Source organism: Microcoleus pseudofavosus SVA1_A4 (genome assembly GCF_036700565.1).
GTDB lineage: Bacteria > Cyanobacteriota > Cyanobacteriia > Cyanobacteriales > Microcoleaceae > Microcoleus.
In genome coordinates this window covers 1-57,671 of sequence record NZ_JAUBPE010000045.1, presented here as the reverse complement: position 1 = coordinate 57,671, position 57,671 = coordinate 1, and the positions used below count along the sequence as shown (strand labels likewise).

General features: G+C 45.3%; 53 protein-coding genes and 1 pseudogene (1 of these 54 running past the window's edge). 28 read left to right on the top strand and 26 right to left on the bottom strand.

Annotation, left to right across the window (positions count from 1 at the left end; all coding sequences use genetic code 11):
- Nucleotides 1–6,957: the 5' portion of an FkbM family methyltransferase gene (locus QUA02_RS19520; protein WP_333030010.1), read on the bottom strand. Its footprint begins 42 nt before the window's first position; 6,957 of the gene's 6,999 nt are visible here — the first part of the coding sequence; its start codon is at nucleotides 6,955–6,957; its stop codon lies beyond the left edge, outside the window.
- 510 nt (nucleotides 6,958–7,467) lie between these two features.
- Between QUA02_RS19520 and ftsH3 the strand changes: the two genes are divergently transcribed.
- On the top strand, nucleotides 7,468–9,306 hold the full coding sequence (gene ftsH3, locus QUA02_RS19515) for an ATP-dependent zinc metalloprotease FtsH3 (protein WP_333030009.1): 1,839 nt from the start codon (nucleotides 7,468–7,470) through the stop codon (nucleotides 9,304–9,306).
- A 182-nt stretch (nucleotides 9,307–9,488) separates the two neighbouring features.
- Here the strand turns inward: ftsH3 and QUA02_RS19510 are convergent, their stop codons facing one another.
- On the bottom strand, nucleotides 9,489–10,130 hold the full coding sequence (locus tag QUA02_RS19510) for a hypothetical protein (protein ID WP_333030008.1): 642 nt from the start codon (nucleotides 10,128–10,130) through the stop codon (nucleotides 9,489–9,491).
- Between the two features lie 56 nt (nucleotides 10,131–10,186).
- The gene (locus QUA02_RS19505; RefSeq protein WP_333030007.1) at nucleotides 10,187–10,501 is read right to left on the bottom strand and encodes a hypothetical protein; all 315 of its coding nucleotides are present in this window, start codon (nucleotides 10,499–10,501) and stop codon (nucleotides 10,187–10,189) included.
- A gap of 152 nt (nucleotides 10,502–10,653) precedes the next feature.
- Between QUA02_RS19505 and QUA02_RS19500 the strand changes: the two genes are divergently transcribed.
- A complete protein-coding gene (locus QUA02_RS19500; protein ID WP_333030006.1) occupies nucleotides 10,654–11,292 on the top strand; it encodes a bifunctional 4-hydroxy-2-oxoglutarate aldolase/2-dehydro-3-deoxy-phosphogluconate aldolase in 639 nt (212 codons plus the stop codon).
- A gap of 100 nt (nucleotides 11,293–11,392) precedes the next feature.
- Nucleotides 11,393–11,914, top strand: coding sequence for a L,D-transpeptidase (locus QUA02_RS19495; protein ID WP_333030004.1), 522 nt, complete (start codon nucleotides 11,393–11,395; stop codon nucleotides 11,912–11,914).
- A 189-nt stretch (nucleotides 11,915–12,103) separates the two neighbouring features.
- Here the strand turns inward: QUA02_RS19495 and QUA02_RS19490 are convergent, their stop codons facing one another.
- Nucleotides 12,104–12,907, bottom strand: coding sequence for a YwqG family protein (locus QUA02_RS19490; RefSeq protein WP_333030003.1), 804 nt, complete (start codon nucleotides 12,905–12,907; stop codon nucleotides 12,104–12,106).
- A gap of 77 nt (nucleotides 12,908–12,984) precedes the next feature.
- The gene (locus tag QUA02_RS19485) at nucleotides 12,985–14,574 is read right to left on the bottom strand and encodes an Hsp70 family protein (protein ID WP_333030001.1); all 1,590 of its coding nucleotides are present in this window, start codon (nucleotides 14,572–14,574) and stop codon (nucleotides 12,985–12,987) included.
- A gap of 74 nt (nucleotides 14,575–14,648) precedes the next feature.
- On the opposite strand from QUA02_RS19485, the gene QUA02_RS19480 reads away from it, so the two are divergent.
- The 3 genes from QUA02_RS19480 (at nucleotide 14,649) to QUA02_RS19470 (ending at nucleotide 17,496) form a co-directional block, all read left to right on the top strand.
- Nucleotides 14,649–15,986 carry an AAA family ATPase gene (locus tag QUA02_RS19480; RefSeq protein ID WP_333029999.1) on the top strand — a complete coding sequence of 446 codons (1,338 nt, stop codon included), beginning with the start codon at nucleotides 14,649–14,651 and terminating at the stop codon, nucleotides 15,984–15,986.
- 1 nt (nucleotide 15,987) lies between these two features.
- Nucleotides 15,988–16,533 (top strand): hypothetical protein, encoded by a 546-nt coding sequence (locus QUA02_RS19475; protein WP_333029997.1) that lies wholly within the window; start codon nucleotides 15,988–15,990, stop codon nucleotides 16,531–16,533.
- A gap of 273 nt (nucleotides 16,534–16,806) precedes the next feature.
- Complete coding sequence (locus QUA02_RS19470) at nucleotides 16,807–17,496, top strand: CPBP family intramembrane glutamic endopeptidase (protein WP_333029995.1); 690 nt, start codon at nucleotides 16,807–16,809, stop codon at nucleotides 17,494–17,496.
- Nucleotides 17,497–17,514: 18 nt separating this feature from the next.
- Here the strand turns inward: QUA02_RS19470 and QUA02_RS19465 are convergent, their stop codons facing one another.
- Nucleotides 17,515–17,739, bottom strand: a complete 225-nt coding sequence (locus tag QUA02_RS19465; RefSeq protein ID WP_333029993.1) for an ATP-binding protein — start codon at nucleotides 17,737–17,739, stop codon at nucleotides 17,515–17,517.
- Between the two features lie 622 nt (nucleotides 17,740–18,361).
- Here QUA02_RS19465 and QUA02_RS19460 point away from each other — a divergent pair.
- The 6 genes from QUA02_RS19460 to QUA02_RS19435 all read left to right on the top strand — a co-directional run bounded on the left by QUA02_RS19460 (nucleotide 18,362) and on the right by QUA02_RS19435 (nucleotide 25,211).
- Entirely contained in the window at nucleotides 18,362–18,523 is a 162-nt protein-coding gene (locus QUA02_RS19460; protein ID WP_333029992.1) for a hypothetical protein, read from the top strand.
- Nucleotides 18,524–19,127: 604 nt separating this feature from the next.
- Nucleotides 19,128–20,294 (top strand): glycosyltransferase family 4 protein, encoded by a 1,167-nt coding sequence (locus QUA02_RS19455; protein WP_333029990.1) that lies wholly within the window; start codon nucleotides 19,128–19,130, stop codon nucleotides 20,292–20,294.
- A 452-nt stretch (nucleotides 20,295–20,746) separates the two neighbouring features.
- Nucleotides 20,747–21,871 carry a glycosyltransferase family 4 protein gene (locus QUA02_RS19450; RefSeq protein WP_333029988.1) on the top strand — a complete coding sequence of 375 codons (1,125 nt, stop codon included), beginning with the start codon at nucleotides 20,747–20,749 and terminating at the stop codon, nucleotides 21,869–21,871.
- Between the two features lie 105 nt (nucleotides 21,872–21,976).
- Entirely contained in the window at nucleotides 21,977–23,347 is a 1,371-nt protein-coding gene (locus QUA02_RS19445) for an O-antigen ligase family protein (protein ID WP_333029987.1), read from the top strand.
- 431 nt (nucleotides 23,348–23,778) lie between these two features.
- A complete protein-coding gene (locus tag QUA02_RS19440; RefSeq protein ID WP_333029986.1) occupies nucleotides 23,779–24,573 on the top strand; it encodes a WecB/TagA/CpsF family glycosyltransferase in 795 nt (264 codons plus the stop codon).
- 194 nt (nucleotides 24,574–24,767) lie between these two features.
- Complete coding sequence (locus tag QUA02_RS19435) at nucleotides 24,768–25,211, top strand: DUF4079 domain-containing protein (protein WP_333029984.1); 444 nt, start codon at nucleotides 24,768–24,770, stop codon at nucleotides 25,209–25,211.
- 85 nt (nucleotides 25,212–25,296) lie between these two features.
- Here QUA02_RS19435 and QUA02_RS19430 read toward each other — a convergent pair whose 3' ends face one another.
- Nucleotides 25,297–26,187 (bottom strand): alpha/beta fold hydrolase, encoded by an 891-nt coding sequence (locus QUA02_RS19430; RefSeq protein ID WP_333029983.1) that lies wholly within the window; start codon nucleotides 26,185–26,187, stop codon nucleotides 25,297–25,299.
- Between the two features lie 272 nt (nucleotides 26,188–26,459).
- Here QUA02_RS19430 and QUA02_RS19425 point away from each other — a divergent pair, with 272 nt between their 5' ends.
- Nucleotides 26,460–26,714 (top strand): hypothetical protein, encoded by a 255-nt coding sequence (locus QUA02_RS19425; RefSeq protein WP_333029982.1) that lies wholly within the window; start codon nucleotides 26,460–26,462, stop codon nucleotides 26,712–26,714.
- 21 nt (nucleotides 26,715–26,735) lie between these two features.
- Here the strand turns inward: QUA02_RS19425 and QUA02_RS19420 are convergent, their stop codons facing one another.
- The 4 genes from QUA02_RS19420 to ubiG form a co-directional block, all read right to left on the bottom strand.
- Nucleotides 26,736–27,473 carry an alpha/beta fold hydrolase gene (locus tag QUA02_RS19420; protein WP_333029981.1) on the bottom strand — a complete coding sequence of 246 codons (738 nt, stop codon included), beginning with the start codon at nucleotides 27,471–27,473 and terminating at the stop codon, nucleotides 26,736–26,738.
- A gap of 128 nt (nucleotides 27,474–27,601) precedes the next feature.
- Nucleotides 27,602–28,114 (bottom strand): flavodoxin FldA, encoded by a 513-nt coding sequence (gene fldA, locus QUA02_RS19415; protein ID WP_333029980.1) that lies wholly within the window; start codon nucleotides 28,112–28,114, stop codon nucleotides 27,602–27,604.
- 162 nt (nucleotides 28,115–28,276) lie between these two features.
- Complete coding sequence (locus tag QUA02_RS19410; RefSeq protein WP_333029979.1) at nucleotides 28,277–28,603, bottom strand: cupin domain-containing protein; 327 nt, start codon at nucleotides 28,601–28,603, stop codon at nucleotides 28,277–28,279.
- 292 nt (nucleotides 28,604–28,895) lie between these two features.
- Nucleotides 28,896–29,741, bottom strand: coding sequence for a bifunctional 2-polyprenyl-6-hydroxyphenol methylase/3-demethylubiquinol 3-O-methyltransferase UbiG (gene ubiG, locus QUA02_RS19405; protein WP_333029978.1), 846 nt, complete (start codon nucleotides 29,739–29,741; stop codon nucleotides 28,896–28,898).
- Nucleotides 29,742–29,990: 249 nt separating this feature from the next.
- Between ubiG and QUA02_RS19400 the strand changes: the two genes are divergently transcribed.
- Nucleotides 29,991–30,722, top strand: coding sequence for a TIGR04283 family arsenosugar biosynthesis glycosyltransferase (locus tag QUA02_RS19400; protein ID WP_333029977.1), 732 nt, complete (start codon nucleotides 29,991–29,993; stop codon nucleotides 30,720–30,722).
- Between the two features lie 14 nt (nucleotides 30,723–30,736).
- Here QUA02_RS19400 and QUA02_RS19395 read toward each other — a convergent pair whose 3' ends face one another.
- The 11 genes and pseudogenes from QUA02_RS19395 to QUA02_RS19350 all read right to left on the bottom strand — a co-directional run bounded on the left by QUA02_RS19395 (nucleotide 30,737) and on the right by QUA02_RS19350 (nucleotide 37,023).
- Complete coding sequence (locus tag QUA02_RS19395) at nucleotides 30,737–31,789, bottom strand: acyltransferase (RefSeq protein ID WP_333029976.1); 1,053 nt, start codon at nucleotides 31,787–31,789, stop codon at nucleotides 30,737–30,739.
- A 396-nt stretch (nucleotides 31,790–32,185) separates the two neighbouring features.
- Nucleotides 32,186–32,872: a F0F1 ATP synthase subunit B family protein gene (locus QUA02_RS19390; RefSeq protein ID WP_333029975.1), complete on the bottom strand. Its 687-nt coding sequence runs from the start codon at nucleotides 32,870–32,872 to the stop codon at nucleotides 32,186–32,188.
- A complete protein-coding gene (gene coaD / locus QUA02_RS19385; RefSeq protein ID WP_333029974.1) occupies nucleotides 32,755–33,333 on the bottom strand; it encodes a pantetheine-phosphate adenylyltransferase in 579 nt (192 codons plus the stop codon). Before coaD ends, QUA02_RS19390 begins: the two co-directional genes overlap by 118 nt.
- A gap of 198 nt (nucleotides 33,334–33,531) precedes the next feature.
- Nucleotides 33,532–34,368 (bottom strand): M15 family metallopeptidase, encoded by an 837-nt coding sequence (locus QUA02_RS19380; RefSeq protein ID WP_333029973.1) that lies wholly within the window; start codon nucleotides 34,366–34,368, stop codon nucleotides 33,532–33,534.
- A 304-nt stretch (nucleotides 34,369–34,672) separates the two neighbouring features.
- Nucleotides 34,673–35,041 carry a helix-turn-helix domain-containing transcriptional regulator gene (locus QUA02_RS19375; RefSeq protein WP_333029972.1) on the bottom strand — a complete coding sequence of 123 codons (369 nt, stop codon included), beginning with the start codon at nucleotides 35,039–35,041 and terminating at the stop codon, nucleotides 34,673–34,675.
- Nucleotides 35,034–35,138 (bottom strand): annotated as a pseudogene (locus tag QUA02_RS33675) (type II toxin-antitoxin system RelE/ParE family toxin); the annotation flags it as partial. The gene QUA02_RS19375 and the pseudogene QUA02_RS33675, both read right to left, overlap by 8 nt.
- A gap of 43 nt (nucleotides 35,139–35,181) precedes the next feature.
- On the bottom strand, nucleotides 35,182–35,535 hold the full coding sequence (locus QUA02_RS19370; protein WP_333029971.1) for a type II toxin-antitoxin system RelE/ParE family toxin: 354 nt from the start codon (nucleotides 35,533–35,535) through the stop codon (nucleotides 35,182–35,184).
- 50 nt (nucleotides 35,536–35,585) lie between these two features.
- A complete protein-coding gene (locus QUA02_RS19365; protein ID WP_333029970.1) occupies nucleotides 35,586–35,948 on the bottom strand; it encodes a helix-turn-helix domain-containing transcriptional regulator in 363 nt (120 codons plus the stop codon).
- Nucleotides 35,938–36,279, bottom strand: coding sequence for a type II toxin-antitoxin system RelE/ParE family toxin (locus QUA02_RS19360; protein WP_333029969.1), 342 nt, complete (start codon nucleotides 36,277–36,279; stop codon nucleotides 35,938–35,940). Before QUA02_RS19360 ends, QUA02_RS19365 begins: the two co-directional genes overlap by 11 nt.
- A gap of 50 nt (nucleotides 36,280–36,329) precedes the next feature.
- The gene (locus tag QUA02_RS19355; protein WP_333029968.1) at nucleotides 36,330–36,692 is read right to left on the bottom strand and encodes a transcriptional regulator; all 363 of its coding nucleotides are present in this window, start codon (nucleotides 36,690–36,692) and stop codon (nucleotides 36,330–36,332) included.
- Between the two features lie 4 nt (nucleotides 36,693–36,696).
- A complete protein-coding gene (locus QUA02_RS19350; RefSeq protein WP_333029967.1) occupies nucleotides 36,697–37,023 on the bottom strand; it encodes a type II toxin-antitoxin system RelE/ParE family toxin in 327 nt (108 codons plus the stop codon).
- Nucleotides 37,024–37,292: 269 nt separating this feature from the next.
- Here QUA02_RS19350 and typA point away from each other — a divergent pair, with 269 nt between their 5' ends.
- From typA to QUA02_RS19330, 4 genes are all read left to right on the top strand, one after another.
- A complete protein-coding gene (gene typA / locus QUA02_RS19345; protein ID WP_333029966.1) occupies nucleotides 37,293–39,083 on the top strand; it encodes a translational GTPase TypA in 1,791 nt (596 codons plus the stop codon).
- 456 nt (nucleotides 39,084–39,539) lie between these two features.
- On the top strand, nucleotides 39,540–40,412 hold the full coding sequence (locus QUA02_RS19340; RefSeq protein WP_333029965.1) for a ParA family protein: 873 nt from the start codon (nucleotides 39,540–39,542) through the stop codon (nucleotides 40,410–40,412).
- The gene (locus QUA02_RS19335) at nucleotides 40,409–40,855 is read left to right on the top strand and encodes a hypothetical protein (RefSeq protein ID WP_333029964.1); all 447 of its coding nucleotides are present in this window, start codon (nucleotides 40,409–40,411) and stop codon (nucleotides 40,853–40,855) included. The genes QUA02_RS19340 and QUA02_RS19335 overlap by 4 nt, the downstream gene beginning before the upstream one ends.
- A gap of 129 nt (nucleotides 40,856–40,984) precedes the next feature.
- Nucleotides 40,985–42,253: a DUF5050 domain-containing protein gene (locus QUA02_RS19330; RefSeq protein ID WP_333029963.1), complete on the top strand. Its 1,269-nt coding sequence runs from the start codon at nucleotides 40,985–40,987 to the stop codon at nucleotides 42,251–42,253.
- Nucleotides 42,254–42,493: 240 nt separating this feature from the next.
- Here the strand turns inward: QUA02_RS19330 and hpsL are convergent, their stop codons facing one another.
- Nucleotides 42,494–44,158 carry a hormogonium polysaccharide biosynthesis protein HpsL gene (gene hpsL / locus QUA02_RS19325; RefSeq protein ID WP_333029962.1) on the bottom strand — a complete coding sequence of 555 codons (1,665 nt, stop codon included), beginning with the start codon at nucleotides 44,156–44,158 and terminating at the stop codon, nucleotides 42,494–42,496.
- Nucleotides 44,159–44,411: 253 nt separating this feature from the next.
- On the opposite strand from hpsL, the gene QUA02_RS19320 reads away from it, so the two are divergent.
- Nucleotides 44,412–45,113 (top strand): alpha/beta hydrolase, encoded by a 702-nt coding sequence (locus QUA02_RS19320; RefSeq protein WP_333029961.1) that lies wholly within the window; start codon nucleotides 44,412–44,414, stop codon nucleotides 45,111–45,113.
- A 143-nt stretch (nucleotides 45,114–45,256) separates the two neighbouring features.
- On the opposite strand, the gene QUA02_RS19315 is transcribed toward QUA02_RS19320, so the two are convergent.
- From QUA02_RS19315 to QUA02_RS19305, 3 genes are all read right to left on the bottom strand, one after another.
- A complete protein-coding gene (locus QUA02_RS19315; RefSeq protein ID WP_172192250.1) occupies nucleotides 45,257–46,153 on the bottom strand; it encodes a succinate--CoA ligase subunit alpha in 897 nt (298 codons plus the stop codon).
- A gap of 89 nt (nucleotides 46,154–46,242) precedes the next feature.
- Nucleotides 46,243–47,472, bottom strand: coding sequence for an ATP-grasp domain-containing protein (locus QUA02_RS19310; RefSeq protein ID WP_333029959.1), 1,230 nt, complete (start codon nucleotides 47,470–47,472; stop codon nucleotides 46,243–46,245).
- 318 nt (nucleotides 47,473–47,790) lie between these two features.
- Nucleotides 47,791–49,305, bottom strand: coding sequence for a glycosyltransferase family 2 protein (locus QUA02_RS19305; RefSeq protein WP_333029957.1), 1,515 nt, complete (start codon nucleotides 49,303–49,305; stop codon nucleotides 47,791–47,793).
- A 244-nt stretch (nucleotides 49,306–49,549) separates the two neighbouring features.
- On the opposite strand from QUA02_RS19305, the gene ebsA reads away from it, so the two are divergent.
- The 9 genes from ebsA to QUA02_RS19260 all read left to right on the top strand — a co-directional run bounded on the left by ebsA (nucleotide 49,550) and on the right by QUA02_RS19260 (nucleotide 57,642).
- The gene (gene ebsA, locus QUA02_RS19300; protein WP_333029956.1) at nucleotides 49,550–49,924 is read left to right on the top strand and encodes a type IV pilus biogenesis protein EbsA; all 375 of its coding nucleotides are present in this window, start codon (nucleotides 49,550–49,552) and stop codon (nucleotides 49,922–49,924) included.
- Between the two features lie 989 nt (nucleotides 49,925–50,913).
- Entirely contained in the window at nucleotides 50,914–52,011 is a 1,098-nt protein-coding gene (locus QUA02_RS19295; protein ID WP_333029955.1) for a phosphotransacetylase family protein, read from the top strand.
- A 292-nt stretch (nucleotides 52,012–52,303) separates the two neighbouring features.
- On the top strand, nucleotides 52,304–52,807 hold the full coding sequence (locus tag QUA02_RS19290) for a hypothetical protein (protein ID WP_039887610.1): 504 nt from the start codon (nucleotides 52,304–52,306) through the stop codon (nucleotides 52,805–52,807).
- A gap of 15 nt (nucleotides 52,808–52,822) precedes the next feature.
- Nucleotides 52,823–53,239, top strand: coding sequence for an MAPEG family protein (locus tag QUA02_RS19285; protein ID WP_333030011.1), 417 nt, complete (start codon nucleotides 52,823–52,825; stop codon nucleotides 53,237–53,239).
- A 152-nt stretch (nucleotides 53,240–53,391) separates the two neighbouring features.
- Nucleotides 53,392–53,883, top strand: a complete 492-nt coding sequence (locus QUA02_RS19280) for a YajQ family cyclic di-GMP-binding protein (protein WP_333029954.1) — start codon at nucleotides 53,392–53,394, stop codon at nucleotides 53,881–53,883.
- A gap of 4 nt (nucleotides 53,884–53,887) precedes the next feature.
- The gene (locus QUA02_RS19275; protein WP_333029953.1) at nucleotides 53,888–54,868 is read left to right on the top strand and encodes an SGNH/GDSL hydrolase family protein; all 981 of its coding nucleotides are present in this window, start codon (nucleotides 53,888–53,890) and stop codon (nucleotides 54,866–54,868) included.
- A gap of 455 nt (nucleotides 54,869–55,323) precedes the next feature.
- Nucleotides 55,324–55,605 (top strand): hypothetical protein, encoded by a 282-nt coding sequence (locus tag QUA02_RS19270; protein ID WP_333029951.1) that lies wholly within the window; start codon nucleotides 55,324–55,326, stop codon nucleotides 55,603–55,605.
- Nucleotides 55,606–55,729: 124 nt separating this feature from the next.
- Nucleotides 55,730–55,903: a hypothetical protein gene (locus QUA02_RS19265; protein ID WP_333112121.1), complete on the top strand. Its 174-nt coding sequence runs from the start codon at nucleotides 55,730–55,732 to the stop codon at nucleotides 55,901–55,903.
- 38 nt (nucleotides 55,904–55,941) lie between these two features.
- Nucleotides 55,942–57,642, top strand: a complete 1,701-nt coding sequence (locus QUA02_RS19260) for an MASE1 domain-containing protein (RefSeq protein WP_333029949.1) — start codon at nucleotides 55,942–55,944, stop codon at nucleotides 57,640–57,642.
- The last annotated feature ends 29 nt before the right edge of the window (nucleotides 57,643–57,671 follow it).

The window sequence follows — 57,671 nt, the reverse complement described above, 5'->3', positions numbered from 1 at the left end:
GTAATCCGCCAACAACCACGGAGGCAAACAAGTATTCGCATCCTGAACCCGCAACTGTCCTAGGCGACAATACAGCATCGCCGCCAACAAATTATTCACAGCTTTAGGCGTTCCAAACCCTTTACTCAACTCAACAACCAACGAATTAAAAAACTCGCGATCGCTCTCATTCAGCGGCTCGTTAATAAACCCGCTGCCCAGCATTGCTTTGTAACCCTTGCCAAAATCGCTCCGGTACAAAACTTCTACTTGTTCGCCGGAAACGCTCAGCCACAAATCGGCAATTTGCTTGCGAATATGCCGCAAATCTGCTATTACCCATTCAGCCGTCGGGTCAATTTCATAAAGATTGATGGCAGCAGTTAATTGATTGAGAAACTGCGGCAGATAATCTTGTTTGACAACTGTTTGTTCTGTTGTCGCAAATGCGCTTTCAAACACCTTTTCGTAATCTTCAAGCAACCACTGCGGCAAGCGGGTGCGAGCATCGGGAACCCGCATTTTTCCCGGAACAAAATACAGCATCGCACCGAGCAGAGCATTGATAGCTTGAGGCTGCACCAACCCTTTGCTAATTTCGGTCAATTTATGCAAAAACTGCTGTTCGGCTTCAGTCATTGATTCTGCTTGCAAGCCGCAGCTAAGAATTGCTTGATATCCCTTGCGAACTTCTCCTCGGTAAAAACTTTCGAGTTTTTCTAAAGGAACACTCAGCCAAAAATCCGACATTTGTTTTCTGATTTGGCGGAGTTCCAAAACTACCGATTCGTCTGACGGATCGATGCGGTAAAGATTGACGCATCCTAACAGTTGATTCGCAAATTGTGGCGATTGAATGTATTGAGCTAGCAAGTCAGAACTTGAATCAGAATTGACGGCGGCTTCAGTCTCAAAAACTTGTTCGTAATCCCCAATTAACCAGTGCGGCAAACGGTTGCGAGCGTCGGGAATCCGCATGGTTTCCGGCGGGAAATACAGCATCGCCGCGAGCAAGGCGTTGACAGCTTTCGGATGCACTAATCCTTTGCTAATCTGGGTTAATTGCTGCAAAAATATTTGTTCGCTTTCTATCATCGCTTGACGTTGGAAGCCGCTCTTTAGCAGGATTTGATAGCTGTTACCTGAAGCGCTTTTGTAGGCGGTTTCGAGGTTTTCGGCGGGAACGTCCAGCCAAAAATCAGCGATTTGTTTGCGGATTTGACGCAGTTCGGATATTGCTGAGATGTTTGAATAGTTTCTTTGGTAAAGGTTGACGGCATTCGAGAGAATATCGCCCAAATCTGCCTGCTTGGGAATGCTATCCTGTAAGCTGTGGGATGCTTCCAGGTGGCTGGTTTGCCATTTGCCAAAGAGTTCTTGGAATAATTTGCCGATCGCCCCAGAGTATGCCACACTGTCAAAACAAGCGGGATTAGCTTGCATTTTCTGCTGAATTTCCTGCCGATAGCGCTGCCGCAGTTGGGGATTAGTAGCGAGATTAACTGCTAGCTGAATGTAAGATGCTTCGCTATTGGCAATTAAATCTGGCATAGAGAGCGATCGTAACACAGCCGCCCCCATTCGCGATCGTAAAGTATCGCCATCCCTAACCACAGTTGGAAGTCCCACCTCTAGCGGATCGACAAGAGAAGTAGTCCCCGCATAGGGATAGGAATCCAAATAAACATCCCCCAACTTCAAAACTTCCTTGACATCCGCACGGTTAGGAAAACTCTTCAACACCCGCAAACGCTTAGCATCAATACCATACTTAGCAAAAACGGCTTTCATATTATTCACAAAAGCCCCCCCTGGATAATGATTAGTCCAACTAGGGCCGAAGGGCATTAAAAACAGCACAGAATTAGGAACAGCAGCCATAATCTGTGCCCATGTTTCCCTTAACTCCGGCACTAGCTTATACAAATTCGCACTCGAAATAAACACAACCGATTCCTCGGAAATACCGATGCTATTTCTAGTGAGTTGAATGTTAGGAGTATAAGGTTCTAGGGTATAACTAAAACAGCAGCCAGGCCCGTCAATAGTTGCTAATTGTTCGCGATAATGATCCTGTCCTTCAGGTGCAGGTTCCATCAACTTGCCAGCAATGTAATAGTCAATGTGTCGCATTCCTGTGGTAATGGGAGAATTAAAACAGGTAGTTTGTACCCGCGCCAAGCGATGCAGCGCTAGTAAACTAATGGGATGAGTAACAGCAGTAATATTAGTAGCAATCAGCAGAATATCTAAATCATCAGCGCGGATCGCCTGAACTTGACTTGGCAAGTCATTGGACAGTTTAACCAGTCTGTCAGCGCGACTCTGACAATACTGTTCTAGTTTATTCCCGTCGAGATTGAGAGCGTACAAAATAATTTCAAATTGCTCTCGATTCAGATATTCAAAAGCCGGTAAAGTAGCGAAAGTTTCCGTCATCGCCCCGAAATGTTTAGTCAGGATACCGAGGCGAATTTTATGCCTGTTTGCAGGTCTAGCCGGAAAAATGCAATCTATCGCAGCCCCGCGAGTTTTCATGGCAAATTCAATAATATCTGCCCGCTTCGTGTAGATATCCTTGAGATTTTCACTATTGAAGTACAGAGGAATAAAGTTAGCGCTTTGTGTGAAGAACGAGGCGATATCCTGCCACACTTGTGAGTTTTGGTTCTTGAAGATATTGCTATGCAAATAACTGACCCATCCCTGCACGTATTGGCAATAATTGTCAGCCTCTCCTATTTCTTGAAAGAGAGTAGGCGCAGCAAACATAAATTTGAGATAGTCGTTGACAAACCAATTAGGTATAGCTGCATTTTCATAGTTCAGCAGCAACTGGTCAGCACGACGGTAGAGGGCGGCTGCTAGTAGATAGTTAATATCTTTGGGAGTTTTAATCCCCTGGGAGAGATGTGCTGTTAGTCTATCGATAACAGTCTTTTCGGCATCTGTCAGCGCTTCATCTTTGATATTGCTGTTTAGCAGTAGCTGATGCGCCTTACCTGCATCACCGCTATAGGCATTTGCCAGTTGTTCTGCGGGCAGATTCAGCCAATAATTGGCAAGTTGCTGCCGGGATTGGCGGATGTTAGCGAGGTTTACTTCATTAGCTTGGTCTTTTTGATACTCTCCCACATATTGGGACAGCAAAGTTAAAAATTGTTCGGGTTTGTTAAATTCAACTAATTCATTAGCAATTAAATTGCCGTGTTGCTGCAAAATTTGCTGTGACCAACGCACTTCTTCTGGTCTGTAAAGTTGAGAGTGCAGGTGAATAATTGTGGCTCTCATCAAGTCTAATTTTGGGCGCTCGCCAGCCATTTTTTGGGTTCTGCTAGAGCCGTCGCCGTGCTGCCTGTAATAGAGGTAAGGCTTAGGTAATCGATCGCCTAACCAGCCTTTTTCATAGGCAGAAATCCAAAATTCCCAATCTTCGCATCCCAGCTTCATCACTTTTTTCAAGCCACCTACTTGCTCGTAAATCTCCCTTCTAAATAGGGAAGTAGCGGGGGCTTGATTGTCTATCAAAAACCGATTGGCATCAAAGTCACCGTGGATAACTAAATCGCAGTTAGCTCCGAAGTGCTGCACATCTGTATAGACAAAACCAACCTTCGGTTTTGCTAACAAAATTTCCACGCACTCCTCGATAAATTTGGGATGAAGTTTATCATCAGCATCTAGGAATAAAATAAACTTACCTGACGACTGCTGAACGCCAACATTTCTCGAATCTGCGGGCCCCGTGTTGGGTTTATCTATGAGGCGAAGCGATTTTTGAGGATACAGTTTAATTAAATATTTTCCGAAGTTGCTGGTATCATCCGTGCTGCCATCATTGACAATTATGCACTCCCAGTTTGGATAAGTTTGACTAACAACACTTTCAACAGCTTCTCTGAGTAAAGTTGCGTGATTGTAGCAGGGAATGATTACGCTGACGAGTGTTTCTGCGGAGGTGCGGTAGGGGATGGCATTTAGCTGTGACGGAGAGATTGAAACAGGGACTGTAGTGCCTGGTTTGACTCCCCGGCTGGCGATCCCATATTCATCCCATATTTGCCGAGTTTCTTGCTGCGATATTGGCGATGAATGTTCCAAACCTTGTTGATTTTCGCAGTACAAGCCGAGAATTTCTGGCAAGTACACAATATTTTCGGTTTTGCCAATCCGCAGCCAAAATTCGTAATCGCCAGCCGCCGTAAATTCCGTTCGGAAATAGCCGTATTTTTCGTGCAGAGATTTTCTCCACATCGGTTGCGGGCCAATAATGCAGCGTCGTTCGAGTTCGCTGTAGTCAAATGTCGGCCAATTCCAGCGCTTTTCGGCTTGCGTTTTTGCAAAAGTATCGTTGGCTGTGCTGGTGATTAATTGATCGGCATAAACCAGACTTACTTCGGCGTTTTCGTCCAAGTATTTCGCCATAAATTCTAGGGCATCGGGGCGGTGTCTGTCATCGGTGTTAGCATTAGTAATGTAAGCTCCGCGCGACATCTTAATTCCTCGATTCCATGCGGCATATAATGTCTCGCGGTCAGAAGTGCGAGCGTACACAATCTTCGTATATTTCGCTTGAAATTCCCGCACAATAGACTGTTCGTTTCCTTGGGAACCGCTGTCAATCACTATGATTTCCAGTTCGCCTTGTTTGTACAGCGTTTGCTCTACCAAGTCCTGCAAGCAACCGCGCATAAATTTTTCGGAATTGTAAGTAGAAACGATCGCAGATACTTTAAAAGCCGACGGGACAGGCTGCGACTTCTCAAATGCCGATCGCTCTAAATTGATTTGGTCGCTAGTTTCATATCTAATTATCTGCTGATTTTGGTCAATCATTTGCCCAGCTTGTACAGCGACACTTGTTAGTTCTGCTTGTAACTGATTGGGATTCTTTGAGAGCATTTCCTGAAATTTCCGCGACAAATCCGGCTGGAAAAAACCCGTGAAGTGAATTCCCATCTTTTGCCAAAAATCGTTGATGTAATTCACCGGGTGTTTGACATGATAGGCGATCGCAGTTTCTAAATATTTGACAGTCAACCCTTTTTGCTGAGCGATCAGCGGTATCCACAAATCCCACCAAGGAAGACCTAAACAGAATTGGGAATCAGGAAACTGTTTTAATAATTCCTTGTCAAAGAAGAAGAAATCAAACCCCTTAGCGTAAATTTCTCCGCCTGCTTTTTCGGGATAGTCAACATCTGTTCGCGAACCAAAAACTACGGCATTTTCAGCCTGTTGGCAGATAAAGGAAATTAAATCGCCGTCGGCTTTCAGGCGGATATCTGAATTGACAATACCACAGATTTTTGTACCGCGATCGCGCAAATAAACAAACAGATCGTCAAGATACACTAACGGTCTTCCAACCTCTGCCCGCGCGTCGCGTTTTACCTCATGAAAAGCAACATTTTTATAGATTGGCTGCAATTGACTAATTTCTTCCCGGCTATTGAGCGAAACAGCGTCAAATCCAAGCAATCGCCAGCTTTCTACAGCCGCCCGCTGATTTTCGATATTTCCCGGTGCAATACTCGTTAATATTGCCACACTGTTGCTATCAAAAGCTGGCGAGTTCCTCACACTCAAATTATCAGTATATTGAGGGCTGACTGTGGTTTTGACATAAAAAGCATCCCCCCAAGATGGATGAGATGGAGTTGCCACTGCTACTCGTTGAAAGCCATAAACCCTCAGAAAATCATCCACTTGGTCGATTAACGCGCACCCTTCATAGAGTTCTTCGCAATTAACTTCTGTACTGATTGCATCAATATATTTGAGAGTTTCCCTCGCCCCTTGCAAAGCCAAAAGTTCTGCGCCTTGAATATCAATCACCAGGATATTAAACTCTGATGAATTCAGAGGACTTTCTTGCATCAACGAGTCAAGAGTTTTCGATTGTACAGTTACTTGATTAACCTCCACCATACCGGGATAAATTTCCTTGTGCAGCTTTAGGGGTAGAATGCTGCTGCTCATATCGTGGGAATTCACCCGCAAATTAACAGTGCCGTTTTGGTTGCTGACAGCACAGTTTGCCAGCCACACATTAGGTATCCCTGCTATATTTGCTTTCAACCTTTCAAAGACAGATGGGTTAGCTTCCACAAACAACACTTTTTCCACACCCATCACTTGATATTCCTGCATTTCTTGCCCTTCGTGAGCGCCTATGTGGATCACACCTCGCGGGGCAATTGAGTATTGCTGGCAAAGATTCTGTAAGTCTAAATACCCTAACGTTACAGCTACTGCATTACTGATTTGCGGTACAGTTTTGATCTCCGATATATTATGTTGATCTTCCTCAAATTTTGCGTAGATATCTCCCCACAGCAATGCCTCATTAGCAGACTCTAAATAATTCAAAAGATGACTCTCAGAAACCCATTCAGAAAATAGCAAATTGCTGGCTTCGCCCTTGGCAATGTTGAAAAGTTTATATCCCAGACTTTTAAGATGATTTATGCAATTTTTCGTGTCTTCAATAAATTCTATAGCAAACTCAAATGATATGTAAGGAATTGGTACAGATAGTCCTTTTAATACCTGATACTCAAATCCTTCAACATCTATTTTACAAAATTTCGGGCATCCCCACAGTTCGATCATCTCATCTAACGTAGTAATTTCGACTGTAACAGTTTGATTCCAATCGTATTTTGAAAAACGCCCGGTTTTCCATTTTTGGGAAAAAGTTGATATGTAATTAGCATCAGTACATACTGAAAGATCCATAGTCCCCGCTTGCTCGCCCAACCCTTTATTAACGATGACAGCGTTGGGATTTTGGTGGTATTTTTGAGTTAAGATAGTTAAACAATCCGGTTGCGGTTCAAAGCATATTACTTTCGCCCCAGCAGCTAAATACAAATCAGCTTTCTGCCCAATGTTAGCCCCGACATCAAAAACAGTATCTCCTGCCTCAAAAAAATTGCGAATAAAATTAGTTGCCATTGATAATTTAATGTCCATTGTTCTTAATTATTGTTATTTGCCACCAGTGAAAGCCAAAGTTTAAGATTTTTGTGAACCGTCAATCTTAAACTTTGACCTTTTACAGCATCATTTTATGGAGCGCCCAAGCGCTGACGCTTAAACTTTTTGAGTTGTTCCCCGTTTGGAAACAGGCACATCGTCTGCCCTAGCCTCTGGGGTATCAGAGCGATCGCACTGCTATTTGTCCAAGGCTTGTTCAGAGTTATACGCCAAATCTGCTCCCTAAACAGGACTGCTGGCGATCGCCACCAATTTTGACAATCTTGACAAATTCTGTTCTATAGTGTAGCCGGAAATGTAACCCTTAAGACAGCACCCGAATCTCCTGACGACGCCCGGGGCAGTTCGGTTTCCACCACCTCAGACCGCCGCAGCATAGCCGGGATTCCTCACCACACAAAAACAAGTTACAATTACGTTAAGATTGATGAACATAAATAAAAAATCCCAAATCGCAGGGACTAAAAATTAGGAGGATCGACCTCGGTGAATAAACGCTGGAGAAACGCTGGCCTGTACGCACTGCTGGCTATTGTAGTCATTGCCTTAGCAACGGCATTTTTTGACAAACAGCCCCCAAGTAGGGAAATTTGGAAGTACAGTCAATTCATTCAGGAAGTCGAGAGCAAGAGAGTAGACAAAATAAATATCAGTTCTGACCGCAGCAAAGCTCTGGTCACAGCTCAGGACGGCAACAAGGTAATCGTTAACCTGCCGAACGACCCCGAACTGATCAACATCCTGACCAAAAACAACGTAGACATTTCCGTTCTGCCCCAAAGCGACGAAGGCTTTTGGGTAAAAGCCCTCAGCAGCCTGTTCTTCCCGATCCTGCTCTTGGTGGGACTGTTTTTCCTGGTGCGGCGCGCGCAAAATGGGCCGGGAAACCAAGCCATGAACTTCGGCAAATCAAAAGCTAGAGTCCAAATGGAGCCGCAAACTCAGGTGACTTTCGGCGACGTGGCCGGCATCGAACAAGCCAAGCTAGAACTCGCAGAAGTCGTGGACTTCCTGAAAAATGCAGACCGCTTCACCGCAGTCGGAGCAAAAATCCCCAAAGGCGTGCTGCTGGTCGGCCCTCCCGGAACTGGTAAAACCCTGCTGGCTAAAGCAGTTGCTGGAGAAGCTGGCGTTCCCTTCTTCTCGATTTCCGGTTCAGAATTTGTGGAAATGTTCGTGGGTGTCGGTGCTTCCCGCGTCCGCGACTTGTTTGAACAAGCTAAATCTAACGCTCCTTGCATCGTATTTATCGATGAAATTGACGCGGTAGGCCGCCAGCGGGGAGCAGGTTTGGGCGGCGGTAACGACGAACGGGAACAAACCCTGAACCAGTTGCTGACAGAAATGGACGGTTTTGAGGGCAATACTGGCATCATTCTGATTGCTGCCACAAACCGCCCCGACGTGCTCGATGCTGCGCTGCTGCGTCCGGGTCGCTTCGATCGCCAAGTTGTGGTCGATCGCCCCGACTTCGGAGGCCGCCTAGAAATTCTCAACGTTCACGCCCGCGGCAAAACTTTGTCGAAAGATGTGGACTTGGAGAAAATCGCCCGCCGCACTCCCGGTTTCACCGGTGCCGATTTGGCGAACTTGCTCAACGAAGCAGCAATTTTGGCCGCCCGCCGCAACTTGACCGAAGTCTCGATGGATGAAGTCAATGATGCGATCGACCGCGTGCTCGCCGGCCCAGAAAAGAAAGACCGCGTGATGAGCGAAAAGCGCAAAACTTTGGTAGCTTACCACGAAGCCGGTCACGCTTTAGTTGGTGCTTTGATGCCCGACTACGATCCCGTGCAGAAAATTAGCATTATCCCCCGCGGCCGCGCTGGCGGTTTGACTTGGTTCACACCGAGCGAAGATCGGATGGATTCTGGCTTGTATTCTCGCTCTTACTTGCAAAATCAAATGGCGGTAGCTTTGGGCGGCCGCATTGCTGAAGAAATTGTCTTCGGCGAGGAAGAAGTGACAACCGGTGCCTCGAACGACTTGCAGCAAGTGGCAAGAGTAGCGCGGCAAATGGTGACTCGCTTCGGAATGAGCGATCGGCTAGGCCCTGTAGCTCTCGGTCGCCAACAAGGCAATATGTTCATGGGTCGCGATATCATGGCCGAACGGGATTTCTCGGAAGAAACCGCAGCGACGATCGACGATGAAGTGCGTTTGTTGGTAGAACAAGCTTACCGCCGCGCTAAAGATGTACTTGTCGGCAACCGCCACGTCCTTAATGCTTTGGCAGATATGCTGGTGGAAAAGGAAACTGTGGATTCGGACGAATTGCAAAATTTGCTGGCTAATAGCGATGTCAAAATGGCAACTATTGCCTAATTGATTTTGGATTTTCGATTTTCGATTGAATCTAAAGTTTGAAATCCGTAATTGGGGTGATTCTGGGATTGTCTGGAATCTCCCCAATTTTTTATAGTAGGGTGCGTCGCTGCGACAATTCTCGCTATTTGCAGTTATCCCATCGCGACGCACCGCATGGTAGCACTACCTACCACTACCTACTAAACCTTGATTGTCCTGCCTGATTTTGGCTGACGAGCTTTGGCAACAACGGCACTGCTCATACTTTTTACCATTAGCAATAACATGACCGACAAACCCAGACCTACTACATCATTAAGCAAGAACAACCATAAAGGCTCTATTTCTGGACTCTGCCTCTGCATTCTTGAAAATTCACGGTTCAAAATATTTGAGGCAATAGTTAAAGCATAGAACCCTCCGATCAGGGGATTTATATACTCGGCAAACTTTGCTAATTCTCCCCCTTCCTGATTAAATCTGTTGGCAAATGTTGAGAGTGCATTCCAAATTCCCCATATACTGTATATCGGTATGATAAATCTTGCCATCGCTCCTCCTGGGGTGATAGGATAATCATTGAAAAGAACCTTGAGATCGACGTGCAGGCGATATAGCCAGACTAGAAAAAGCACGAACAAAATCAAGGCGACAAGAATTGTAACAATCAACAAAATCTGCTGCAAACCTTGAAGCGACGCCTCAATCGTTGGTGCAATTGCTTTCACCGAAGTTAAAAGCAGGGAAACGATGTTTAACGAGACGTTAGCCCAAGCGAACTGCATTAATAATCGACTAACTCCGTGGGACTTGAGAGGAGTAGCTGCATCAGAATTCTTCATTAGGTCTCCCAGAAAATTTGCCGCAGGAGGCTGCACCCACAGCAGACACGACTATATTAGTTTACATTTTTTTGTAGAGAGCAGCAACGTGTAACTTCTTCCCAAGGAACTCTTGGTTCATCTTTTCTAGATTCAATAATTATGCCATCGTAAACATCTTCCCAAAGTTCGCCTGGGTACTCGAAGTCAAGCAGCACCGCAATTTTTTCGCCTTCAGAATCAACTAAAAACTGAAAGTCGATCGGTTCGCCGCATTCAGCCAGCACGTCAGCCCAAAATGCACTGTGTTCTTTGAGGTCAACAATTGCAGCGGTTTTGTTGCCCTTATTGTCAGTTAAAAATTGAACGCCCCGCATAGTGTAGTTTGGCATATATCGGAGTGAGTAATGTGTATTAAAATTATATGCGAGTCAGAATTATCTGAGTGTCAAATTTGCGATCGTTACCAATTTAAAATCCTTCGACGATCGCGCTCACGCCGCAGTCTAAAATCTAAAATCTAAAATCTAAAATCTAAAATTTTATGAATCATCAATCTTGGTTGAAACAGCTAAAAAAACATCGAGCGATCGCCGTTATCCGTTCCTCCGAAAAGAAACTTGCTTGGCAAATGGCATCAGCGGTAGCAGCAGGAGGAATCCAGTTTATTGAAATTACTTGGAACACCCACAAAGCCGCTGAATTAATTGCCCAACTCCGCTCAGAATTTCCTACTTTTAGCATTGGCACAGGCACTTTATTAAACTTAGAAGAGTTGCAGCAAGCAATAGACTGCGGCGCTCAATTTCTGTTTACTCCGCACACCGATGTAGCTATGATTAAAACAGCAGTTGATGCCGGAGTGCCGATCGTCCCCGGTGCTTTTTCTCCCACAGAAATTTTGACCGCGTGGCAAGCAGGCGCTACCTGCGTTAAAGTGTTTCCCATATCGGCTTTGGGAGGCGCCGCCTACCTGAAAAGCCTGCAAGGCCCCCTGGGAAACATTCCTTTGATTCCCACTGGCGGGGTGACGCTGGAAAATGCGAAAGTATTTATTGACGCCGGGGCGATCGCCGTTGGTTTAGCCGGAGACTTATTTCCCAAACACTTAGTGGAAAATCGAGATTGGCGGGCGATCGTCCAAATTGCCCGAACTCTCTCCCAAAACTTAACAACTTGTTAAGCCCTCTTTCCAATCTAAAATCTAAAACCTAAAATCTAAAATAGTACAAGCCAATCTAAAATCTAAAATCTAAAATCTAAAATAGTACGAGGTGTGAGGAATGAACAGCATTATCAACTCAATTTACTTCCGCCGCGCTGGAACTTTCTGTGCCGGCTGCGCCCTCACTTTTGCTGCATTCTGCGGCGGTTCAATTCCTGCAATTGCCGGCGAACAGCACAACATAATTGCCAATAAAATTATGCAGTTGCAGCAATCCAGTCAGCGCTGGATTGAAATTGATTTGTCAAGACAAAGGCTAATAGCTTGGGAAGGAAATACAGCAGTTTACGCGGTGGTTATTTCCAGCGGCAAATCATCGACTCCCACCCGCACGGGAACCTTTGCGGTTGAAACCAAATACCGCGTTACTAGAATGACTGGGCCGGACTACGACGTGCCCGACGTTCCCTATACAATGTATTACGACGGCGGCAATGCAATTCACGGCGCTTACTGGCACAATTTGTTTGGCAATCCCGTTACTCACGGCTGCACAAATGTAGCTGTAAATCACGCTAAATGGTTATTTGAATGGGCCTCGGTGGGAACACCCGTCGTAGTGCACAAATCTCAGGTTTAGGGAATTGGGAATTGGGCATCGGGCATCGGGCATAGTCGAAAATTATTAGAACTGATGCACCGGTGGTCAGAAACCGGGTTTTTTTGCGAAATACTGCGTTACAAGCCGTAGATTCGGTCAAAAACCCGGTTTCTTCGATCGGAGTTCATCAGTTATGGTTTTTTTAGCTTGCTTACTTTACTGCTGTTTTTAACTACAATCCCAATTGTATAAAACCTTACTAAAATCTAATTGTCTGAGTGCTGATTCATCAATAAAAAAGTTACATACACCAGTGTCTCCCCACATAATATACACTGTCTCATCTCGATCGGTATCCATTTGGAATAGAAGAATATCTGCTTTGTGACATCGACGATCGTATTGTGTAAAATCAGGATAACCACCTATTTTATGACCTCGAAAAGATGATATTTCTTGGTACTCAAGGTAAATTTTACGCTCGGTGGTAAAAAACTCATCAATTTCTCCTAAAAGTTGGGTAAATTGGCGGTCACTGGTACTAATCGGCGCATATTTTTTAATAAATTGCAAGCCGCAACAGCCATGAACAGGAAAATATTCTGGTTCCGGCAAAAAATCATAATTGGTAATCATGTTTTCAACTGTGAAGTTGGGCTGAGAAAAATAGATTATTTTGAATTGTTGTTCGAGTGCGGGATTATCTACATTCGCGGAATTGCCCAACTCTAAACCATATAGGTCATCGTCGGCTATATAAAACTGCAAAATCCCCCGATCGGGAAAACTATCTAAAGGCGGTACTTCAGAAAAGTTGATTTGTGCTAGCAAGAATAAATATTTACCCTCAGCAGTTTTAGGATAGTCAAAGCCTTTAGGTAAATAGGGCAATCCCCCAAATTTACTCTGCCACCAATTAACCTGGTCATTATTCTGGGTTTTAATTTCGATGTAAGGTTTAATGGTAGCTTCGATTCTGTCGCGATACTTTTCTAGTTCGGGAGAAAGTGGAAATTCTAGTTGATAATTCATCTGTTTTTAACAATCAATTTGTTTTGAATGCAATCAGTAGAGTGCGCCGAAGCGCACGTTACCTGTAAAGCCTATTCCTAACTTAGCTGCACCACTGGTTTATCCTCTAACAAAGTTTCATTTGTCAGCAAATCTTCCACGGTAATGCGCAAAAAGCGCTGTTCGTCAACGCGAAACAAAATTTTGACGCGATCGCTCCCCGGATACCCACGCGGCGTCAATTGCGCGATACTGCGAGCTCCGTCCTTGTCATTTAGCGGCTGTACCGATGTTTGACCCGCGAGTTGGCGAGTAATTAACCTATCGCCGTCAAAATATATCTCCGTGCCGCCAGTTTCCGCTCCCAATTCGCCGATAATTAATTCTATACTCGGCTGATTTTCTAAAGAAGCCCCCAAGACTAATTCTATCGGTTCGCTCATCGGATAAGACTGGCCGGATTTAACTAAACTGTGCCAACTGTGGCAATTCTCGCGGCGGTTCCAGTAGCGAATGCCATAACTGTGATAGAGAAAATCTTTGATTTGTATGCCTTGACTCAGTTGCAGAGCACCTTGGGCGATCGCCTCAAAGGGTTTGTCGCACCGAATTTTTGCTGTGTCGAAATATTGCTGCACCCAACGCTGCACTGCGGGAATTTGGACAGTGCCGCCAACTAGCAAAACTGCATCGATGTCGCCAATTTCTAAGCCTTGGCGCCGCGCTTGCTGCAATACTTGATTCATGCACTCGTCGAGGTTGTCAAAAAACTGATGTTCGGCGAGGATAGACTCAAAGCGATCTCGGTCTAATTCTAATTCGTAACTTTCAAAATTTTCGTCATCAAAATAAACCTCAACTGCCTGATTCACCAAAGACAACTGAATCTTTAACCGTTCTGCTAATCTGGTTGTTATCGGAGATTTGGCCAGCTTTTTCGTTTTGACAAAATAGTCAACCAGCCAATTATCAATATCAGAACCGCCCAAATTTTGTCCGGCTTTAGCCAAAACCCGGGCAACTTTTGTTTTTTGGGCTGAAGATTCAGCCAATAACTTTTCGCCCCATTTGAGAATAAAACCGAGGGGCTTTTTGTCGGAGGAAGCGTCCAAACGTACTAAAGAAAGATCGAGAGTTCCGCCACCGAAATCAATTACTAACAGATTTTCGCGATCGGCCAAACCGTAACCCAAAGCAGCAGCCGTAGGTTCATCCAACATCCGCACCTGTTCTACTTGCAGAGATTGAGAAACTTGACCCAACCAATGGCGGTAAGCTTCAAAACTATCTACTGGCACAGTAAAAATCAAAGAATCTACGGGCAAGGGGAGTTCGCGAATTGAGTTCACAATTTGGCTCAAATACCACTCACCTACTCGTTCAAAAGTAACAAGTTGCCCGTCAAGTTCCGGCACAAAACCCTGAACAGAAGTGCCAATTCCCCGTTTAAAATTGCGAAAAAACCGAGAATCTCCACTCAAATCAAGGCCTTTGTCGCGGACTTGCTGACCGACTATAATTTTACTTTTAGCAGCGTCCTCAACGTAAAGCAAACTGGGAATTAGGGGCGGATTTTGAGCCGAGATTGCCGACAATCCCGGTAATTTCAAAGTTTCGGGCTGCTGGAGGGCTTGATTCCAGCGAGCGACGACGGTGTTGCTAGTTCCAAAATCAATTGCGATCGTCATTCAGCCAAAATATACAGCTACTAGGGATTAGATTATATTATGGTATTTAGAGCGGCAAATACAAACATAATATCATGACTCAATCCACTTTCTTTGAAACCGAGAACGAAGAGCCTGTACAGGGAATTACTGAAATTGCAGTATGCGGCTACAAGTCTATTTACGAAGAGTGCCAGATTGAAGTGCGATCGCTGACAATTCTAGCCGGTGCCAACAGTTCTGGTAAGTCTAGCATCATGCAGCCACTATTGCTGATGAAGCAAACGCTAGAAGCCCCTTACGACCCCGGTGGTTTGAAACTTGACGGGCCTAATGTTAAATTTACATCAGCAGAACAGGTATTGTCTAAACTATCTCCAGAAAAATACAGGGATGAGTTTTCTCTCAGGCTGAATATAGACACAGATAATTTTTTTATCAGCTTATTCAGAAAGCAGCCAAAGCACGGGCTTAAAGTTGTTAGAGCGACTTACTGTATTCCTGATTACGATGGTGAAATTTTTACTATTTTTCCCGGAATGCAGCATCAAGAAGTGGTGAAAATTCTTCCTGAAAAACTGGCTGAAGATTACAATCTATTTTTAGATGACATCGACGAGAAAGAACTGCTGTGGAATGTGAGAAATGTCCGATGTTTTCTAGATTTGCGACTTCGCTACAGTCAGTTGAATGTATCCTATTTGCCACCAATGAATTTCCCCAAGCATATTCGCCGTATCATCCACGTTCCCGGGTTGAGAGGCAATCCAGAACGCACCTACAATACCGCAGGAGTTGGCAGTGAATTTCCGGGTTTTTTTGAAAATTATGTTGCTAGTATAGTTAATTACTGGCAAGAAACAAAAGACGAGCGACTGATAAAATTGGGTCAAGCTTTAGAGTTATTAGGACTTAACTGGAAAGTTGAAGCCAGACAGATTAATGACGTACAAATTGAACTGCTGGTAGGTCGTTTATCCCGCAGCGGGAGTGCAAGCGATACGGTTAGTATTGCTGATGTTGGCTTGGGAGTATCGCAAACGTTGCCTGTTTTAGTTGCCTTGCTTGTAGCAGAACCAGGACAATTAGTTTATCTAGAACAGCCGGAAATTCACTTGCATCCTCGCGCTCAAGTTGCTTTAGCACAAATCTTAGTGGATTCTGCAAATAGAGGTGTGCGAGTAGTTCTAGAAACTCACAGCGAATTGCTGCTTTTAGCAGTTCAATCGTTAGTTGCCGAGGGTAAAATATTACCTGATTTAGTAAAACTTCACTGGTTTAAACGGCGCGACGATGGTGTTACAGAAGTCAGCAGTGCCGATTTAGACGAGACGGGAGCTTTTGGAGATTGGCCTGAAGATTTGGGCGATGTTTCTTTGCATCTAGAAAACCGCTATTTGGATGCAGCAGAAGCTGTTTTGTGGAAGCGTTAACATGGTAGATAAAGTTTCTAAACGCCTGGTAATAGATGCTTCTGTTGCGCGTGCTGCTGGTGGAGAAGATGCAACCTATCCCAAATCGGTTTACTGTCGGGATTTCCTTGAAGCTGTCTTGGATCTTTCTCACCGAGTTGTGATGACTCCAGATATTAGAGATGAGTGGAACAAACATCAATCAAAATCTGCTCGTATATGGCTGCGCCGGATGGTGGCCAAGAAGAAATTATGTCCCTGCGGTATCGCGGTAGATAATGATTTGTGGTGTCAAATTGAAGCAAAAGCCGAGAGCGATAAAGAGCGGGAAGTAATGGTTAAAGATTTGCGGTTGGTGGAAGCTGCGATCGCTACCGATCGCACAGTAATTTCACTTGATAACAAAGTAAGACAATGTTTTGCTAAAGTAGCAGTACAGGTTGATCGGCTTAAAGATATTATATGGGTAAACCCAGCCCAAATGGAAGAAAAACCCCTTGATTGGCTGAAAAATGGTGCTGAACCTGAAAGAGAACGATCGCTCGGATTTCAGAAAGCACACAACTGAGTAGATTTAGAGTAATTCCGGGTTAGTAGGATCGTCCGTGCGATCGCCATTTTACCAAATTTTCGTTGCCACAAAGGCGCGCCACTTTAATAAGCGGCACAAAACTCATACCATTTTAGATTTTAGATTAAAGAATTGGGAATGACTGACTGCATAAGGCTTTGGATCGCGGGCCTACAGTTGCATTGTTTCTTGAAAGTGGTATATAACCTGTCCGCCGCCGCCAAGCTTTTACCTTCGATCTCAATCCAATTTTAAAATGAAGCGTGAAAAATGCTGGACATGGGCGATCGCAAAAAAGCACTATTGGCTCTAACACTGCTTGTCCCTGCAGCTAGTATTGGTATAATAGCAGCCTTGTATATTGCCCCGGGAGTCTGGGGACAAACACTCTCAGTGTTGTGTCAAGTTTGGTTGCTGGTTTTTCCGATCGCGTGGTCTGTTTTGGTCGATCGCAAAAAGCTCAGTTTATCCCTGCCCCAGCGCCAAGAATTGCTGGCTGGATCTATGTGGGGAATATTCATGTTTGCGATGATTGTAGGTATCTATAGCCTTTTCGGCCAGCACTGGATCGATCCTGTAGTTGCTAAAGAAAAATCGCACCAATTAGGTATTAGCAGCGCTAATATTTACTTGATTGTTGAAGCGTATTTTGTGCTGGTTAACTCGCTGATTGAAGAATTCACTTGGCGGTGGTTTGTCTGCAACAAATGCCAGATTCTCATACCGGGAAGAAAAGCAATATTTCTGAGTTCGCTATTTTTCACGCTCCACCACATTTTTGTAATAGCAGCTTACAGCGACTGGCCGGCTGTGCTCTTAGGCTCATTAGCTGTCTTCGCCGCCGGGATAATTTGGTCTCAGTCTTATCTGACTTACCGTTCGCTTTGGTCGAGTTATATCAGCCACGCGATCGCAGATTTGGCACTGGCAAGTATTGGTTGGCAAATACTCTTTAATTAACTGCTTTTTCAGGGAATATTACGGCAATTTTATAGTAAAAATTGACCCTTTTCCCAACTCGCTCTCCAGACTAATATCTCCCCCTATTATCTGACCGAATTTATTGGCGATAGTAATTTCACCAGCTTCGGTAAATTTGCTGGCATTGCTCAGCAGGCTTAACAAACACTGATAAATCTTAGTAACATCAGTAAGCTGTCGGGCATCTAAGTTGTATTTTTCGGGCTGGCTACAAGATCCCACCCCACAATAATGTCATCAAACTTGACTGTAAAATTTAGATGCGCCTCAGCTTATAAACCGTGCCGATATCTGGGGGGCTGCGACACAACCCCCAAGATTATGCCGATTGTCATCCTCAATCGCAAACTTAGGAACAATAGAACTCTTGCAAAAATACAATGCACCCCACCCCAACCCTCCCCTTAGTAAGCGGAGGGGGCAAGATTTTTCTTGTTTCCCCCCTTTATAAGGGGGGACTAAGGGGGGTGAATTTGACTTTTGCAAGATATCTAATGATTATTTGCTCAGACATTTTTTTTGTAAGCGAGCTCGTTGGATACCTACCGCTAAGCTGCTGCTGAGGAGTCAATGTTGACACGATTTATGCCGATCGGCCCTTGCTTCTTTCTTCGATCTTTACAGGGTCATTTGATAATTTGCTGAACTTTTTTTACGGTAATTACTTAGACAGGACTTGCGCAGGCACGCTACATATACTCGGCGCAGAAGTGACAGTTGCTTTTGTCATCCTTTCCTGCGATCGCCTTTTATTAACAAATTTAAAACTCCGCCAGCTAATTAAATTTATACCGATGAAACTCTATGTTCTGTAGCGCGATTGAGAAACCTACTTTTTCAAACAGTGGACGCATCAACCGGGTTTTTTCACGAAAATATGACAAGTGAGGGCGAGAGATATCGGTTGAAAAACCCGGTTTATTCCCTGATTCGCGCGTCCAGGACTGTCATTGGCTCGATCGCGCCCGTGTCGGTATTTGAGAAAGCCACCATCTCTGAATCCTGACAAAATATCGTATTTTGTCAAGGAATACTGACAGAACAGTTACCAAAAAATCAAAGCTGCCGATCGGTGTTTAGATCTGTGGGAGCGATCGGGAAATCAACATTCTCTAAGTAAGAATTTCCCTCTTGAATGCCCAGTATAAAATTTTTCCAACCGCGAGCGTCAATCTACTGAATATTGTTACCAATGCTACCTTTCGTCCCCACAGTAAAGGTTAAGTTCTTTTCAGTTTCCAGTACATCCCTATCTGTAGGATAGGCAAGTGCTGTTCTGTTAAACAGGAAGTGTTGTCTAGCTTGGTGTTTGGCGCGAAAAAAGCTGCTTTTTGATGAGGTATCTGTCTTTAGGAGGAACTTTCGCGAACCTAAAAATTATCCCTATAGGAACTGTTTCGCGATCGCATCAATCATTATTATCAATTCAATAACAGCGAATTTGTGGCAGATCGATACTGGGGTGTTGCGAACAGTCGTTAGGTTTGATTCTATGTACACACCAGGAAAGCGGTAATTAATATTCACCCGCCCCTCTTTCCTGTCGGACTCTAATACCTGCGCTCCTCGCAGCGCCCAAAGCGAGTCGGAGTCTTCAGCGGGACTTAAAAATGAAAATCACCTTTGTTCTTCCTACTCTGTGTCTCACTGGTGGAATACGCGTAATATCTATTTTCGCAGAACGTTTGAGAAAGCGAGGACACTCCGTGTTCGTCATCTCTGTACCCCACGCGCAACCGAGTATGCGCCAGCAAGTCAAGTCGCTGCTGCGGGGACGGGGTTGGATTTCCACACCTGAAAACGAGCCCTCATTTTTCGATAACTTAGGTGTAGAACACAAAATTACCGATCGCTACCGCCCGGTAGAGGACAAAGATGTACCTGACGCTGACGTAGTAGTTGCCACCTGGTGGGAAACCGCCGAGTGGGTAGCCAAACTCTCTCCCAGCAAAGGAGCAAAAGCTTATTTTCTCCAGCACCACGAAGTTTTTGACTATCTACCTCAAGGTAGAGTAGAAGCAACCTGGATGCTGCCCATGCACAAAATTACGATCTCTCAGTGGTTAGTTGACCTAGCGAGGACTAAATACGGCGATCGCCAAGTTTCCTTAGCTCCTCCGAGCGCGGACACCAAGCAATTTTACGCCCCTCCTCGCAACAAACAATCGGTTCCTACAATTGGAATAATGTACTCTACAATCTACTGGAAAGGAACCGACATCGCCCTCAAAGCTTTTTCCATAGCTGCTGAAAAAATCCCCAACCTGCGTCTGGTTGCCTTCGGTGTAGATGCCCCATCCTCGGAATTGCCCCTACCGGCTAATGCTGAGTATGTAATTCAACCCGACCAAGACAAACTCAAAGACTCTTACAGCAAATGCGATGCCTGGCTGCTGGCGAGCCGCTCAGAAGGCTTCGGCTTGCCAATTATCGAAGCGATGGCGTGCCGCACTCCCGTCATCAGTACCCCAGCAGGCGCTGCTCCTGAAATTTTGAGCGGCGGTACTGGCATACTTGTAAGACCAGAAGATCCCCAAGAAATGGCAAAAGCCATAGAGTCTATCTGTCAGTTGCCAAATTCCGAGTGGCAAGCCATGTCCGAAGCCGCCTATGCCAAGGTGAGCAATTATACTTGGGAAGATGCCACGGATCATTTTGAAGCGGGATTGAAAGTTGCTGTAGACAAATCTAAACAGCGCGACGTTAACATAGTTTCCTCTTCTCCCTACTATGCGACCCCAGCAGCGGACCACAAAAAAGTTGAGGTTGGATGCTAACAGCAGCAATTTGAAATTCTGCCCGCCGCCGCGTCAAGAGCGCGGGATTCTCCGCAGAAACTCAATATCGTTTGGCGGGGTGCTTCTGCCAAAACTACTAAAATCGCCCGTGTCTTGTTTCTACGCAGCAGTCTCGACACGAATTCTGGCCCCACCGGCTAGCGAATACTGGTTATAAAGCGATCGCCGGCCAAAATCTGAACCCTAGTGCAACGGAGGTTTTGAGACTCGCGCCGTTACAGGTTAAACTTGTCCAGTCCTCAAACATCTCCCGATTTGTAATTGGGAAAAATCTCTGATGACAAAGTAAGGTCTGCTCGACTATCAAGTGACGATCGCCTCCAGCAGAACCCCCGCACCTGCACACAACCCAAAAAGAGACTTGTAAGTGTGAAATTCATGTTATCTATGGAGAAGTTTGATCGACCAGTGTCAATCTTCGGCATCTACTCATGAAAATTACTTTTGTCCTTCCTACCCTTTGTCTTACAGGTGGCATGAGGGTATTATCCATCTACACAGAACTTCTCCAAAAGCGAGGACACAAAATATTTATCGTCTCTACGCCCCCGGAGCAACCGACTTTGATCCAACAATTGCGATCGCTGCTCAGAGGTAGGGGTTGGCTGTCCGCTCCCAAGAAACAAGAGTCTCACTTTGACAAGGTGGATGTCGAATGCCGAGTTCTCGAAACCGACCGTCCAATTACCGACAAGGACGTACCTGATGCGGATATTATCATGGCTACTTGGTGGGAAACTGCCGAGTGGGTAGCAAAACTCTCTCCGAGCAAAGGAACGAAAGTATATTTTCTCCAACACTACGAGGCTTTTGACTACGTGCCAAAAGGTCGAGTAGAGGCAACTTGGCGGCTGCCGATGCACAAAATCGCTGTGGCCCAGTGGCTGGCCGACATAGCTCGGAATGAATACGGCGATTTGTCTGTATCTCTCGTCCCTCCCACCGTGGACACCAAACAGTTTTACGACGCCCAGTCGCGAGCGAAGCAGCCGCAAGGCAAGCAATTAGTTCCCACAGTCGGGATGTACTATTCTACAACTCCTTGGAAAGGCTGCGATCTTGCCCTGAAAGCTTTCTCTCTAGCTGCTAAAAAAATTCCCAACCTTCGTTTAGTTGCATTTGGTTCCGGCCACGATAGTCCTCTTCCCAATTTGCTGCCGCCTGGTACTGAGTATAATAATGCACCTACTCAAGACCAACTAAAAGAATTTTACAGCAAATGCGATGCTTGGCTGTTTTCTAGCAGCTCCGAAGGCTTCGGATTGCCAATTTTAGAAGCGATGGCTTGTGGCACTCCAGTCATCGGCACTCCTGCTGGTGGGGCTCGGGAACTACTTGCTGGCGGGGGTGGAATACTTGTCAAGCCAAAAGACCCAGAGGATATGGCACTCGCGATCGAGCAGATTTGTCAGTTGTCTGATGCCGAATGGCGGGCAATGTCAGAGAAGGCTTTGGAGACGGTGATAAATTATACTTGGGAGGATGCAACTAATCTCTTCGAGGCTGCACTGTACGCTGCTGTGGAAAGTCAGGCACAATTAACTCATAAGGCGTAAAATTGAGGTTGATTTAAAAGATTGGGGTTGGGCGATCGTTTAATCTAGAATTTTTATCGGGCAATTTGAGTTGTCTTTGTATAATTTTACTGCCAAAAAAGACCTATGGTTGCATTAATCCCAGTTGCTATGTTCGGCTTTATTCCAATCGTTTTTTACCTGTTTGTGAGGTTTCCGCCTCTGCGGGCAGTAGTTATAAGTTTTGTGGTAGGGTGGCTTTTTTTACCCCAAGCTTCTTATCCCATCCCCTCATTGCCACCGTATACCAAAATCTCCGCAGCTTGCTACGGCATTTTGCTGGCTACTATAGTCTACGACACTGCTCGCATCACCTCTTTTAAGCCGGGTTGGCTGGACGTGCCCATGGTAATTTGCTGTTTGTGTCCAATTGTTTCACAAGTTAGTAATGGCGGCAGCCCGATTTCTCCGACTGTCAACCAAATCGTTACTTGGGGTCTGCCTTATTTTTTAGGACGCTTGTATCTGGGTAATTTAGACGGGCTGCGACAATTGGCGATCGGGATTTTTGCAGGTGGGTTGGCATACATTCCTTTTACTTTAATTGAAGGGGTTAAGGGCCCCCTTCTGCACCAAATGGTTTACGGCGTCAGTGCCTTTGAGGACTGGGGTCAAGCAAGGCGTATGGGGGGGTGGAGACCGGTAGTATTTATGCAGCACGGTTTGATGGTGGGCATGTGGATGATGACAGCCGCCTTAATCGCAGTTTGGCTTTGGCAAACGGGGACGCTCAAAAAGTTTCAGGGTCGCAACATCAAGACTTTAGCAATTATATTAACTATCGCTTTTTTCCTATGCCGTTCTACTGGCGCCTACAGTTTATTTGCAATGGGGCTACTCGTATTATTCTCTGCCAAGTGGTTTCGCACCTCTTTGCCCCTGCTATTGATAATTGGATATATCGTGTTTTATCTGTACGTAGCTGCATCGGGTCAATTTTCGAGCAAAGACGTAGTTGGCTTCATTACTCAACTATTTGGCGAAGAACGAGCCGCCTCTCTGAAGTTTAGATTTGACATGGAAGAGATTTTGGGGGAAAAAGCGCGGCAAAGATTTCTTTTTGGCTGGGGCGATTCCGGCGGAAACCGCGTATACAACCAGTACGGTAAAGATATCTCGGTCACCGACAGCTTATGGATTATTGCATTTGGAGTCAACGGTGCAGTCGGTTTAGCTAGTTTATTTTCTTCATTGTTACTTCCTGTTATCGTATTTTCCGTGTTCAAGTATCCCGCCAGAACCTGGTCTAATCCCAAAGTAGCGCCCGCTGCCGCCTTGGGAGTAGCCTTAACTATGTACGTGTTTGACTGTGTTTTGAACGCTATGACTAACCCGATTTTTGCGCTCATTGCGGGAGGAATATCGGGTCTGGTCTTAAAAGCTCCAGAAAGTCTTAAGGCCAAGAAAACCAGTTCGCCACCAAGAAGACAGTCGCTGGTTCACCAAAAATCAGGATGATTTTCAGAAATGCGATCGCCGCTCCACTTCAAGTTTGAAAATATCTTGAATTCGCTGCATACAAAAACTATAAAACCTACCACCTTTGCATCAAATTAAGTTCGGGAGTTACGCTCTCTTTCTCACTCGATCAAAATTAGTATAAAAAAAATTATTACATTAATTTATAATGCTTCAACTATTAGCACGGGATTGTGTTTTTATTAAAACTGTGTTGCGGGTTGTAAACCAAAATTGGCTTTATACACTTTTTGCTAAAACAAGCTGATTCTTTACACAATCTTTAAAAATCCTGACTGGACAGGTAGGGTGTACAAGGATATACTTAAAAAGTATATTCACCTAAACGCCTTAGTGAAAACACGAGGCTCTAGTGTGGGTTGTCATAGTTTTAGTTGTAGTTTAATATAAAGGGTGGAAGGGAATAACAAATGAAAACAGTTAATTTATTGAATGTCTCGATAGATAACTTGTCAATAACAGAGTTGTTTGAAAAACTTGACTGCGAAGGTGGTGTCGTATTTACGCCCAATGTAGACCACTTGATTAAGTTGCAGTATGACCGCGACTTCTATGAAGCTTACAATACCTCTACTTATAGAGTCTGCGACAGTCAAATATTGATGTATGCCTCCAAGTTTTTGGGTACTCCTCTCAAAGAAAAAATTTCCGGTTCTGACTTGTTTCCGGCGTTTTATATGTATCACAAAGATAACGAGAAGATTAAAATATTTTTGCTAGGAGCTGCGGAAGGTATTGCTAGCAAAGCCCAGGAAAAAATTAACCAAAAAATTGGTAGAGAAATAGTGGTTGAAGCACTTTCTCCTTCTTTTGGCTTTGAAAAAAATGATGAAGAGTGTGAAACAATAATTGATGCGATCAATAAATCAGGAGCGACAGTTCTGGCTATAGGAGTGGGAGCGCCCAAGCAAGAGAAGTGGTTGGTTAAATACAGGAGCAAATTAACACACGTCAAAATTTTCTTAGCAGTAGGTGCAACCATTGATTTTGAAGCTGGTTGCAAAGCAAGAGCTCCCAAATGGATGAGTGAAGTCGGCATAGAATGGGCGTACCGACTGTTAAGCGAACCGAGAAGATTGTGGAAAAGATATTTGATAGAAGGTCTGCCTTTTTTCAGATTAATATTAGAACAAAAATTAGGGTTTTATAAAATGCCTTTCCTTGACAGCAAAACCAGGAAGCTAGAATGGGAAGGCGGTTCCTAAAAACTGGATCGACAAATCTCTAGCGTAAATTAAGCTGAGTATCAGAGAAAGTGCGTTTGACTTCAAGGTAAGACGGATGCAAGCTGTGGATAGTCCGATCGCACTTTCTCTCAAAATTATTCATTTTTGCTTTCAAGTCCAGGTAAAATCGGAAAGAAACCTTTTGTGGAAAATCCTACTTAGGGATTTAAATCATGAATCTGCCTTCTTTCTTGTGGTTGTGGAAAATAGCGGCTTGGTCAATGGGTGTTTCCCTGTTAGCTTACCTGTTGCTGGCCGTTACTGGAACGTGGATGTTTGCCGCTCGCAGTACCAAAAAACCGCGCCCAAAATGGCTGCGTCCTTTTCATGTGGCGACTGGTGCGGGGATGGCGACTTTGGTAATTTTACTGCTGGGAATTGGTGTAGTCGGTACGCTGGGATACTACGGCAATTTGGGTCACTCGGCTCATTTACCGGCGGGGTTAGCTGTTGTGGCTTTGGTGTTGGTTTCTGTTGGAAGCGGTCTGCAAATTGGCCCTAAACATCCTTGGGCGCGTCCCCTCCACATCACCACTAATTTGGCTTTGTTTGGGGGATTTGTGATTGTGTTGCTCACAGGATGGACCATCGTACAAAAGTATTTGCCAAAAGTTTAACGTTTGTAGTGAGGAATGCAAGTCCTCAGACTTTTATGAGGACTTGCATTCCTCACTACAAACCTGCTTCTGGTGACGCTGCACATTATGTTTTAGCTATGAATTCTAAAATATGCTGCGCGGTAATCTGCGGCTTTTCTAAGTGGGGAACGTGCCCGCAATCCGGTATCCAAATTAGTTGAGAATTTGCGATCGCACTTTCAAACTTTACCGCATCCGCCGTCCCCAAAATTCGGTCTTGTTTCCCCCACAAAATCAGCGTTGGCTGCTCTATTTGTGACATTTTTTCCCCAAAACCTCCGTAACCGCCACTTTTGGTAAACGCAATTAAAGCTTGATTCCAATTGGGCATTTCTAAATGGAGGGCGGCGCAAGTTTGTGCATCGACAGAAGCCCAAGTTTCATCGAAATAAGCATTCACGCTAATTTTTTGGCGGATTTTGGGGTTTCGCAAAAATGAAGTTGCCAAATAACCTAAAGGAGGAACTAAAAATTTCCCCTTATTAGAAGTGATGGCAAAACCAGCACTATCAATCAAAACTAATTTTTTGACTGCTTCAGGATGATTGAGAGTGAAGTCAATTGCTGCTGCACCTCCCATCGATGCACCGACTAAGATTACAGGCTGCGAAATTAGCGTTTTCCAGAAATAGTAGAGGTGACTTCCAATCGCCGTCGCGCTGAATGGCAAACCCGCAACTCTTTCTGTAAAGCCAAAACCCAATAAATCAACTGCCCAAGTTTCATTGTTTTCGGCCAGGAGTGGCAACAGGCGGCGGAATTCAAACACGGAACTGTCGAAGCCGTGAATTAGCAAAATAGGGGTGTTTCCGCTGCCTTGACGCGCGTAGGTTGTGGCAATTGGCCCAGAAGATAAGGGAGTTGTAATTGCCTCGCGTTGAATGCTTTGGGCTAAAGCAATTGAGGTAGATTCTGTTAGCTGTGCGATCGACTTTGGGAGAAAACTTGCTGGCATAATTCTTGATAAATTATTAATCGGTAGGGGCGGTGCCCTGTGCTCGCCCTAACATTTAAGTATATATTGCTTGCTCGATCGCTATTTTAGGAGTTGGGGCGATCGAGCCATTAAAATTCGATCGATACTTAGTATCCCTCAGCCCAGGCTAGGGTTGAGTTTGTTAACCCGATGTTAAAATATTTTATAATCCTTGCCAATAATTCCTTTTTAATCTACTATTACCTTCCTCTGCGTCAAAAGCGCCTCTGCGGTTCCTTCAAAAAAACTAATTGACAAATCCAATAAAATTAGCATACCATTTAGTCAAACATCTGAATATATGTTCAATAATTTTTACAATTATTCTAAAATCTCAAAAAGATACTGATAATAACTCAAAGTCCATCCCTCAAAACCTACAAACTAAAATTGGCGGAATAAACTGGGGCAACTGCGCCAAAACAGGAGAAGCCGGTCTGCAAAAATTGCCCGAAATTACCGAAATTAATGTAGTCTTTGCCACAGAAACTTTCGGTATAAATTGAACAAGGAATAGCAATTGCAACTTAAAATTTAAAATTTAAAATTGCTTGGCGGCTGTGTAGAGATAGCCAAAAATTCAGTATTTCTTCGCCGACTTGTTCTGGATAGAAGTGGTGAAAGAAATGCCTGCCGTCTTGACATTCCCAAAGCCGAGATCCTTTTTTAATAAATTTCGACCAGCGGCGCATGACAATAGGAGATACCACAAAATCTGTTTTGCTGCTGCATATCAACAAAGGTACTTCTACACCTTCATCGCGTAAATTACTCATTTTAAATAAGGAGTGAGGACAAGGAGAACAGGCTAAGTCATCCTCAAAATATGATATAAATCTTTGATTGATTATTTGATTTTGCAATCCCAGCATATCGCCAACCATTTGAGTCAAAACTTGTTTTCGGCTCCAGGAAAAAGCTGAAAGATGCGTATAGTAATGTGATTGCCAATTAATAGCAGATGGCAAACCGACAGCTAAAAGTCCCAAAGAACTTACTTTGTGAGGATAGCGGCGCGCATACATTAAACCAACTAATCCGCTGGTACTGTGGCCTATGAGATGAATTGGGCGATCGCGCAATGTTAAAAAATCGTGCAAAAGTTCAACAGCCATATCTAAAGAGCAAGCTTCGTCTTCAGTTTGTTGGTATTCCCATATTTGCACTGGTACAGAATCATTTAAGTAGGAAAGCAGCGAGCGATCGAAGAATTGCAAACTCGGACTTACACTTAACCAAAGCACGTCATCTGAACTAAATTTCATCTATTTTAAGTTTGAGATCGAGTTATTAACAATAATAATTTATCTGCTAGATTTTTCGGGCAGGTCGAGTGCGTAATTTGGATTTCCGAACATAATCTAATTACAAAACTCACCTGCTACCGTTAAGTCTACAAGCTAAATTCTTTCTTGAGTTGAGATACCCAAGATTTGATGCGCGATTCCGTCAGCTCGGATTGGTTGTCTTCATCAATAGCAAGACCCAAAAACTTGCCATTCACTACAGCTTTAGATTCATTAAAATCATAGCCCTCTACCGGCCAATAACCTACTGTTTCGCCGCCCTGTTCCGAAATTTTTTCAGCCAGAATCCCCATTGCATCCATAAAATTATCCGGGTAGCCTTCTTGGTCGCCAGTTCCCACATAAGCTACTTTTTTGCCGCTAAAATCAATATCATCAAGTTCGGGCAAAAAACCTTCCCAGTCGCTTTGCAGTTCGCCGATATTCCAAGTCGGACAAGCGATAATCAGACATTCGTATTCGGCAAAATCATCATTTTCAACGCTGCCGATCTCGTGCAAGGTCACGATATTGCCGCCAAATTCATCCCGAATCATTTCAGCTACCGACTCAGTTTTCCCAGTTGTAGTTCCGTAGAAAAGACCAATTGCTTTTGACATTTTTACTCCGAAGGTGAAATTTGATAGTGCTTGAAAATTATTTTTTTTGAGTCAGGATTTGGCATTTCCTGCCTGCAATTCAGACAAAAACAGTAGACGCGGTTGTGGCAAACCTGAGAAATTAAGGAGTCAAGGCAGCAAGGACACTGTTTTTTCATCGGGTTAAAGTTGAAAATTCATCAACCAAGCTAACTCGCTCATATCGGGGTCGGGTTCGCAGTCAATTAGTAACAAATTCAGCGTCGTTGCTACTTTTAGGGTGCGCGGGATGCCGGCGGGTACAAACACAAATACTCCCGGTTTTAAAGTGACTGTTCGATCGCACACCGTGAGAGTTCCCACTCCTTCTAAGACGGCGAGGGTTACATCTTTGGAGTCATCGAGGTCAGGTATTTCAGAATTTTTACCCAAACTCATCAGTTTTTGGCTGTCGGCGGGTTGTCCGTCGCTGATTCGCGAGGCTGACGCGGAAACTATTGCTGCTGTCACGGTGATTGACCTCCAGGTACTGTTAACTTCCGCTCGTTATTGCAATTTATATTCAATAAGCTACCATGCAATTTAGATAGATTGTCAAGCCTTTAATATTAAGATTTGTTACAAGAGGCTGTGTATCTGGGTTTACAAGCAGCGATTGCACCCCAAATTTGATAGGGGGGGGTAATTTGGGACGATAGAACTGCGATGGGCGATCGTACCCACCGCAGAATACTTGCTAATTATTTTCAGTTAATTCTGAAAACAGCCAACAGTCATCAGCCAACACTCATCAGTCAACACACTAATTCTTCGCGCCTACGCCAACATACATAATCGACGTATCCTCATTAATTTGGATTTTAAACAACCCAGACTTTTTGTAATCAACATAGTTACCGAGATTAGATGTTAGAGTTTGAGATACTTGTTTGAAAATTGACGCCGAAGGAAATACCTGATTTCCACCTGTAAAATCTTCCCAAAAACCGTGCATCTCGGCTAACATAGCGCCAATTTCTCCAAACATATCAAAACCTTTAATTTCAATCTTGCCGAAACCCGTATCGCGCATTACCACAGACAGTTCCTCCGGAGTAATAAACTTGTCCCAATCGTGAACGCCCCGCTTAATTTCCTGCAAAATATTTTCCATCAGTCCAATCATCACAATTTGCGAGGAAAAAGTTCTGTTGATTGTATCAAAAAAGAACAGTCCCCCTGGCTTGAGAATCCTGTGAACCTCTGACACAACTTTTTTGTAATCCGCAACGTGTTCTAAAACATCCACGCAGATGACGACATCGAAGGTATTGTCGTCGTAGGGCATATTTTCGGCAAAACCTTGCCTGTAGTCAATTTCCAAACCGCTGGTAACTGCGTGATTTTGAGCTGCTACAATACATTTGTCCGATCGATCTATTCCAGAAACCACAGCGCCTCTCTCGGCCATAAACTCGCAAGAAAAGCCACCGCCGCACCCGACATCTAAGGTTTTCAGCCCTCGCCAATTAGTCGCGTGTCTGTCGAAAAACTCAAATCTGGGTTTGTTTAGATGGTATAAAGCATAAATTTTAGCATTTTCGTCCCACCAATTATCGGCATTTTCATCATAAAATTCTAGATCGTTTTTTACTTCTGTTTTCAGCACGATTTTTAAGTCCTAATTAGTGGAAGATACAACGGGCGATCCTCTTCGAGGGCTTCGCTAACGCACTTTTGCTGGATTTTATAGGACTAACACCAAGAAACCCGGTTTCTGTGAAAAATCCGAGGTTTCGTGAGGAGTTCGCAGGTCTAAACAGGGTTTTGGAATCCGCGTCTGTAAGTTCTATTTTCAGGTTAGTTGCGAATCGCCACAGTTTTTGATTATAATACTTTTGGCACAAATTTCAACGAGATGGATCGCGTTTCTATTATCATCCCAGCCCTCAACGAAGCGACTTGTCTGGAACGCACCCTCCGTCAACTCAGCATCCTCAATCCTCCTGCTTGGGAGGTATTTGTGGTAGACGGCGGCAGTCAAGACGAAACAGTGGCGATCGCACTTTCCGCCGCCACCCGCGTTATTTCTAGCAGTACAGCCGGACGTTCCGTGCAAATGAACTTAGGTGCCAAAGCCGCCACCGGCGAAATTCTGTGCTTCCTCCACGCCGATACTTTAGTTCCCGACGACATTGTAGCAGTCATCAAGAAAACATTGTCCGATGCCGAAATTGTCGGCGGCGGGTTTATCTCCCTGATGGCTGGTTCGCAGCAAACAAGATGGGGTTTTTCCCTCCACAATTACCTGAAAACTTATTACGCGCCGCTGTTATTTCGACCTCATTTATTTTTCAAAGGATTGCGCCTGCTGTTTGGCGACCAAGTTATTTTTTGCCGCCGTACCGATTTTTGGGAATGCGACGGTTTCGATGCTGCGCTGCCTATTATGGAGGAAGCAGATTTATGTTTAAAATTGGTGCGGCGGGGTAAAATTAAGTTAGTCAATCGGGTAGTGGAAAGTAGCGATCGGCGAGTGGCGAATTGGGGCGAATTAAAAGCAACTGCCATCTATTTTTTGATTGGTTTTTTGTGGGGTTTGGGCGTTTCTACCCGGTATCTCAAGCAGTTTTATGAAGATATCCGCTGAAACATAACATCAGATTAAATTCCCAGAATGTACTGGCTGTATTTTGCGGGCAAAACTTTCTGTAACAGGTAAATAATCACCCAACAACCTAACAAAGTCCCGGTCACTAAAAAGCCGAGCTTCAGCAGCGGATTTACCGGGTCAATAAACTTATAAAACACTAACAACACATATTTCACTACTGTCGAATCCAGGAGATAGATAGGGAATGAATAAGCAGCCAATATTTTGATTAACCCAGATATTCTACTGGAAAGTGCAATACTCTTAGAAAAGGCCAGGATCGACAATACGAAAAAAATTGCGTATCCTTGAGAAGATATTTTAAAAAACGATCGCAGAAACCATCCGTCCGAATTAACTCCACTTATCAGGTAATATTCCCAAATGCTTGCTATATAAAAGAGGATAGTTGCCCATAAAATTGGTATTTTTCTGCGTTCGAGAACGGGTTGAATTCTGTCGTACGAGCCACCCAAAAATAGACCAGTTGAAAATGGTAAAATCCAACTAAAAATCCAGCGCTCCATCAAAGGTAGAGGTATTGATATGTATTTGAGAGCGGTTAAGTAGAAGAAGATTGTAAAAATTGTTTGAATTATTAAGCCCAAAGCCAAAACTTTTCTGGGTTCTAAAAATCTTAATTTCACGAGAAGCCACCACCAACCGTAGCATTGAACAATCACAACGATGAAGTAATAGGGAGGCATCACCGAGCCGGTCAGGATATCTCTGAATAATGACAGTAAATCAAATTTTTGGAGTTCTCCCCAATTATTTAAGATGTACAAAGCTATTGACCAAAACAGATAGGGGGGTATAATTTTTGACAGTCTTTTTTTTACTACCAGTGCGGGATTATTTTGATTTTCCAGTTTGTTGGTGAGAAAAAAACCGCTCAACAGTAAAAATGCAGGTACGCAGAACAGTTGAAATGTATCGATCGCGACAAATAGAATTCTGCGATCGCGAAATGCCAAGAACCCAGCATGAGTAATCACCACACTGACGATCGCTAAAGCTCGGATCAAATCAAATTCAGCGAACCGATTAGAAGCTTTTTCCATTGTAAAAATTAGATTGCAAAAATTTGAGTCTAATACTAATTCTCAACACTCATGCAACAGTAGCTGTAGTAGCTGTAGGGTGCGTCGCTCTCAAAAATCCTCAATCATAGCGACAATCTCGCAGCGACGCACCTTACAAACAGTCTTTCAGGAAACAAAGCCAACACTCATCATTGTTGCTTTCTGGAGGCGAGAATTGGTATAAGTAGAATTTTTTTGTCTGATGAGTTTTTACACTAGCACAAAATATTATATCTGCTCCTATCTTCACAAAACTTATGTTGGAGAAAATAAGTCACCGAGTGCTGGAATTGACGAATCAAGACTGTTGGGAAAAAAAATCTACCTAAAGTAGGTAGACTTTTAGAAATGTTCAATAAATGAGTTAACAGATAGCTAACCGTTGGTGTGGTGGATGTGCGATGCAGAAACGCTATCCAACCGATCGCGCCCGTTGCGGATCACGCGCAGCATATCGCTCAGCTTGTGCTCGATATTATCGAGCACTTGGTCGGCATAATCGTCGGCTCCGTTTTGAATTTCCTCGCATTCAGCCATCGCCCTCACTCTCATCTCTTCCAGTTCCTCTTGAGCCTGGTAGCGAATTTGTTCGACTTCCGCCAGCGTCGCCTGCTGAATTGCCTCGCAGTCGAGCAAAACTTGCTGTCGCAACTGATCTGCTTCTATCTTCGCCTGCTGGAGCAGGCCCATATCGTTTAAAAGTTCTGCCGCTCGCTGTTCTGCTGCTTCTATCACTTCCTGAGCGTAAAGTTCCGCCTCTTGAAGCAAGTCGTCCTTGTGCCGGATGATCGTCTCGGCTTCCCCAAAGGCGAGCGGCAAATTTAGCCTCACCAAGTCTAGCTGATCGAGCAACTGTTCTTCATCCACCAGAGTGCGCCTGGTCATGGGAATTCGCGGACTGTCGAGAACAATTTCCTCAAGCCGGTTTAATTCCCGCTGGATGTCTACTCCTGCGGTTCGGGTGGGGTCTCCGAAGGTGGCTGTGTTCTGAGGTGATTCGTTCTCAGTGCGGAGGCCGGTAATGTCGGGTTCGATGCGAGTTGGTTCCTGCTGGCGTAACATTTGTAAATATCTAGGGCGACGTGTTTCGGAACAAGATGATCTACGGATCCACCAAACTTGGCTATTTCTTTAACTACACTACTACTTAAAAAGCTGTACTCGTTAGAAGTTGCCAAAAAAACTGTTTCAATTTCCCCCAGAAGGGTTTTATTGGTGTGGGCCATCTGGAGTTCCATTTCAAAATCTGTTAGTACCCGGAGCCCCCGCAGCAGCACTTTGGCTTGTCGAATCTTAGCATAGTTTACTGTCAAACCCTCAAAACTGTCTACTTCTACATTTGGCAAGTGTTGGGTTGAGCGCAGGATCTGCTCGATCCGTTCCTCTACGGTGAACAGAGGAGTTTTACTGGGGTTTCTGACTACGGTAACAATTACCCGATCGAACAGTTTGCAGCCCCGCTCGATAATGTCTGCGTGACCGAAGGTAATGGGGTCAAAGCTGCCTGGATAGATTGCAATCACGAGTTTGGCTCAACGGAGAGTGGGAGAGTGCAGGAGTGGAGGAGTGGGGGAATGGGAGAGTGGGTAGAGTGGGAGAGTGGGGAGAGGGGGAGAGTGGGGAGAGGGGGAGAATTACGAAAATCTTCCTTGATTCTCCCGACAACTGACAACTAACAACTGTCAACTGTCAACTGTCAACTGTCAACTGACAACTGACTTCTACTTTTTCATGGAATGAGCTTTGTAGAAAGTTTCAAGGCTTTGCTTGTCGCCCACAAACCGCCAGTGCCAAGGCTCGTAACTGACGCCTTGGCGATTGTTTTTGGGGAAGGACATTTCAAAGCTGAAGGCGACGGCGTTGGCTTCTAGCCACTTGAATGCTTGGGTATTTTCAAAACTGGGACTGAGGTTAGTATCGGGGGCTCCGCCGTCGCCGATGTCGATCGCGTAACCGGTGTGGTGTTCGCTGTAACCGGGAGGGGCGCTGACTTCGGCTCGCTTGCTGGCGTTTTGCCTGCGTTCGGCTTTCACGTCAAAAAATACGTGCTGTTGGTCTTCAACAGAGCGAAAGCCGGATATAGGAGCGAAGTAGATCCCTGATGCCGCTGCGGCGTTGGCCATTTCCTGATATTTTGCTGCTGCTGAGGTGCGGAGTTTGATGCTACCGTCGGAGGTGACCCCTACCAAGTCTGGGGCTGGTGCTTCTGGGTACGGCAAATGTCCCAGCAGGTTGTCTGGGGTTGCGGCGGCGGTGCCGGCTTTTGGGTTGGTAGCTGGACTGGCGGCCGACCCAGACGGCGAACTCACCGGTGCTGGGTTTTGTTGAGTTTGCTCTGCCTGACTGGTGGCTGGGAACAAGTTAAAGTTGAGGTGCAGCCAGATGCTGACCCCAAAGGCTAAGGCGGCCAACCCTAGCAGTTTCCAAATCAGCCCTTTTTTCTTGGACTGACTCGGCCCTGCTTCTGGGTATGGGTGGTCTCGCACTGCTTCTGGAATTTCGTCGGCGACAAGCTCCGAGGCTTGCGGGGGTTTTCTCGACAGACTAGCGTTATCCAAGCCAGCTCCACTCCTGCACTTCAATAAGGCTCAACGTTACAAATTGTAGACCGATCTGGGCGATCGAACAGCTACAATTGCGGCTGAGTATATATCATCTCTTCCTGACTTCGCCCCATCCCATCCGCCCACTCTCGAATCTGTTGCTTGGGCGATCGAATGTGCGAGCGGACGATCGGCATAACTTTTAAGGTTATTGAACGGTATTGTAGGACACCCCGGAGCGATCGGCTACTTCCTTTAGCGATCGGTCTTCGAGCGCCGTCAATGTCTAATTAGTAGCTTAAAGCTCGATCGCCCCCAATCAAACATTACCAACCTCCACCAACTCAACATCACTAACAGCACCTGACTCTTCCCCTTCATCCCCTGCATCAACCGCAACTGTTAACTTCAATCCCAGAGCATTCAGCCAATTTGCCAAAGCATAAATTGTCGCACTTCCATTCTGCGACATCAAAACATCTAATTTTTTCAGGTGCAATGATGCCTCTTCATCTGACATATTTAGTTCTCCAAGAGCCTCAAATACATCTCTGAGCGCTTTTCGCATTATTCTTAATTCCAAATCGCCTGCTTCTTCCTCAAATATCTCTGTGAGATAGGCAGCAGCAAATAAGGGGTCTTTGAGAGATTTAATTTTTAAGGGATGGTAAGGTACGCTTTTAGGCATTTTCTCGACTCCTGTATTCTCTCCAATATTTCTTAGCTGTGCTAATATCTTGCTCTTGAGTGCTTTTATCTCCGCCGCATAGCAGAAGCACTATAGTTGGGGAGCATCCCATTTTTGCTTTCATATCATGGACGGTTGCATCAGAATAATATATTTCGATGATATACCGTGCGAGCGTCTCGCTCGCGGCTAGATCGCGAGCGAGACGCTCGCACTCCTAAAAAACGGCTTTTTACCAAATTGGGATCCTCCCCTATAGTTGTTTCTACTTGTCCAAAATAAACGCGGTACCCCGGGCCAAAGTCAATTCTAAATTCCCAGACTCCCTCTCCCAGCGATCGAGCATCTCCCAGGTTGCCATTGCTAACCCGCTCAAGCCTTCTCACAATCTTAGCTTTGCCCTTAAAGTCTCGGAGAGATTCCAACCACTCCGAAAAAGGAATTTTGCCATCAGGTATCTTGTACTGCTGAATTTCCCTCGGTTGTACTTCCATAAGGTCGATCGCAACTACTCGCTGATTATCATACGGGCGATCGCCCCCAATCAAACATTACCAACCTCCACCAACTCAGCACCAGCAACAGAACCTGACTCTTCCCCTTCATCCTCTTGAGCCACCGCAACTGTTAACTTCAATCCCAGAGCATTCAGCCAATTTGCCAAAGCATAAATTGTCGCACTTCCATTCTGCGACATCAAAACATCTAATTTTTCCCAATGCAATTTAGCATCATCAGCAGACATATTTGGCTCTCTAAGACCCTCAAATACATTGTTAAATGCGAGTTCGAGCAAACCGGGTTCAGGTTCTTCATCTTCCAAATGCGCCGTTAGATAAGCAGCAGCGTGTATTTTATCCTTAAGGGCTTCAATCAAATAGTCCTGGTAACTATCGCTAGTTGGCATCTTCGCGTTCTCCATATTCTTTCCAATACTCCTTAGCTTTGCGAATATCTTGTTCTTGGCTGCTTTTATCCCCACCGCAGAGAAGAAGAACAATTGTTGACCCAAATTGTCCGAAGTACACGCGATACCCCAGTCCAAAATCAATTTTTAATTCGCAGACTCCTTCCCCAACAGACTTGCTGTTTCCTAAATTCCCTAAGCGAACTCGGTCAAGCCTTTGCTCAATTTTAACTACCGCATTCAAATCTCGCAGGGAACTAAGCCACTCTGCAAAAGGATTTTTACCGTCTGGGGTAATATAACGCCTAATTTCCCTCGGTTGTACTTCCATAAGGTCGATCGTACTTGCACCCTCATTTTAATACGGGCGCTCGCCCCCCATCAAACATTACCAACCTCCGCCAACTCAGCACCAGCAACAGAACCTGACTCTTCCCCTGCATCAACCGCAACTGTTAACTTCAATCCCAGAGCATTCAGCCAATTTGCCAAAGCATAAATTGTTGCACTTCCATTCTCCGACATCAAAACATCTAATTTTTCCAGATGCAATGAGGCATCCTCCGCAGACATATTCGGTTCGCCCAGAGCCTCAAATACATCTTTTAAAGCAGAAGGCAAAATACCAAGCTCTAAATCTCCCTCTTCTTGGTCATTCAAAAACATCGTGAGATAGCCAGCCGAATATGCCGGATCTTGAAGATGTGAAATCACAAAAGGATGGTAAGGCAAACTTTTAACCATTGTTTTAACTCCTGTAATTTTTCCAATATTCCTTGGCCTTGCTAATATCTTGGTTTTGACTGCCTTTATCTCCTCCACACAGCAGCAGCACTAAGGTTAAGCCTACTTGTCCAAAGTACACCCGATAGCCCGGGCCGCAGTCAATCTTGAACTCAAAGACTCCCTCTCCCACAGAGCGAAAGTCTCCGAGATTACCTGCAATGACTCGCTTAAGTCTGACATTAATTTTGAGTTGGGCATTGAGATCCCGCAGAGAGTCAAACCATTCATCGAAAGGAACTTTGCCGTCTGGTGTCGTGTAACGCTGAATATCTCTGGGTTGTACTTCCATAAGGTCGATCGTACTTGCACCCTCATCTTAATACCGGCGATCGCCCTATCAAAGCTTCTTCACTTGGGCCAACTCAAAATCACCTATCGAAAGGAACTCTGCCGTCAGGCGCGGTGTAACGCTCAATTTCACCCTTGTTGCACTTCCATAATATTGATTTTAGCGACGATCGCACTCCTATCTTGCAGCCGCCCGATCGCCCCTTGACTCCATGCGCTACAATTATTAAGAAATCTTTAGTTAAATCCGTTTAACGTCTCGGACGCATTATGAGTCTTCCCATTCGCAACGTTGCTATCATTGCTCACGTCGATCACGGCAAAACCACCCTTGTGGACGCTCTTCTCAGACAGTCCGGGGTCTTCCGCGAAGGGGAAGAAATCCCAGATTGCGTCATGGACTCCAATGATATCGAGCGCGAGCGTGGCATCACAATTCTTTCCAAAAATACCTCTGTCCGATACAAAGAAACCCTGATCAACATCGTCGATACCCCCGGACACGCGGACTTCGGCGGTGAAGTCGAACGAGTTCTCGGCATGGTAGACGGTTGTTTGCTGATCGTAGACGCCAACGAAGGCCCGATGCCGCAAACCCGCTTCGTGCTCAAAAAAGCCCTAGAAAAAGGACTGCGCCCGATCGTCTTTGTGAATAAGATCGATCGCGAGCGAGCCGACCCCCACAAAGCCGTCGATAAAGTTTTGGATCTGTTCCTCGAACTAGGTGCTGACGACGATCAGTGCGAATTTCCCTACCTCTTCGGTTCCGGTTTAAGCGGTTACGCCAAAAAACACCTCGAAGACGAAGGGGTAGATATGAAGCCCCTCTTTGAAGAAATCCTCGACCACGTACCACCCCCCGTAGGCGACCCCAACAAGCCGCTGCAACTGCAAGTAACCACCTTAGATTACTCAGAATACGTCGGTCGCATCGTCATCGGCCGCATCCACAACGGTACAATTAGAGTCGGTCAACAAGCAGTCTTAATCACCGAAAGCGGCGCGCTTGTCAAATCAAAAATTAGTAAATTGATGGGCTTTGAAGGCCTGAAGCGGATTGATATCGCAGAATCTTCTGCTGGTAATCTTGTCGCCGTTGCCGGTTTTGCTGATGCCTATATTGGCGAGACAATTACCTGTCCGAACGACCCGCAAGCCCTGCCTTTAATCAAGGTAGACGAACCAACTTTGCAGATGACTTTCTCTGTGAACGATTCCCCTTTCTGCGGTCAAGAAGGAAGTTTGGTAACATCGCGTCAAATTCGCGATCGACTAATGCGAGAACTCCAAACCAACGTCGCCTTGCGCGTCGAAGAAACCGAATCTCCCGACAAATTCCTCGTATCCGGCCGCGGCGAACTCCACCTCGGAATCCTAATCGAAAATATGCGCCGCGAAGGATACGAATTCCAAGTATCTCAGCCGCAAGTAATCTACCGCGAAGTCGGCGGTCGCCCCTGCGAACCCTTTGAATGTTTGGTGTTAGACGTACCCGAAGAAGCAGTCGGCGGCTGCATCGAACGCCTCGGTCAGCGGAAAGCAGAAATGCAAGATATGCACGTCAGCAGCACCGGCCGCACCCAAATCGAATTTTCGGTCCCCGCTCGCGGTTTGATTGGATTCCGAGGCGAGTTTATGCGCTTGACTCGCGGCGCTGGAATTATGAATCACAGCTTCCTCGACTATCGCCCCCTCGGTGGAGAAATTGTCGCCCGTCGCAACGGAGTATTGATTTCCTTTGAAGAAGGAGTTGCAACTACTTATTCACTGAAAAATGCTGAAGACCGCGGCGTATTTTTCATTACCCCCGGAACCAAGGTTTACAGAGGGATGATTATCGGAGAAAACAACCGAGATGAAGACATGGAGCTGAATATTTGCAAGTCGAAGCAGTTGACAAACCACCGCGCATCTGGCGGTGAAGAATTGGCGCAGTTGCAAGCGCCAGTCGATATGAGTTTGGAACGTGCTTTGGAGTACATCGGCCAGGATGAATTGGTGGAAGTAACACCGAAATCAATTCGCTTGCGGAAGGTTTCTAAGAAGTTGGTCAAACGCTAAAACAAAGGTAGGGTGCACAATGTGCACCTTACGTTTTATCGGCAGTAACAACCTGCCATAACTTAAAAATTTATATATTAGCCAATTGTGCTTTAGTTATTTTACTTAATTATCTAAGAAATTGATATTTATCAGTAGATGTTTCCCTCAAAGCCTTTAAACAGTATGCAAATAAGGTTCTCCGAGAACAACAAGTATTCCGATTAGATAAAACCTTTTCAACATTAAGTCGATCGAGAATTCGACCGCCGTGTTCCTTTTCGTTAAATCCAGAATATATTTGTTTTAGTTCACCTTTGGGGTGGCTAATAGTTTTATTTTATTATTGATTTCTATATCATAGTCTGCCTTTCATGTCAATCGACACATCGGGCTTCTCATGGGCGATCGCGCGATCGACTAACCGCCACAATATGTTTTAATTTATATTTGAGCAAAATCCAAGCAAAACCAGCCATGAGTCCTAAATCAATAGCCGTAATCAACTTCAAAGGCGGTGTCGGAAAGACCACCGTCACTTGGAGTCTGGGAAATATTATATCCCAAGGAACAGACTTAGAAGTCTTGATGTTAGACTTAGACCCGCAAATGTCGCTCACAGAGGCGATCGGACTTAACGAAAATACAGGTCATTTAGATGACAAGTTTGGTAAGTGGTACGAAAAATCTCTCAAGCACAGACTCACAATTTACGACGCTCTAGAAGTCTTTAAAAAAGCCGGACAAAACTTTAAATTTCCCGTGGGTTTCGACACCATTTATCAGATTGACGAACAGTTGCATTTTGTCCCTTCAGTTGAAGAATTGTATTGGTTGGATATCGATGGATTTGAGGGCAAAAGTGTTAAAGACTTCATCCGCAGATTTATCGGCAAAATCGCCAACTCTGCGAATCTCCCCAAATATGACTTAATGCTTTTTGACTGTTCGCCTTCCTTCAGCCTCCTCACCTACAGCGTACTCTCTTGCTGCGACTTAATATTAATTCCCGTCAATCCCGATTATTTTGGTTCTAGGGGATTGAGTCTAGTTTTAAACTCGCTCCAGAAACGGATTGAGCCTTATCCGTTTCCCAAGATAGCAGTGTTTATGAATAAAGCTAAAACCTATGGAGGATTGCTGACAAATGAAGTTCAGTTTTACATGAGAGAAGTCAAGAGACTTTGCGATGAGATATCAAAAGATAATAACATAGAAGTTAGATTTTTAGAATCGACGATTCGGGAAAGCGTCGGGCTAAAACGGGCAATTAATGAGGGAGAACTGCCGCGAGAATTAGTTAGAGAATTTGAAAAACTATGGCGCGAGTGTGAGGAGTATCTGAAATGATTAAAAAAGAAATTTCGGCTGCTTCCGAACAAGAAAGCGGAGGGTTAGTTGAGGAAATTGGCGAACTTAAGGAAATCTTGCGGGACGTTTCTCGAAAATTAACCAGGCTTGAAACTCAAGTCAAGCGGGGAGGGCTTTCGGCTGCGTCAAAAACTTCGGATATTCCCAGGGGTGCTGATGTTAATAAACCTGTTAATTTATCGGGTGGCAATGTTCTAGAAGTTTATGAAGAACTGCGTTTACAAGCTAAGAATGGTAATGAAGAAGAGGTAAGGCAAAAGTTGTTGGCCATGAGTGCAACTGACTTGAACTTGATGTGTTGCGAGTTAGGGATGCCGCCCAGTAGCAAGAATCCGTCCCGCAAAAAAATGTTCGAGCTAATTATTGGTAGAATTAAACAGAGTTTGAGGCTGTCGCGGCATATAGACCGACAAACACTTTAAACAGTTGACAGTTGACAGTTGACAGTTGACAGTTGACAGTTGACAGTTAATAGTTAATAGTTCATAGCGAAAATTCGAGCTGTCTTTTTTGCTTTCCACTTTCCATTGTCAAGAGGATCAACTAACAAAATGCGTTTGAATAAATTATTGCGACTTAGCTCGATCGCCCTCATCTCCCTAACACTCTCAATCACCTGGTTTTTGAGCCTGCAAAGCCCTCCGACAATCGCAGCCCAAAAATCAAGCATACTGGCATTTGTGGCTCTCCAGAGGCGCGGCAGCGAGAACAGATCCCCTTTATTTGCGGTCAATGCTACCAGTTCCGCTCGCCGCGAACTTACACCTAATATAGATGTTATAGCTCCCCTAGTGTGGTCGCCCAACGGCCAGCGACTGGCTTTCGTTGGCGGATACAGCGACATCTATACAGTCAATGCTGACGGTTCTCGACTAACTAAACAGTTTGCTGAGGCTGGTTGCAAAGCAGCTAATTTTGAAATAGCTTGGTTTTCCAACAGCCAGAAACTTGTTTTTGCCCGTTCCTGTGACGGTTCTACCTCTGATTCTCCCGGCACCCAATCACTTTATACAAGCAACACTTCTGGCATTAAAGGAACTAAATTAGTTCTGGAGTTGGAAGTAGGAGGAGAGCCGCCTAAAACGGAAATTTCATCACAATTTTACCTTTCACCGGACGGCCAGCAGGTAGCATTTGTTAAGGATAAAAATATCTACAAAATGAATGCCGACGGTTCGGGAATGACCAAACTAACTAAAAGTCCCGGCGAATATATATCCGGCGGAGGTCAACTTGTTTGGTCGCCCGATCGCACAAAAATTGCTTTCCTGTTCGGCGCTTATCCGAAACAGCAAATTTACACAATTAATGCCGATGGAACCAACCTCAAAAATTTGACAAACAACCCGCAAAATGAGGTTTACAACGGCAAACTATTGTGGTCGCCCGACAGCAGCCGCATTGCTTACTATTACAATAAACCTGGCGATTCATCAGGCGAACAGCAAGATATCTACCTGCTCGACATTAAGCGGGGGACAGCCAAGAACCTCACCCAAAAACCCAGAAACTACGACGAACTTTCATGGTCGCCGGATGGCAAACTTATTGCCTTCGTCGCCGGAGACTTCAACAATCAAAAACTATACACAATTAATGCTGACGGGAACCAGCTAAATCAACTAGCTACCCGGCTAAAACCATCGGGAATTTCAGAATTAGCTTGGTCTACTGACAGCCAGAAAATTGCTTTTATATTTAATGAAATCCCAGGAGACAAAAGCAACTTGTATGTAATTAATCGGGACGGTTCGGTATTAACTAAATTAACAAATGACCGGGATTTGAATGCTAGCAATCCGGTTTGGCAACCGCAGTAAAGTTACGGGTTAATAAATACAGTCGTGGATACAAAAAGCAACGGAGGAGGACACGGCAATGCCGTTTCCCTACCCGAAAAAAATCGTAGCACGGGCGAAGACTCGCCCGCGATCGCGAGAGATGTAACTATCGCCTGATTAATTAATTGTAGAATTGTAGGGAAACGGCACTGCCGTGTCCTGACTGTGGGTAATATTAATTCCCATGCCACCGGATTTAATATTCTGCGTCTAAGACTGTCAAATTGGGGAAGAAGCAAGAATTTTTTTCTCCTTTAATTGCTGGTGAAGTTGCAATTCACTTGACTCAAGTTCCTCGTGTTTTTCATCCTGCACCTGTTTGTCAATTTTGGGCAACTTTAAAATTGCCCCAGCTAAAACCCAATAATACACGGACACTGGATCTACATCCAGCGGATAGTATTGAGTATTGATCGTAATAAATGCAACAAACACCCAAAAACTAGCTCCGTAACTCCGCAAACTTTTGTCTTTCACAGAGCGGTAAGCTCTAAAAGTTAGAAAAGCCAAGTGTAAAACCATGATTTGAAAAGCAATCATTCCCGGATAACCGAGTTCGTAGATTAACTTAGGTTGAAAAGTCTCAATTAGCTGCGTGGCACCAAATATCCGCGTTGAATTGGTCGCTCGCCCCACACCTCTACCCAGAGGTCTGTCAATGATAAAATTGTTGCTTTGTTCGATCTGGTTCAAAAGAAATAGCTGGGGCGGTGCAGCATTCCAGCGGCTAACAAAACTCTCCCACCGCTGCTCGATAATTCCCGGGTTAATTGCTGCACCGACAAACAGCAGAATCGCCAGTCCTGCACCGACGGGAATAAATCGTTTTAAATTAACTAATTGACCGGTGAGAACTAGCAGGATGGCAGTGGCAACTGGAACCATAACTAAAGCAGCTCTTTGACCGGAAATAACTGCATTGGCAAATACTAATGCCATGCCAAATAAACCGATAACTCGCCACCAGAATGAAGGGTCGCAAAAAGCAGAGGCAAAGGTTAAAAAAGCATTAGAAATTAAAAACCACGCCCACTGCCAAGGGGCTACAAAAGTTCCCGGCAAGCGGACAAACTTGACTTCTGGACTGAATACCAAAGAACCGCCGACAAAACATCTAGCTTGCAGCGTTGCTTTATATAATTCTTCTCCAGTCATTCCTCGGGTGCCCGCACACTTTCCACTTTGCAGCAACAGGTACTGAATCAAACCGAGAAGGCAGCAAACGATCGCCAAAACGATGTGCATTCGACTAAAAAATACCAAATCCTTCTTTGTGCGGAGCAGATAATAGGTACAAGCCATCAGCGGTATGTAACCTATCAATACTTTTAAGCCGAGAATTCCTTGCAGAATTGGTTTGTCGCCCTTCATAGGGTTGAGCTGCATCTCCCCGTTGACAAAAATTAAAGTCAGCATTGCCATCATCAACAGGATACTGAAGGTAGAAAGCATTTGTTTGGGAATGAACAGGGGCAACTGTTTCTTTTTGCAGCTTTGAATTAGGGCGATGAGAGCTGGTATGTAGAAAGCATCTTTGGCTACTTGAAATGCAGCATTCCCGCCGCCAATTGCGTAGGTAATTGTACCGCTGAAAGGCAGGTAAATTAGAAAAGCCCACAAAGCTTGACGGGGGTATTTGTAGGAAAGCAGCAAGATGGCTGCGGCTGCGCCTCCTGCTATAGCAATCTTAGCGCGGGCTACGAACAGCAGGGGGATGCTGATAGCAGCGCTGACTAAGCAGCTTATGGCGATCGCCTGCACCAATTCATTTCGTTTTTCTGAAGTTTTGCGTTTTTGTGCGGCTAGTTCTTTTTTGCTGAGCGCTGTTGTTTTTTCGCTGTGCTTGCGTTTGGATTTCTTTGATTTGCGCTTGGTTTTCAACATAAATTCTAAAAGGCACTTATGTAGAAGGCTAAAGGCTAGATATGTAAAAGGTAGAATTCAGAATGAATAGAAGCAAAAATATTTCGACAGATGTGGTGACTTATTCTTCAAGTCAAGAGCGAGAAAAAAACTCGATCGAGATTGTGGGTGGACGCGGGCACAAATTACACTCACGACCTTGTAGAATATAACGGCTGCATCTATAATATACAAATCTCGAAAAAATAATTTTAATCGAGGGGTGAAAGTGAATATGAAATTAACAAAATTTGTATCGATCGGCTTAGCCCTTTTTTTAGGAGCAAGCGCGAGCATATTATCTAGCAGCAGTACAGCATTAGCGGCCGAAAAAGTTGTCCTCACATTTGGCCCGATCAGAGAAACCATCAATATCACCGACTTAGAAGACTTTGCTAAAGATGGCACGACGACCCCAACCCTCCAACAAATTATCCGGTTTTCCAAAATGGACGCGCAAATATTGCGGGGGTTCATGGGTCTAGAAATCGGTTTAAAGCCTGCTAATCTGGCCAGGGTAGTTTACAGCACCCCGGGAGAGAAAATCACTGACGAAATCGGTCAAGCAATTCGGACTCAGCGCCGCACAGAAAGCGGGAAAGCTCTGCGGGCGGCGATGATGCTGGCGGCCGGGGATGACGGTAAGGTATCGCTGCTGGAAATCCTGAAAAAGTATCCTCTAGCGGAGGTTTACGTAGATGTTGCCAGCATTAGCGCCGCTGTTGGGAAAGTTCAGAGTTTAGCCGGAAATATGCAAAGCCTGCTTCAGGATGTGATGCGATCGACAACTGGCACAACTGAAACAACTCGCACCGAAAGTCCGATCGAACCTCGCCGCAGCGTGCAGCCAACAACTCCGCCTCCAGCGCCGCGCCGCCCCGCCCCCTTGCCAGCACCCGCACCGCAGCCTGTGATGCCGGTTAGAGGGCTTTGGTAAAAAAATCATAAATGTGTCCTAAAGGCGGGTTGAAGCGGCTGTTGTGGCATTCTGCAGACAATTTTGAGACCCAACCCGCCCCCGCCCTACCCCTATCCCAACCGCCAAGAGGGTTAGGACTATTTTGAAAACTCCCAAAGCAATCAATTTTTCTTAAGCAATTTTTTGAGCAACTTAGGAACCTCCGAAGGTCGAGCCGCCACAGGTATGCCCGCCTCTTCAAAAGCCGCCATTTTGTTTGGGGCCGTAACTCCAAAGGCTTTCTGGGCAGCAGCGCGAGAACTGATCAGGATGCCGGCGTGGCCCAAAGACGGCCCCTTGGGAGCGTAGCGGCCGGCCAGATAAGCAACTACGGGTTTGTCGATCGCCGAGGCGATGTAAGAAGCAGCAGCTTGTTCGCTCCATCCGTCAACTTCCCCCACCAAAACCATCGCTTCTGTACTGTCGTCTTCGTCCAAAATTTGCAGCCACTGCATAAAAGAAGAACCGACAATCGCGTCGCAGCCAATACAAACTGCCATCGACTGTCCCAACCCGGCCTCAGTCAGTTCTAGGGCAACTTCGTAAGTCAAAGTGCTGCTGCGGCTGATCACCCCCACCGGGCCGGGAGTGTAAAATTCCTTGGGGTGAGTTCCCAGCAGCAGTTTGTCGGGCACAATTATTCCCGGACCGTTAGGCCCGATCACCAAAGTTTCGGTAGCTTCTGCTTTTCTGACTAAGCGCACCATATCCAGAGGAGGCACTCCCCCAGTGACGATCGCGATTTGCCGAATTCCTCCCGCGATCGCTTCTAGAGCCGCATCCAGCACCGAGTAAGCGTCTACAAAAATTACCGCAGTGTCAACGTGACCCACTGCCGCCACTGCTTGTTCTACCAAATCAAAAATCGGAATTCCCTCCATTTCCAGCCCACCCCGACCGGGACTGACACCGGCGACTACATTTGTGCCGTATGCTTTCATCATCAGGGCGGCGCGGGTTGACGCGGGAGATTCTGTAATGCCCTGTACAAGGACTTTGCTTTCAGGAGTTAAATTCATTTTTTCCCACTTGACACTCGATCTGTAAAAAGCAGAAGGCCTTCATCTGTAGAGAAATCTCGTTTTTTGCCGATCGACTGCCGCTGCTGCTACTTGGCGGAGGATACAGAAGCGGCCGCAGCCTCATCCAAAGTGCTAGCTAGCTGCACCGGCAACTGTCCCAAACGCTTTTTAACAGCATCAGCATCGATCTCTACCAGGCGCAGCACAACTTGGATGTGGCGGTTGGCGCGAGCTTTCCGTTCCAAATACCCGGCTACTGCGGCCGTGATTTCCTCGCTCTTGGAGGCGCTGCCCAAAATATTTACAAGTATCACCTTAACGCTTTTATCCTGAGCGACTAACTCCAGACCCAACTCCGCGCGATCGCGCAGGGCATTTGCTGCATCGTAGCGGTCTAGGGAACCCATATTCACAAAATTAGCTGGTTTTCCTCCTTGGTGGGTTACAGCATCCAGAGTTGCCATTGTCAGGCCGACTCCGTTGCACAAAATCCCGATATTCCCGTCTAGTTCGATTAATTGCAGGGATTCGGAATTCGAGATTGGGGATTGAGATTTAGGGTCAAACTCCGGCGAGTGCTGAACCTTCGAGTGGGAATGGGGGCGATCGCCAGGGGCATGGGGACTTCTCCTTTCCCCTGCCAACCCGCTGCTTTGCCTCTTGCCCGAGAGTGCGGCCAAGTCTGGATGTCGCCCCAAGGCATTGTCGTTGGCGGTCACTTTACCGTCTAAAGCCATTACCTCTCCCGTCGGACTGATGCCGAGAGGATTGATTTCTACTAAATCTAAATCTTTTTCAACAAACAGCCGGTACATTTTCTCCACAATGGTGCTCACCGATTGAATCAAGTCTCCCTGCAATCCCATTTTCAGCGTCAGACGCCTCGCGTAGAATGGGGAAAATTCCTGGTCTACGGCAACTTGCTGCATTTGATCGATCGACCCTTCGACATCCATACCTCCTTGTCTCGATCCCAGAAGTACCGGGCGTCGCGCTACGGGGTCTAGGAGTACCGCTAAGTACAATTCTTGGTCGGCGTTGTACTTTGCTTCTGCCAGCAGGACTTGGGGATATTCATCCTCGATCGGCAAATTAAAAATTGTTTGGGCGGCAGCTACTGCATCGATCGTATTTTCCACAAACTTGATGCCGCCCGCCCGGCCCCGTCCCCCTGCCCGCACTTGCGACTTGAGTACAACTGGGTAGGGAATTTTCAGTCCTTTGAGGTCGGCGGGATTGTCAATCCGCTGCGACGGCAAAATCGGAATTGCCATCTGGCGAAATAAAGATTTAGCTTGGTACTCTAACAAATCCATTATCAATTACGGGTGACGGGTAGTTGGCAACAAGCAATTTGTAATTGGCAATTCATAATTAATAGATACTAATTGGTTTTTTGTCAAGTTAAAAGTTAAAAATTATGGATTTTATCTTTTAATTTTCCACTTTTGTATTGCCGATTACTTATTCGCTATTACCTATTACCTAAGCTGTTTTGGAGTGTTTTTTCCGAAAACTGCCAAATTTTACAGGCGGCTGTGGCGGGGACACATTTGGTCATCATTGGTGGTTGTTTTGTCTTCGGAAATCTTCGGAATTTTGGCAATACTGTTCGGAGATATTTCTGCTAATTGTCAATTGATGCTAGCAGTGCCTTGATGGACGGTTTTGACCCATTTGAGCCGCTTGGGCCGCAGAGAAATCCGAGCCGTTACAGTCCCTACCAGCAGCCAGTGGAACATATACACAGTACCCCGCAGCGTTTGCAGCAAGGTGATAAAAACTCTTTTAACGTCAAATTTGGTCTCTTTGCGAGTGCGGCGCAAACCGACAAACATTCCCACCACCGACAAAGTAAGGGTCATAAAAGTTAGGGGACTGGCGATCGGCATCCGGCGCAGCGCAATTGACATCAAAAAGTCGGGTAGCGCTACTGTGGGCAAGAAATATTGAGATACCCAAAATCCAAATAAATCCCAAGTTTTCCCAGTTCCCATGCGGTTGCGAACAATTAGCCGCCAGTAGTCAAGATAACGCTGATAGCCGCCTTCTGCCCAGCGATTGCGCTGGTGCCACAGGGCCCGAGCGTTAGTGACTCCTTCTTCTGACACGGCGGGGAAAGCGAGAAATTCAATGTCCCAGCGGTCTAGGTGCAGCCTCACCGTCAAATCCAGGTCGTCGGTAATCGTTTCCTCGTTCCAGCCGCCGCAGCGTTCCAAGGCGGTGCGGCGCATGAATTGGCCGTTACCGCGCAATTCTCCAATGCCGCCGATCGCAATCCGCTGCTGTTGGAAAAAACTGTCGAGGGCCATTTCTGCTTCTTGGCCGCGAGTCCACAAATTTACCGAAGCATTGGCGATCGCTTTTCTGACTTGCACAGCCCCTACCTGTTCTCGATCGAACACCGGCAGCACCCGGCGCAGCAAGTCCGGCGTTACCGTCGCGTCGGCGTCAAATATTCCCACAAATTCCCCGCGAGTCAGCGGCAAAACTTGATTCAGGGCTCCAGACTTGCCGCCGCTAGCATTTGCTCCTCTGCGAAATACTTTGAGCTGCGGGTACTGTTTGGTTAGCTGTTCCAATATTAGGGGCGTGCTGTCGCTGCTGCGATCGTCGATCGCCCAAACTTCGTAGCGGTCGATCGGATAGTCTAAATTGCAGATTGATTGTACGAATCGGGCAATCACCGCTTCCTCATTTTTCGCCGCCACCAGCAGCGAGACGTAGGGCCAATCTTCTCGACTTTCATCGGCCAGAGGCGGCAGTGCGGGTTTGGGCGAAGCAAACAAAACTCGAAATGCTTGCATCCACAGCAGTACCGTCAACCCCCACACTACCCACGCACCCCAAGAAATCAAGTGCAGGGCGATCGTGCCGCCCCAAATCGCAGTCAGCACTACGGCCGCTTTTCCCCGGCGTCCCCGGTACAGATTTTGAGGAAAAGAGGGAACTCCCGGCACAGATACCGCAACTGGGAGCTCTGCTTTTGTTTCCGCGTCAAACACCCTGTCGCCCATGTCTGGTATGGCAAATATTTTGCTTACCTTCGAGTTCGAGGTTAAACTCTTGAGCTCTTCTTGAGCTAAATCAGCGATGTCCAAGTTAAGCTCGCTGCGAGCGTCGTTTTCTGGCCAAGAACTCTCCTGCATAGGTTACTTGATTCAACCACCAATAGTTTTTGATTTTAGAGATAAGTATTTACTGTACCAGTTTCTGGCCTTTTGTCGAAAGCAGACGGGAGGACAAGCAGTGGGCTCGCTGCTTGTACAACCCGGGTAAACGGGCATTGCATAGAGTATTTGGGATGACTTTTGCTTGCGCGAGACCAGGAATATCTGCTAATTTTTTTACAGGAACTCAACTAACTGCTAGTAATTGTCAGGATGTGGAAATATGTCTCTTCCTCAACTGAAGCCAGCCGACGACAAAGAAGTGAAAGTCTACGCGCCTTTCTGTCAAGAGCCCAGGCGCAAGTTTTTGCCGCACGCTATTGGCCTCTACAAGCTCAAAAGTTTGGAGGGGGCAAGAAAAATTGACGGCGGCGACGATGTACCGTTTGTCGCTAGTTGGAATATCTCGTCGCTGCCGATCGATTTGACCCGCTGTCGGGTTTTGTTTGACGGCAATGCTGAACTTAGCTACGAAGTGACTATGCAAAGCTCTGAGTTTGTCAGTTGCTTAATTGAGGTACTCCTGACTTTTCAGCGGACTCGTACCGTCGATTTTTCTAAAACGTTTTACCGCAAGCTGATGCGCATGGATGATTAACTTTCACCGCACCCGCGCTGCCGAAAGTCCGCAATTGACTGGCGCTATAACTGGCGCACCAATCATGTAACGCCACCGCGGCGACATTACATGATTGGTGCGCCAGTCCTATTTGAGAAGCGGAAATAGTAACTGAGTTATTGGATCGTTCTCCAGAATCCCTTTGGGGGTCAGCACTTATCTCCACCGCTTGCAGCAAATCTACAGCAGTTTTCAGTTGAGTGCGATACAGATGCGATCGCGCCTTCCGATTTCGTTCAACTTTTGCGGTTCGGTAGCTGAGAGGAAAACGCAGTAGGCCCGGCCAACGAAACTCAATCTACAGCCCTTGAACTCCGATCGGGCTGGCATCGCAATCAGCCCGAACAGGGGGCGAAATGCCAGCCCACTCTACCAGACAATTTATGTGTTTAGAAGCTAGCATCCCGCTCCTAAACAGCTTGTAGCTCCCAGTGCAAGATATCAGTTTGAACAACAGAGCGATCGCACTAATAATTAATAACTAATAATACATATCCATTTTCACTTGTATGCAAAACAGATTAGGACACAGGCCCTTCTGTCTCCCTACCGAATACCTTTATTTTACCAATATAAACTGCTTGGTGTAAATCCCACTAAAAAAAAGCTTTTGCAGGCATAATATCCCGGACTTCTACCCGCGTTACTTTCATTTTCGACTGCTCGGTAGCACTGTGTAATTACGCAACACGATCATTTTTGTATGAATGTAAAAAAAATGAATAAAATTCCGATCGAGAAATAGTTCTCAAAAACCGCCGCTAAAAAAAACACTCTGAAAAAACGGCTTAAAAAAAAACTTGAAAAAAATGCCAAGAAAAGGGTTGCGAACAGGTGAATAAAAGTTGCCCGCAAAAAATACCTCTGCGCAAAAGCGACAAAATCGAGTATAATAATATTGCGAAATTGAGTCGCAGTGCAGAAATACTGTTGAATAAACTAAATTTATTGAAATAGACAGGTGCAAATTGAGGAGTGAAGGCGTACCCAAATTGACTAAATATTTGCTGATCGGTTCCACAAAAGCTTACAGCGGCAAGTCCGCGATCGCCCTGGGGATGGCACTCGGACTCCGGGCAAAAGGACTGGCCGTCGCCTACGGCAAACCTCTGGGAACCTGTTTCAGCTCGCCAGGAGCTGGGATCGAGGACGAAGACGTGCGGTTCGCAGTAGAGACGCTGAATCTCTCAGAAAGTCAGATGCCGTCAACACTGCTGTATTTGGACGAAGAGACGGTTCACAAGCGTTTGCGGGGAGAAGACAAGACAGATTACCGCCAGTCTTTAGCGCAATATTTGCAAGCTCCCAACGGAGACTTGGTGCTGTTAGAAGGCCCCGCTAATTTGGAGGAAGGCAGTCTGTTTGATTTGTCTTTGCCTCAAGTCGCTGGGGCAGTTGATGCCTCTGTGCTGCTGGTAGCGCGCCCGATCGATATGTATGTAGACGATTTGCTGTCGGCTAAGCGGCGTTTGGGTTCGCGGTTGCTGGGCGTCGTGCTCAACGACGTGCCCTCCGACAAACTCGAATCCGTAACGGCGACTGTGCGGCCTTTTCTGGAGGCTGCGGGCATTCCAGTTTTGGGAATGCTGCCGAGAAGCGCTTTGCTGCGCAGTGTCAGCGTCAAAGAATTGGTGCACCAATTGAAAGCTGATGTGCTCTGCCGTAAAGACCGTTTGGACTTGATGGTGGAAACCTTGACAATTGGCGCGATGAATGTTAGCTCTGCTCTTAAGTATTTCCGCAAAGCGAGAAATATGGCGGTGGTGACGGGGGGCGATCGCACCGACATTCAGCTAGCGGCTCTGGAAAGCTCGACTCAGTGCTTAATTTTGACAGGCCACTTGCCTCCTTCTCCCCTGGTGATCGGCAGGGCAGAAGAAATGGAAATTCCAGTTTTGTCTGTTGATTTGGATACCTTAACGACGGTAGAAATTATCGACAGCACCTTTGGCAGCGTGCGCCTGCACGAACCGATCAAGGTGGAATGCGTTACTCAGCTAATGGCAGAACATTTTGACCTTGAGGGTATGATGGCATCCTTGGGCCTGGGCGATCGAGTCCCTTAAGAAGGCAGCCGGAGCTGAGGGAAGAAGGTATTGGGCAGTGGGCATTCGGCAGAGAGAATTTTTTGTTTAAATAAATAAAAAGCCAAAATTCTTAAATTCTCAATTTTTCTTGAATTCTACCTTGAGTTCCGGCTGCCGAATGCCTTCAGACATTCTGCCTTCTGGCTTCCTCAAATCTCCCCATCCTCTCGTCAAATCTCGTAAATCAGCAATTCTTAACTTCTTTTTGGCGGCAATGGCTAGTGAGTCTGCTAAAATCCACAACGTAGTTTTATTTAATTTAATAAATTCTTTGAGTCAATCAATTGAGTTACCCAGAGTAGATGATTTTTTACAAGAACTTGCGGCGATCCAGCAAACCAGCTCCAAGCGGATTGCTCTTTTGGGTTCTCGCCACGTTCCTATTACCCACCAGCAGCTAATTGAGATGCTGAGCTACGCCATAGTTCTGGGAGGCAATCAGCTCATCACTTCTGGCGCTACAGGCACCAATTCAGCCGCGATTCGGGGGGCAATGCGAGCAGATCCTAATCTGCTGACAGTGATTTTGCCGCAAAGCATGAGTCGCCAGCCTCGGGAGTCTCGCGACCAACTCGAACAAGTGATACATTTGGTAGAAAATCCCAAAAATGATAGCTTGTCTCTCCCGGAAGCAAGCGCCATGTGCAATCAGGAGATTATTTCTCGCTGCCAGCAACTGATCTGTTTTGCTTTTCACGAAAGCCACACTTTGCTGAAAACTTGCCAGGATGCGGAGGAACAGCGCAAGGTGGTTACTCTGTTCTATTTTGATTGAACTGCGAGGCGGATGATGCTGTTGGGATTGCCTGTGTCGGTTATTCTGCTTGATTGTATTGCTGCTGCTGCTGCGCTGGTTTATGCACCGTTTTTGGTGGTTGCCCTCGCCCGCTTGCAGCTAGGCTACGACCAAGCAGCGCCCCGCGCTATGTTTGAGAGGTTGCCGGCTTACGCTCAGCGGGCAACTTGGGCTCACCAAAATTCGTTTGAGACGTTTATGCTGTTTTCAGCGGCGGCTTTGATGGCTTTTGTGACGGGGGTAGATTCGGAAGCGGCGGGTTGGGCTGCGATCGCTTTTACGATCGCCCGGTTGTTGTTTTCGGTTTTCTATATTCTGAATGTGCCGCTGGGGCGATCGCTCATGTTTGCGATTAGTTCTTCTTGCACAGCTACTTTATTCTATTTCAGTTTAATAGCTGTTAACGGCTAATTTTCAGTAGTCATTGGTTATTGGTTATTGGTTATTGGTTATTGGTTATTGGTTATTGGTTAGTTGTTAATGCCCAATGCCCTGTTTTGCCAATGCCCAATGCCCAATGCCCAATGCCCAATGCCCAATGCCCCATTACCAATTACTAATTTATGGCTGCTAGTTATTCCTTTGATATTGTCAGCGATTTCGACCGGCAAGAATTAGTCAATGCTGTTGACCAAACAACGCGGGAAATTCAAAGCCGTTACGACTTGAAAGATACCAAAACCACTGTAGAATTGGGCGCAGAATCAATTACTGTCAATACGGACAGCGAATTTACTCTCGACGCGATTCACACTGTTTTGCAAACAAAAGCCGCCAAGCGCAATTTGTCTTTGAAAATTTTTGATTATGGGAAAATTGAAGCTGCTAGTGGTACTAGAGTACGCCAAGAAATCAAACTGAAAAAAGGGATTGACCAGGAAATTGCCAAGAAAATCACTAAATTAATTCGAGATGAGTTTAAAAAGATTCAAGGCTCGATTCAAGGTGATGCAGTGCGCGTTTCGGCTAAGGATAAAGATGATTTGCAGTTGGTAATTCAACGGTTGAAGCAAGAAGATTATCCGATGGCTTTGCAGTTTACCAATTACAGGTAAATTTTTGAAAGCTAACTATTGGATTCCCGGTTGTGCGATCGCATCTTTGAGCGCGATCGAACTTGCCTTGCGCTTGCTCGGATTCGGAAATCCTGCCTTGCTGCAAGCTGATGCGAATGCTGGTTATATATTTGCACCAAATCAACTTGTATATCGCTTTGGCAATAGACTTGAGTACAATCAATTTTCTCAGCGTTCTGAAAAAATTGATGCAGCAAAGCCTGAAGGTACTCTCAGAATTTTGACGCTCGGAGATTCAGTTCTCAACGGTAATAATACCACGGATCAGAAAGAAACTATTCCAGAATTGTTTGAAGCGCGTTTGTTGGGCATAAAAAAGCAAGTTGAGGTGCTAAATGCTTCTGCAGGTTCTTGGGGGATTGGCAATCAATTGGGATATATTCGCAAGTTTGGCACTTTTGAAAGCGATGCTGTGATTCTGCAAATTGGTACTCACGATTTGCTACAACCCACTAGCAGCAGCGCGGGGGTGGGAAATGACCCGCTGATGCCGAATCGCAAACCCTTATTGGCAATTCAAGAAGTGTTTCAAAGACACGTTATGCCCCGATTGTCAAGTATTTTTGTGTTTGATTCTCCGGCTGCGGGAGTGCCGGTGTCGGAGGAAGTCAGGTTTAGGGAAAATATGCAGCGATTTGAGCAAATAGTTGCTTTGGTGCGAGCTGAGAATATTCCGTTATTTGTGTTGTATACTTGCGATCGAGCGGATTTACTGCCCGTACCGAATCAGCCGAAGTTTAAATCCGAGTTTGTCGATCGGCTAAAAGCTTTGAAAATTCCAGTCGCAGACACTCACGCAGCCTGGTCAAAATTGCCGAAAACGAGGGTAGAAAGTTATTTTCGGGATGGCGTACACCCCACAGCCCCAGCTTATGAATCAATCGCAGATTTAGTGTTTCAGCAGTTGTGTACTGAGAAAAAATTAGCTGCTTGCTCATTAACTAATACCAACTCTCAAAAGTAGTGCGACACATATATTTTACGCGATCGTCTGTAAGGAAACGGTATTGCCCTTTCCCGAGCCGGATCGGCGAATTTCAATAATTGGTAGAAAATTTAATTGTGTAGCAATATCCGATCGAAATTGATATTAAATATCTAAACTCATGACAAAAATTTCTTGATGGTACCCGCCACGTGATTTATCCGTGAAATCAATCCAAAATCTAAAATATAAAATCCTCAAGCCCCCGAATTTGTCCGTGGGGTCAATCCAAAATCCAAAATCTAAAATCTAAAATCGAATGACTCTTTTAGTCTCAATTTTATCGGCACTTGCTGCAAGTTGGTCACACTTAACCGACGTAAATCCTGCGGTGCTGACTGCCGATGGAAAACCCGGTTTCTGCATCCACGACTATATTTTACGTTGTTTTAAATGGATCTATTTAGCTGCCGAAAGATGGGATGGACATCAGGATGTCTGTGATGGATGGCGGCGAAGCCACAAAATACGTCAAATATACCACCAAAGCCAATGCTACAGCTTTAATTGCTTTAACGGCGAGTGTTGTGGAAAAAGAAAGAGCGATTCCTCTTTCAGCAGGTTGTAAAGAACATATAATTTTTGCAACATTAACTAAACATTTAGGGGGAAAATATATTTATGAGGAAATGCAATCCCATAATGGTGATAATCTAACGAAAGCAGAAGCAACATCAGAAACATTTAAAGTAAGTAGGTCGGCGGGATTAAATTGAACTATGTAACTTTATGTAAACAGCATCTCCTAGTGCTGCTTTCTTGGCATTTTGATACTTGACGATCGTTTACATAGTTGCGTTTTGTTTTACAGCGCCGACCTAGTTAAGGCCCCATGAATGGATGATAAGCTTATCTAAAGCTGTGTTTGAAGCAAACACACAAAAAGTGATGAAAGTAATGCAGGAAATTCCTGAAACTGAACTATTTTTAATCAAAAGCCTGACTCAATTAACACGTCAATTTCAATTTGAGCAAATTCTTGATTTAATTGAACCTTTAATGGTTCATAATTGAGATTTGACAGTTTTGTAAAGCAAGTTGATACCTAAAAAATGCTCGCAAAAAAATATCTTTTTAACCTCTTAAATGGTCTCGGCTTAGAAATAAAAAATCCCCACTGGTGGCTTCAAGTTCTGATTATTTCCATTGTTTATCCTTTGATTTGTTGGTTTCTCCCGAATCATGAATTTTCCAGTCTTACGATTATCCCACCATATATTTCACCCGTTTGGCCCGGAACAGGATGGATGTTCGCTACTTTATTGGAGTGGGGTTATTCTCGTTGGTTAGGTATCTTTATGGGTCAATTTATTGCGACCTTAATCATGGCCTGGTCGATGTCCCAAAGTAGATGGAATACTATTTTCCTCCTCAATAGTATTAGTGTAACGATTTGGAATTTATTGGCAGTATTTGTGATTCGACGGTCAACTCGCACAAAATTTCCTTTTAATGAAGTCAATCATGTAGTAATTTTTATCGCCGTTAGTTTTTTGGGAGTTAGTTTACCCAACGCTTTGATCGGGGCTTGTTCATTTACTTATCAGAAACTTGTCCCCCTGTCTGACTTTCTAAAAACTTTCACAGGTTGGTGGATTGGTGATAGTATAGGTATCTTACTTTTTACACCTTTCTTGTTAATTTGTTTTAAAAAACAGAAATTTTATGCCCCGCAGTCTTGGCTTAGTGGAGAATTTCTGATTATTGCTATTATTTTGGGAATAGTCATTAAATTTGCCTTATTTGAGAGTCAACCTGTAGAATATTTACTTTTACCCCCTCTCTTATGGTCTGTTTTTCGTTTTAGTCAGAAAGTTACTACTATTTTAGTCACCGCCATTTGTAGTATGGCTTTTATCACTACGGCTTATAAAATTGGTATTTTTTATAAGGCGGCATTGGCTAGTAATTCCCTTTTGTTACTACTTTTATTTGTGGGGGTACTTTCCCTTACGACGATGGTGACATCTGCGATTGTTTCGGAAAATCGTCAAGCGGCTTTGAAATTACAACAAGCTAATGCGGAATTAGAAGAAAGAGTGATTCAGCGTACTATGGCTTTGCAGGAAAGTGAGAATATTTCCCGAGAGTTGGCAGTGAAAGCAGAAACCGCTAATCAAGCCAAAAGTACATTTATTGCCAATATGAGCCACGAATTGCGATCGCCCCTCAATGCTATTCTCGGCTTTTCGCAATTGATGGTACGCGCCACAAATATGCCCCCCGAACAATACGAGAATGCCGGAATTATCTATCGCAGCGGTGATTATCTATTAACGCTAATTAATAATGTACTCGATTTATCAAAAATCGAAGCAGGTAAAACCAACCTTAATCCTACAGACTTTGACCTACATATCTTGCTGAATGATTTAGAAGATATGTTGCATCTGCGGGCTAATAATGCCGGATTGAATTTGCTATTCCAGCGAACAGAAAATGTTCCGCGCTATATCTGTACCGATCAAGTAAAACTGCGTCAGGTTTTAATTAATTTACTCAGCAATGCCATCAAATTTACTTCCCAGGGTCAAATCACTTTGAATGTCTTTCTGGGAGAACAAGAAACCACAGATGTTTTTAATTTGCATTTCCGTATTCGCGATACTGGGGTGGGTATTGCAGCAGCAGAACTGCCAAAACTATTTGATGCCTTTAGTCAAGCTCAAGCTGGAAAATATCTGCAGGAAGGAACGGGTTTAGGTTGGGAGCGTGTCACTTTTGCGATGAGTATAAATACTCAGAAATACTAGGGCAGAGGTTTTGAGCTATTGTTGGGCAA

Bases quoted from the DNA above. Each gene is read 5' to 3' on its own strand.
- QUA02_RS19335 (WP_333029964.1), top strand. From the start codon at position 40,409: ATGATTAAAAAAGAAATTTCGGCTGCTTCCGAACAAGAAAGCGGAGGG.
- QUA02_RS19505 (WP_333030007.1), bottom strand. From the start codon at position 10,501: ATGCCAAACTACACTATGCGGGGCGTTCAATTTTTAACTGACAATAAG.
- QUA02_RS19315 (WP_172192250.1), bottom strand. From the start codon at position 46,153: ATGAATTTAACTCCTGAAAGCAAAGTCCTTGTACAGGGCATTACAGAA.
- QUA02_RS19500 (WP_333030006.1), top strand. From the start codon at position 10,654: ATGAATCATCAATCTTGGTTGAAACAGCTAAAAAAACATCGAGCGATC.
- QUA02_RS19440 (WP_333029986.1), top strand. From the start codon at position 23,779: ATGAAAACAGTTAATTTATTGAATGTCTCGATAGATAACTTGTCAATA.
- QUA02_RS19480 (WP_333029999.1), top strand. From the start codon at position 14,649: ATGACTCAATCCACTTTCTTTGAAACCGAGAACGAAGAGCCTGTACAG.
- QUA02_RS19510 (WP_333030008.1), bottom strand. From the start codon at position 10,130: ATGAAGAATTCTGATGCAGCTACTCCTCTCAAGTCCCACGGAGTTAGT.
- QUA02_RS19375 (WP_333029972.1), bottom strand. From the start codon at position 35,041: ATGCCTAAAAGCGTACCTTACCATCCCTTAAAAATTAAATCTCTCAAA.
- QUA02_RS19455 (WP_333029990.1), top strand. From the start codon at position 19,128: ATGAAAATCACCTTTGTTCTTCCTACTCTGTGTCTCACTGGTGGAATA.
- QUA02_RS19320 (WP_333029961.1), top strand. From the start codon at position 44,412: ATGAAATTAACAAAATTTGTATCGATCGGCTTAGCCCTTTTTTTAGGA.
- QUA02_RS19360 (WP_333029969.1), bottom strand. From the start codon at position 36,279: ATGGAAGTACAACCGAGGGAAATTAGGCGTTATATTACCCCAGACGGT.
- QUA02_RS19305 (WP_333029957.1), bottom strand. From the start codon at position 49,305: ATGCAGGAGAGTTCTTGGCCAGAAAACGACGCTCGCAGCGAGCTTAAC.
- QUA02_RS19435 (WP_333029984.1), top strand. From the start codon at position 24,768: ATGAATCTGCCTTCTTTCTTGTGGTTGTGGAAAATAGCGGCTTGGTCA.
- QUA02_RS19400 (WP_333029977.1), top strand. From the start codon at position 29,991: ATGGATCGCGTTTCTATTATCATCCCAGCCCTCAACGAAGCGACTTGT.
- QUA02_RS19485 (WP_333030001.1), bottom strand. From the start codon at position 14,574: ATGACGATCGCAATTGATTTTGGAACTAGCAACACCGTCGTCGCTCGC.
- QUA02_RS19475 (WP_333029997.1), top strand. From the start codon at position 15,988: ATGGTAGATAAAGTTTCTAAACGCCTGGTAATAGATGCTTCTGTTGCG.
- ebsA (WP_333029956.1), top strand. From the start codon at position 49,550: ATGTCTCTTCCTCAACTGAAGCCAGCCGACGACAAAGAAGTGAAAGTC.
- QUA02_RS19445 (WP_333029987.1), top strand. From the start codon at position 21,977: ATGGTTGCATTAATCCCAGTTGCTATGTTCGGCTTTATTCCAATCGTT.
- QUA02_RS19495 (WP_333030004.1), top strand. From the start codon at position 11,393: ATGAACAGCATTATCAACTCAATTTACTTCCGCCGCGCTGGAACTTTC.
- QUA02_RS19270 (WP_333029951.1), top strand. From the start codon at position 55,324: ATGTCTGTGATGGATGGCGGCGAAGCCACAAAATACGTCAAATATACC.
- QUA02_RS19285 (WP_333030011.1), top strand. From the start codon at position 52,823: ATGCTGTTGGGATTGCCTGTGTCGGTTATTCTGCTTGATTGTATTGCT.
- QUA02_RS19470 (WP_333029995.1), top strand. From the start codon at position 16,807: ATGCTGGACATGGGCGATCGCAAAAAAGCACTATTGGCTCTAACACTG.
- QUA02_RS19365 (WP_333029970.1), bottom strand. From the start codon at position 35,948: ATGCCAACTAGCGATAGTTACCAGGACTATTTGATTGAAGCCCTTAAG.
- QUA02_RS19420 (WP_333029981.1), bottom strand. From the start codon at position 27,473: ATGAAATTTAGTTCAGATGACGTGCTTTGGTTAAGTGTAAGTCCGAGT.
- QUA02_RS19370 (WP_333029971.1), bottom strand. From the start codon at position 35,535: ATGGAAGTACAACCGAGGGAAATTCAGCAGTACAAGATACCTGATGGC.
- QUA02_RS19280 (WP_333029954.1), top strand. From the start codon at position 53,392: ATGGCTGCTAGTTATTCCTTTGATATTGTCAGCGATTTCGACCGGCAA.
- QUA02_RS19395 (WP_333029976.1), bottom strand. From the start codon at position 31,789: ATGGAAAAAGCTTCTAATCGGTTCGCTGAATTTGATTTGATCCGAGCT.
- QUA02_RS19355 (WP_333029968.1), bottom strand. From the start codon at position 36,692: ATGGTTAAAAGTTTGCCTTACCATCCTTTTGTGATTTCACATCTTCAA.
- QUA02_RS19450 (WP_333029988.1), top strand. From the start codon at position 20,747: ATGAAAATTACTTTTGTCCTTCCTACCCTTTGTCTTACAGGTGGCATG.
- typA (WP_333029966.1), top strand. From the start codon at position 37,293: ATGAGTCTTCCCATTCGCAACGTTGCTATCATTGCTCACGTCGATCAC.
- QUA02_RS19390 (WP_333029975.1), bottom strand. From the start codon at position 32,872: ATGTTACGCCAGCAGGAACCAACTCGCATCGAACCCGACATTACCGGC.
- QUA02_RS19310 (WP_333029959.1), bottom strand. From the start codon at position 47,472: ATGGATTTGTTAGAGTACCAAGCTAAATCTTTATTTCGCCAGATGGCA.
- QUA02_RS19350 (WP_333029967.1), bottom strand. From the start codon at position 37,023: ATGGAAGTACAACCCAGAGATATTCAGCGTTACACGACACCAGACGGC.
- fldA (WP_333029980.1), bottom strand. From the start codon at position 28,114: ATGTCAAAAGCAATTGGTCTTTTCTACGGAACTACAACTGGGAAAACT.
- QUA02_RS19260 (WP_333029949.1), top strand. From the start codon at position 55,942: ATGCTCGCAAAAAAATATCTTTTTAACCTCTTAAATGGTCTCGGCTTA.
- QUA02_RS19490 (WP_333030003.1), bottom strand. From the start codon at position 12,907: ATGAATTATCAACTAGAATTTCCACTTTCTCCCGAACTAGAAAAGTAT.
- QUA02_RS19340 (WP_333029965.1), top strand. From the start codon at position 39,540: ATGAGTCCTAAATCAATAGCCGTAATCAACTTCAAAGGCGGTGTCGGA.
- QUA02_RS19430 (WP_333029983.1), bottom strand. From the start codon at position 26,187: ATGCCAGCAAGTTTTCTCCCAAAGTCGATCGCACAGCTAACAGAATCT.
- QUA02_RS19265 (WP_333112121.1), top strand. From the start codon at position 55,730: ATGATAAGCTTATCTAAAGCTGTGTTTGAAGCAAACACACAAAAAGTG.
- hpsL (WP_333029962.1), bottom strand. From the start codon at position 44,158: ATGTTGAAAACCAAGCGCAAATCAAAGAAATCCAAACGCAAGCACAGC.
- QUA02_RS19330 (WP_333029963.1), top strand. From the start codon at position 40,985: ATGCGTTTGAATAAATTATTGCGACTTAGCTCGATCGCCCTCATCTCC.